Here is a 57339-nt window from a genome sequence, read left to right on the forward strand (position 1 = left end):
AGCGAGTGTCTGGACGATGCAGCTGTCCGAGTCATTTCCCCGACCTCGGCTCGCTTTTAAGAGTAAAGGGAATCTTCAAGAATTGGGGCTTTTGTGGAATAAGGAACTTTCTATCTGTGTTTAAGCCCACCATCTTCAAGTTAAACAGAGACATAAAAAAGAACCGCTGCTTGTAGCAGCGGTTCTTCTGATAAGATTATCTGCGGCGATTCCTATTTCTTAAGAAAGTAGGAATATCGAGAGTATCTTCTTCTTGATTATTTGATTTCGGCTGAGCCTGAGGAGCTTCGCGTCTTGGCTGTTCCTCTCTTTGAGGTCTTTCCATTACGTTTGGCTTAGACTGAGTTGTGGATGGACGTTTTTTCTGTCCTTCAGCTAATTGACTCTCGTCAAATCCAGTAGCAATGACTGTTACCACAATTTCATCTTTCAGATTTTCATTAATTACTGAACCAAAGATGACATTCACTTCTTGATCGGCTGCAGAGGTGACAATATCTGCTGCCTCCTGCACTTCATACAAACTCAGATTCGTACCGCCGCTGATGTTCATTAGAACACCATGAGCGCCGTCAATCGATGTTTCAAGAAGCGGAGAGGAGATGGCTTTCTTAGCCGCTTCAGCTGCCCTGCTCTCTCCAGTAGCAATACCAATACCCATAAGAGCAGAACCTTTGTCCACCATAATAGTCTTAACGTCAGCAAAGTCAACGTTAATAAGTCCAGGTACAGCAATTAAATCTGAAATACCTTGTACACCTTGTCTTAGTACATTATCTGCTTCTCTGAAGGCTTCAAGCATAGGAGTATTCTTATCCACAATTTCTAGCAGACGGTCATTTGGAATTACGATTAATGTATCAACACTGCCTTTTAAGCCGTCAATTCCTCCAGTTGCCTGAGTGGATCTTTTGCGTCCTTCAAAAGTAAATGGTCTCGTGACTACTCCAACAGTCAGAGCCCCTAATTCTTTCGCCACCTGGGCGATAACTGGGGCAGCACCTGTACCTGTACCGCCGCCCATTCCGGCAGTTACAAAGACCATGTCCGCTCCTTGAAGAGCTTCTTCTAACTGTTCTTTACTTTCTTCTGCTGCTTTACGGCCAACTTCTGGGTTAGCTCCCGCACCTAAGCCGCGGGTAAGTTTGCCGCCAATTTGCATTTTCACTTCTGCTTTGGAAAGGTTAAGGGCCTGGGCATCAGTATTTACCGCAATAAATTCGACACCCTGCACGCCATGTTCAATCATTCGGTTGACGGCATTGCTTCCACCTCCGCCAACTCCAATTACTTTAATTGTTGCTAATTGGTCCATACTTGTATCAAAATCTAACATCTTCCGTTCCTCCTAAACACGAGATTACAAGATTTATGCTCATCTCCGCACTTTGATTATTGTTACTTCTATCCTTAGTCAAAGAAATACTTTAACAGATTAGATAAACCTGACTCTTTTTTCTTTTCTGATTTTTCTTTTTCTTCTTTTGGTTGTTTCTGCACTCTTTTCTGCTTTTGAGGCGCAGGCTGATCTACATTAGCAGAAACCGATGGAAAGATCTCTTTCCCTTGTATTTTCGCATTACGATAAGCGAATTGCAAGATACCGACTCCACTAGTAAACTGCGGTTCTCTGACTCCAATATAATCCGGGATAGCCAATCTTACATTAGAATGAAAGATGTCCTGGGCAAGTTCTAGTACTCCTGGCATATTCATGGCTCCGCCAGTTAATACAAAACCTCCAGGCAGTTCTCTTACACCCATCCTCTGAATTTCTTGAGCGGCTAAGACAAAAATTTCTTCCAGTCTAGCTTCAATCATATCAGAGATTTGCAATTGATTGAATGCCTGTTCGCGATTACTTCCAATAATCGTAACAGAAAAACCTTCTTCTTCATTAGCATCATCAAAAAAAGCATGTCCATGTTCTACTTTTACTTGCTCAGCTTCGTCCGTAGAAGTTCTCATACCTATAGAAAGGTCCTTTGTAATATTGTCGCCTCCAAAAGGAATTAAACTGGTTCCTTTCAAATGCCCTTCCTCAAATACTGAAATTGTTGTAGATCCTCCCCCTACATCTAAAAGGGCAACACCTAAATTAGTTTCATCTTCTGATAAGGAAACGGTACCTGCTGCTAAAGGCTGCAAGCATACATCTAACACTTCAAGTCCCGCTCTTTCAACGCATTTGAGTGTGTTATGTAATACAGTCTTCGCACAAGTGATAATCATACCTTCCATTTCAAGACGAACACCAATCATGCCGCGAGGATCTGTAATTTCATCCTGACCATCCACGATAAATTGTCTCGGTACAACATCAATAATTTCTCGCTCCGGCGGAATGGATACCACCTGTGCTGCATCAATCACTCTGGAAATATCTTCATTACCTATTTCTCTGGTTTCACTGGATACTGCTACGACACCATGGCAGGGCTGAAGCTGAATGTGATTACCATTAACCCCGACGACTACCCGATCTATTTTCATATCTACCATTCTTTCAGCTTGTTCTACAGCTGAACGAATAGAATGCACAGTTTGATCAATGTCGACAATAGCCCCTTTTTTCATGCCATTAGATTTTGCGGAGCCAACTCCAATTATATTTAACGAGTCATTCATAATTTCTCCAATAATTACTTTGATACGACTCGTACCTATATCTAAGCTTACTAATATTTCATTCTGATTCACCAATGACGCACCTCCTGATAACAAGCCATATGAGTAGTACAAAGCATATCGAATTCACGTTTAAAATACAATCACTGAAATAAAAACGTAAATGAATTGATAAATAACCTGATTCAAATGTCTCACTGTCATTTAAAAAACTCATACAATAGTTGTTTTCCACAACGTTTAACGAATATCCTTTTAACTACGGCTATTTTTTTCAAATTTCCTTCCAAGCAGCTTCTGATCAATAACTTTCCTGCGTATAATCCCTAAATTCTGGAACAGCCGGAAACCAAAAGCAAAAACTGCAGCTAGATATAAATCCACTCCCAGCTGTACCCCTAGAAAAGCTAGAATGGCTGCCAAAAAAACATTAAAAATGAATCCGGTAATGAATACAAGATCATTAAAATTCTTTTCTAACTGAGCACGGATCCCTCCAAGCAGTGTATCAAATGCTGCTAATACCGCGATTGATAAATAATTTGAGTAAGCTTCAGGTACTTGAATATCAGTTAATAATCCAAGTGCCACTCCAATGATTAAAAATAAAATCGGCAGCCACATGCTCATTCACCTGTTTCTTTCCTATCGTTCTCTTTCAAAACTTCTAATTGTAATGGATCTTCATATTTGGGGAGCACCAACGAATCCTCTGTTATTGCTTTTAAATCGAGATTATCGATAGCAAAAAAATCTTTCGATTGGCTCGCTTCAATATAGTCCCGCAATTTGTCCGGATTTTCAGACAGTACTTGAATTGTAACAGGCAGCGGCGGCAAGGGGCGATTATTAACATAAGTGTACCCATTTACGTTTCTTATGGGAGACAGATTAGTTAATCGTTCCTTTCCAATCGCAATTTCCTCTGCTCCAAATTGGTTAAGCTCATTCACTAACCTGCTAAGGAGCTCAGGTGATATAGAAGGGTAGGCCTGTCCCGTCGTACTTTCCTGAAATATCGGTGAGATAGTCAGAGTAACACCCGCGCCTTGGGCCTCCATCAACCCAGTTTGCTTTTCCAGCTTATGAATGGACTCTTTCAGTGTATCAACTTTCTTCTGAGAAGAGTTAGCATTATAATTATCCAATATTTGGTCAGCATCTGAGATTTTCTTTAATAATTCTTCCTGGGTCTGCTGTTCGTTCTTTAATTCTTCCCGAATTTCCCATTGGTCTCTAGTATCTCTAGCTTTTGGTTCTGCAGTAGTTTTAAACTGAATGGCCGTCATAAAACCTATACATAAAAACACCAGCGAAACCATCCACTTTACTCGATTCTTCATGACGTACGCCCTTCAGCTGCTAGTCTGGCATTCATGGTTATTCTGGTTTCTTTACTCATTTCAATATCGATATTTTCTTTCTGCAACTGATCTATAATTCCTTGAGTAAGATCAAGACTCGAGGCAAGGACATCAGGATCGCCAATTGCTGTTATTTCAAAAGGAGCGGGGTGTTGAATCCCATCAAGAGTTATGACAGGCCCTGTGCAGGCAATATAGCTATCACTAAAATACCGCTGTCCATTTATAGCTATGGCTTTCGCACCGGCCGTTAATAATTCATTAATCACAGCTCGAACATGCCCTTCGTGAACGATATACTGATTCACATTTTCCTGATCAGGGATATACATGGCATCGCTTAGCGTAATCATTACCCCCGGCCCTTCTACAGGAAGCTCTCCGGCAAGTAATTGAAGCTGCTTTTTCCTCTCAACAAAGTCTGCCATCACTTGCTTCGAATCTGCCAGATTATCTTCGTACTCCTGAATTTTATTTCTTTTATTCAAGAGTTCCTGCCTTAACTGCTTGTTCTTTTCTTCTGTATCAAGAAGTTGTTTCTGGAAAAAATATTGTTTTTCCCAATGGGAATCGTTAAGCTGCACCATTTCAGGACTTTTCTTCGTCTGCTGAAAACTGTAAGCGACTAAAAAACCTGAACCAAGAAGAACGAGCGACATAATGAGAAGTCTACCTCTCTTCTTCATCATTACTTTTATCCTCTTTTGATTGTTTGGGGTAGGCTTCAAAATAAGTTCCTACGTCAATGTGAACGATCCCCTTGTTTTCTTTAGTCAATTGACTGACGATAGAAGGATAAGCGGGCATTTTTGAGGAGAAATTCCGTATCGATGCCACTACTTCATATCCATCATTCATATACAAAATGATTCGATAAGGATTATCTTCTTCAGGCTTCCAATGAACTTCTGAAATTAAACTGGTAATACTGTCCGGCAATTTTTTTAGTTCCTGGGACATCTCTTTTAAGTACGTCGGTTTAGTGAACCCATATAAAATCGGGGCATCCCCAGTAGGGATGGTTGCTGATGCTTTCAATTTTGTTCCATTTTCCAAAATGGGCTGAAATTTGTCTTCTTCCTGAATATAACCTATACGTTCAGCTTCTTTCACATCAATGATCACCGTGCCAGGCAGCCGCCTCTTCACTTTAGCATCTGTGATCTGAATATGCTTTTCAACCGCTTTTTCTACATCACCGGGATCAATTTTCCAATAGTTGTCTTTTGTTGTTATTGTTGATAATTGTTTAATTTCCTTAGCACTCACATGTTGTTCGCCTTCTACAACAACCTTATTGACATTACTCAAAGGAGATTGTAAATAGACAACCGTAGCAATTAACAAAAAAAGGATTGATAAATATAAGATCAATCGCCGATTCGCTTTCTTTCTTCGTGTTTGCTTTAGTTTCGGTATGCGATCTTCTATGGAAACAACTTTTCTCTCTTCCATAACGGGCATTTCTCCTTATTACCGTGCCACCCTTGTGATCCACCACTTAGCTGTTTAGAAAGGTAAAATCGTAAGTGAAAATACTGTGCACATCTTTTAAATGATAACTCCCATTATATCACAATTTATACGTAATAGACTGATAGTGTCGACTCAGATTGTAACAAAATTCTGTTTTAATTGTCATCAAAGGTTCAGAAAAAATAAGCGGATCTTTCTTAAGCTGATAAAAACTTTTACCCTCCGCCTCTGACCTTTGCTGTTATGTAGCTTATTTTATCATTTTTAAGTAGCGGTTGTGGGGCGTTTGACAAATAATCACAAAAAAACTGTGCAATTGAATAATTTGCACAGTTTTCATCATGAAATTTCAGCTTGGTCACCTTTTTTATTTCGTAGAGTAACGGCTCACACTTAAAAGCAGACCTAATGATGCAAGAGTGAGAGTGAGGGAAGAGCCACCATAACTGACCAGTGGCAGCGTAATGCCTGTTACGGGGATCAGACCAGTGACTACACTCACATTAATCATCACTTGAATAGAGATCATACCTACGATCCCCAGTGATAACAATGTTCCAAAAAGGTCAGGAGCATACAAACTTGTCCGAATACCGCGCCACAGCAGCACGAAAAAAAGTCCTAGAACGACGATTCCGCCTAAAAACCCAAGCTCTTCTGCTAGGACGGCAAAAATAAAATCCGTCTGTGGTTCAGGAAGATAAAAGAATTTCTGCATACTGTTTCCCAGTCCCATTCCAAGCAAGCCACCTGGGCCAATTGCATATAAGGATTGAATGATTTGAAAACCGCTGCCCAGTGGATCTTCCCAAGGATGCAAAAAAGCGGTAATTCTTTTGATCCGGTACGGGGCAGAAGCTATCAAACCAATCATTCCTGCCATTCCAGCAGCTGCAATCCACATAAAGTGACCAATTCTAGCTCCAGAAGCAAACATCATAACAAGGCATGTAGCTACCATCACTACCCCTGTCCCTAAATCAGGTTGAAGCATAATTAATGCAAATGGGATCGCAATGAGTGCTAATCCAGGCAGAAACCCTTCCTGAAACGATCCCATTTTCTTTTGCCTTATGGATAAGAACCGCGCCAGGTAAAGGATGAGGCCCAGTTTCATAAATTCAGATGGCTGAATACTGAACATCCCCACTCCGATCCAGCTTCTTGCACCTCCGCGGACCATGCCTACGCCAGGGATCAGCACTGCAATTAGAAAAAAAAGACACACATACAGTATCCATTTAGAATGCTTGTACCACACATAATAAGGAATTCTGGACAAGGCAATCATCGCAGCTAATCCTGCCGTGGCGAAAAGCATTTGCCGCTTAGCAAAGTACCATCCATCGTTAAACTTGTATTCTGACCAAATACTTGATGAACTATAAACCATTATGATCCCAATGACCAGAATGCCTACAATCGCTGCAAACAACCATAAATCCGGCTTCTTCTGTTTGGATTCCATAAAAAAAGCCCCACTCCCATCTAATGGAAAACAGGGCGTAAAGCTTTGCCGCATTTAGCCCTTATTAGAGCTTATGCACGGCATCGATAAACATGTTGCCTCTTTCTTCAAACGTACGGTATTGATCCCAGCTGGCACATGCAGGCGATAGCAAGATCACATCTTCCGGATTGGACATGGAAAATGCTTCTTTTACAGCCTCTTCCATCGTCTCCACCTTCTTAATCTGCGGGATGCCGGCCTTCCCTCCAGTTTCAGAGAGGAGGTCAGCGGTCTCTCCAAATACGACCATCCCTTTTACAGAAGAAAGAAAAGGAAGAAGATCATCAAAGGTGTTGCCGCGGTCCAAGCCTCCTGCAAGCAGGACCACAGGCTGTTGAAATGATTTCAATGCATAAGAAGTTGCCAAGATATTCGTAGCTTTTGAATCATTATATATATACCGATCTAGTTTCTTTTCGATAAATTGCAATCGATGAGGAACTCCCGTGAAACGAGTCAGCACTTTAGAAACTGCTTCATTTTTAATGCCTGATAATTTGACTGCGGCAACTGCTGCCAAAATATTAGACAGGTTATGTTCCCCTACTAACACAATTTCATTTCGTTTAATAATAGGCTCATCCTTAAAATAGACCCAATTATTGTCCACCCAAGCTCCATCTACTTTACGGTGGATAGAGAAAGGGACCAGCTTAGATTGAATGTCGGGAAGAAACTTGCTGATCTTTTCATCATCTGCATTATACACCAGGAAGTCCTCTTCCTCCTGGTATTTAGCTATTTTAGCTTTCGCCTGATGATAGTTATCTAGTGTATGATGATAATCCAGATGAGCTTCAAACAAATTCAGCCAAACCGCTATATTGGGTTTAAAGGTCAACGTACCTAGCAGCTGAAAGGAAGACAGCTCGACAACCATTGTTTCCTCTTCTCCAGTGTTTCTTGCCACTTCACAGGCAACTTTTCCAATATTACCAGCAATAGCAGCTGGCTGATGAGCGGCAGCAATCATTTCGTAGATCAAGGTTGTAGTCGTCGTTTTCCCATTTGACCCCGTTACAGCTATTAAGTTTCCTTCATGCAGCCTGCCAGCCAGTTCAACTTCCGTAATAATGGGAATTCCACGAGTTTCTGCCTCGGCAACTAACACATTTTCATAAGGAATTCCTGGATTCTTCACCAATAAGTCGATATTATCTAATGCTTCTATTGGATGTCCCCCTGTAATGACTTCTGCTCCTTTGCGAGTCAGCTCTGCCACGGCAGGATCGTCCATCTTTGCTTTCAAATCATTAATCCTTAACTGAACACCACTATCGAGCAGAAGTTCTGCAGCAGCCGTACCGCTTTTAGCGAGGCCGAGCACTAGGACATGATTATATGGAAAATTGATTAAAGTATTCAACTAAACATCACCTCAATATATACACCTAAGACTGCGAAAATTAATCCAAGCGTCCAAAATGTTGTAACTACACGCCATTCTGACCACCCTTTTAATTCATAGTGATGGTGCAGCGGGCTCATTCTAAATATTCTCTTACCTGTTGTTTTAAAGGAAGCCACCTGTAACATGACGGATAGTGTTTCCAGTACAAATACACCTCCGATGATCACTAGCAATAATTCAAGCTTCGTTAATATAGCAATAATGGCTATCGCTCCACCTAACCCTAAGGAGCCGGTATCCCCCATAAACACCTTTGCCGGATGGGCATTAAATACTAAGAATCCTAATAGTGCCCCGACTACGGCTAAAGCAAAAATGGCGGTTTCCATATTTTGATCACCGTACCAAGCTAATATGCCAAAGGCACCAAAGGCGATAGCAGCCGTTCCTGCTAAAAGACCATCTAAACCATCTGTTAAGTTCACAGCATTAGAACCGCCTACAAGCATGAAGAGGATGAGCAGAGCGTACCCCCACCCTAATTCTATTTGAAAAGAAGTTCCGGGAACTTCAATAAAAGTCGGAAATCCAGTTTGTTTAAGGATAACGTACACAACAATAGCAATTATTATTTGTCCGAGCATTTTCTGCTTAGATGTTAAACCGAGATTTCTTTTTAATGCCACTTTGATGTAATCATCAAGAAATCCTAATAATCCATAACCGATCAGGACAAATAATAACAGAAACAAATGGATGTCTGCTTTCTGGGTATCAAACCAGAAGGATGCGAGAAGAGTCGCAGCTGTCACTGCCAAAATGATCATGACTCCCCCCATTGTCGGGGTGCCCGATTTCTTCTGGTGGGATTTAGGTCCTTCTTCTCTAATACTCTGGCCGAATTTCAAACGTCTTAAAAACGGGATAATAATCGGCGATATCACGACAGTAAGAATGAATGATAGTGCCATAGTTATTAACAGTATGTAGTCGTTCATTGCTGTTTTCCTCCTTTTACATGATCGTCATCGCCTGTTTATTCAGTCTGTGAGATCTAGCAGTAATTCTTCTAATTTCATTTTCCGGGAAGCTTTTAACAATACCACTGTATCTTCGGTAATTGTATTGAGTAATTGACTTATTAATTCTTTTTTATCCGTAAAATGATAAACTTCCATTTGAGGATTTTTCGCCGCTGCTGCTGTAGAAATTTCTTTAGCTTGATTCCCGAGGGTATAGACAGCATGAATCCCTGCTGGTATAGCCTCGCCAACGCCGGCATGCAGGGCCAACGATTTTTCTCCAAGTTCAAACATGTCTCCGAGAACTAATACTTTATGCTTCTTTGCTTGAAGCTGGTGCACTACTTCAATCACAGCTTTCATGGATGTAGGAGAGGCATTATAGGCATCATTAATAATAAGAGAACCTTTAATCCCTTCATGCTTTTCAAACCTCATCCCCGACATCGTTAAATGGTTAAGTCCCTGCTGGATGGACTTTGTTGGCATTTGTAATTGCTCACATAGGGCAATGACAAATGCCGCATTCTTAACGTTATGACTTCCCGCCATAGGTAATTCATACCTTATGCCATTTACAGAGAACACGCTTCGATTATCCTCTGCCGCTTCCACAGAAATTGTATAGTTGCACAGTTGTTTAAATCCACACGAAATGGAACGTTCTTCTTTTTTCAACTGAGCAAGAAGCGCTTCGTCTCCATCTATGATAACTTTGCCATTGGGTTTAAGCCCCTCCAAAATTTCTGCTTTAGCCGAAGCTATGGCTTCCCGCGAGCCTAGGTTTTCGAGATGGGATTCACCAATGTTCGTAATAATTGCATAATCTGGCGTAGCTAAACGAGACAACAGCGAGATTTCCCCTGCATTATTCATCCCCATTTCCAGTACCAGCGCTTCTGTCCCTTCCGGCATTGAGAGGACGGTAAGCGGCAAGCCGATGTGATTATTGAAATTGCCTGCAGTCTTATGAGTATTATAAATGGTAGACAGTACAGAAGCAGCCATGTCCTTAGTCGTCGTTTTACCGTTCGAACCAGTCACTCCAATGACAAGGGGATTGATTTTTCTTAAATAATACTCTGCAAGCTGCTGCAAAGCTTCGGTAGTATCTTTCACATAGAACACAGGAAAATCCGTCGGCACAAACTTAGGAAGAGCTCTATTTTCCTGCCATAATGCAGCTACCGCCCCTTGTTGAATGGCCTGCTTCAGAAAATCATGAGCGTCAAAAGCATCTCCAACAATAGGGACAAACAAGCTTTGTTTAGCTTCTTTCCGTGTATCGGTCATAACCTGATGAAGGGCGATGCGATCATTTGCCGCCCCTTTATAATTTGTGAATAGATCGACTAACTCCACTGCCTCTAGCTTCATGTGTTACTCTCCTTACTATGCCTTAATAATTCTCTTGCAACTTCACGATCATCAAAGTCATATCTAACACCATTAATTTCCTGGTAAGTTTCATGACCTTTTCCGGCGATTAAGATGATATCTCCTTGTTGAGCACGGTTTACGGCCCGCTTAATCGCTTGTTTACGATCTTCAATGACTTCGTAGCCAGAGGAAAGATGGCTGGTCATATCTTCCAAAATCCGGTGAGGATCTTCTGTTCTAGGATTGTCTGATGTGAAGATAATATCATCACCATACTTCATAGCAACGTCTGCCATTACTGCCCTTTTTGAGCGGTCACGATCTCCACCGCAGCCTACAACCACATGAATAGTTCCACGACAGAAATCTTTCATGGTCTTTAAAACGTTTTCCAGCGAGTCAGGTGTGTGAGCGTAGTCAACCACTACGCCGAACTCCTGTCCTTCAAGAACAGGCTCAAATCGTCCGCGTACTCCCTTTGAATGTTTAAAAGCTTGTTGAATGACCTGAAGCGAAACACCACTGACCAGTGCCGCTCCTGCTGAAGCAAGCATATTATATACACTAAACAATCCCATAAGAGGGCTTTCAATATGAATAGAACCCATGGGTGTCTCCATCGTAAAGGACACACCTTTTTCATGTAAATCTATATCAGATGCCATAAGATCGGCTTTCTGATTCACCCCGTATGTAAGGACGGGTTGTGCAGTGGACCTGATCAGCTTCTTAGCAGCCGGGGAGTCATTATTTATTATGGCAAACTTTGCCCGCTCCACATTATAGCTGTTTCCCAGCTGGGCAAACAATAGGGACTTAGCCCTTAAATAATCATCCATATTATCATGGTAATCCAGATGATCCTGGCTTAAATTAGTGAAAACGGCGACATCAAAGTCAGACCCAAATACTCTTCCTTGATCAAGAGCATGAGAAGATACTTCCATTACAGCAGTATCTACTTTAGCCTCACACATTTTCGCAAAACTTTCTTGCAAAGAAAGAGAGTCTGGGGTTGTATTTTTCACTGGATAGGGAGTCCCAGCTATACTCATTTGAATGGTCCCAATAAGCCCGGTGGTTTGTTGGTCGGCCCGGAAGATTTCGTCCAGTAAATAGGTGACAGAAGTCTTCCCATTCGTACCTGTAACCCCAATTAAATTCAACTTCTCTGTTGGATTATGATAAAAAGCAGACGCCAGCATTGCTAAAGCTCTGGAAGAATCATTTACAATAATCACTGGAACCTCAGCTTCAAGCTCTTCTTCTGCTACTATAGCCGCCGCTCCACGTTCCACCGCATCAGCAGCGAACTTATGTCCATCTACTTCATAACCTCTAATGCAAACAAATAGATCTCCAGGTCTAACCGCCCTGGAGTCCATTGAGATGTTTTGTATGGAAATATTTTCAATTTGGTTTTTTGTTTTATAATAGGGTACATATTTTAACAATTCGGTAATTTTCATTTTTCTCATCCTAACTTTACACATTCCTATCTATTATAGCAAAAGTTACTGGATACAGGGACTAGGAAACCTATTTTATAAAAATTAATTTCCTAGAAATACCCGTATCGTAGATCCAGATTTCACTTTAACTCCTGCAGCTGGTGCTTGAGTAATGACCTTATCTCCTTTACCACTTGCGTCTACTTTTAAATCTGCCAGCATTTGGGTTAAGTCTTTTTTCTCCATACCGGTGACATTAGGAACTTCAACGAGCGGCTCTTCAGGCCAGGCATATTCTTTTTCCAGCCCATCTTTACTCGGCTTGACTCCAAGAGTGCGCAAGCTGTCTCCCATGATAGATCCAACTATTGGAGCTGCTACCACTCCGCCGAATTGTACCGTGTTTTTCGGGTTATCAATGGCAAGATACACGACTAGCTGAGGATCATTCGCTGGTGCAAATCCAATAAATGAAACGATGTGGTTATCTGTCATATATTTCCCATCCGGACCCACTTTCTGAGCTGTACCGGTTTTGCCACCGACCCGATAGCCTTCCACATAAGCCCCACGCCCTGTTCCTTGAGCAACCACACTTTCCAGTGCTTCACGAACTTTTTTCGAAGTTTCTTCGGATATGACCCTTCGTTGTAATTTGGGTTCATTTTTATCGAGTACTTTCCCAGTTAAGGGGTCTAGCCAAGCTTGACGGACATAAGGCTCATAGTAATAACCACCGTTTACGGCAGCTGCTACGGCCATAACCTGCTGAATCGGCGTTACCGAGACCCCTTGTCCAAATGCCGTGGTTGCCTGCTCTACTGCACCGATTTTATCGGGGTTAAACAGAATACCTTTCCCTTCTCCTTCTAAATCGATCCCGGTTTTCTGACCAAAGCCAAATCGGTCAATATATTCAAATAATTTATCTTTACCGAGCCGCTGGCCAAGTTCCACGAAACCCGGGTTACAGGAATTCTGGACAACTTCCAGGAAGCTCTCACTTCCATGCCCCCCGCGTTTCCAGCAATGCAGCGTAGCCCCGTCTACTTTAACTGCTCCTGAATCGAAGAATTGGTCTTTTTCTAAATCGACCTTGTTTTCCTCCAAAGCAGCTGCGAGCGTAATTATTTTAAAGGTAGACCCCGGCTCATATGTGCTCCAAACAGGTAAATTCCGGTTGTATACGGAGGGTTTAACCTCCTGGTAATTAGCTGGGTCGAAATTCGGCCGCGAAGCCATCGCCACTACTTTACCCGTTTTAGGATCCACAACGATCGCAACCGCCCCGTCCGGATTGTACTTTGCCTGGGCTAAATCCAGCTCCCTTTCCACAATGGATTGCACCCGGTAATCAATAGTAAGCTGCAAATTTTCTCCATCTACAGGAGGGGTGTAGGTATCTGCCATATCCGGCATACGCTTTCCTTTAGCATCGGAAAAAAATGAGAGGGCTCCTTTTTCCCCTTTCAGCTGGTCATCGTAATAAGCTTCTAATCCTAAAAGACCTTGATTGTCGATACCGCTAAACCCTAAAACATGGGAAAGAAAGGCTCCGTGCGGATAATACCTTTCAGAGTCCTCGGCTATGTACACTCCCGGCATAGCAAGAGATTGGATGGCCTCTGCTTGTTCTTCTGAAATTTTTCTCCCTTCCGGATGAATCTTTTCAATCGAAATCTTCTTGGTTACATGCTTGTACGCTTTTTCTTCACTCATATTTAGTATCTGGGCGAGCTGCTCAGCTGTTGCCTTTGGATCCTTTATTTGCCGCGGGACTACCATAACTGTAGGGGCTGACTGGTTCCCGACTAGTACTTCTCCGTTCGCATCTAAAATTTTCCCTCGTTCTGGCTCGAACGTGATATCCCGGCTCCAGGACTCTTCAGCTTTGTTAATAAGAAAATCACTCAACACAAACTGGACATAACCCAGTCTTCCTGCAATAACCATAAAAATAACCATTCCCACAAGAAAAACAGTGACTAATCGTTTCCTGACAATTACTTGCGATACTCGTTTCATAACCATAACTCCTTTAATAGTTCAGTAGAGTCAGCTTGTATCACTATATGCAATTGAGAAACGATTAGAACACTGCCGGGAATGGCTTGTTTATTGTGGCGGCTCCAGTTCGACTACTAGATAACCGTCTTTTTTCAATCTAGTTCCTGGATCGATACTTTGCTTTGTTACATAACCGCTGCCCATCGTTTCAATTCTCAAATGAAATTCTTGAGCTAAGCGATGAACATCTCGTAAGGACCAACCTTTAACATCAGGCATCGCAGGCTGGTCAGTGATAATCATTACTCTTTCATCCGTAAGTAAAGTTGTTCCTGCCTCTGGAAGAGTACCAACCACATCTCCGCCTTTTCCTATAACCGTAACATTTTTGTAAGTTTCCTTGAGTTTAGCTTCGGCTTTACTCGGCGTTAACCGACTGACGTCTTCAATGGAGTGCTCCTTCACTTGCTGATCGTTGCTCTTATCAGGCTGAATATCTAAATAATGCAGACTATTTTCCATAACCGTGTCAAAAATGTAAGAGACAGGTTCAGAACCACTTTCATCTCCCGCTAAATCAGGCTGTTTTACCGCAACATACATTAACAGTTCAGGATCTTCCTTAGGTGCCATACCCATAAAGGAGAAGAGATAATTCTGATGACCATACATGTATTGGCCGCCGGCTCCAGGGATCTGAGCGGTTCCCGTTTTCCCAGCCACTGAGAAATCACTTAATTTATAGTCCGCTCCCGTACCATGCTTGCCAGTGATGACAGTCCCAAGAAGGTCACGCATTTTTGAGGCGGTTTCCTTCGAAATTGGTTTTCCTATAACGTTGGGTTCGGTCTTTTTAATGGTTTTACCATTTTCACTAGAAGTTATTTTATTTAATACATACGGCTGCATCATTTTTCCATCATTTGCAATCGAAGTGGCCGCAGTCATAAGCTGGATTGGTGTAACAGTAGTGCCTTGACCAAATGAAGTAGTCACTTTCTCAATCGGCCGTTCATATAGAATTTTCCCTTTTTCTTCTCCTGGCAGATCAATTCCTGTAGGTTGATCCAAATGGAAGTCTGACAAATAATTACGAAATTTAGCCGGACCTAGAACATCCCACATTAATTTTGCCGCAGCAACGTTTGAAGATCTTTGTAGCCCTTCATCATAGGATATCTTACCCCAGGTTTGATTGTAATCATGAATTTCGGCAGAATTTTTGGTTACTTTAAATGAGCCTGACTTATATAACTGATCGCCTTTGTAGACACCTTCCTCCATAGCGGAAGCCCAGGTGAACATCTTCATGGTCGACCCCGGTTCCAATGGGTAAGAGATCAGGTCATTGTACCAGTTATCAACGTCCCCAATATCATTTGGATTATAACTTGGCCGGTTACTCATAGCAAGCACCTGACCTGTTTTCGGATCCATAACCGCTGCCATAATTTTCTGCGGGTGATATTGGTCATCCACCTGGCTCATTGCATCCTCCAGAAATGTCTGGATTTTCTGATCAATGGTCAAATATACGTTTTCTCCATCATCCGGCTTCGTCATCACTTCTTTAGGGTCAAGGAGTTTTGTGCCGTATTTATCTCTTTCGTAGCTGATTTTCCCTTTTTTCTCTTTTAAGTACTTTTCCATCTGTTTTTCAATACCCGTAATCCCTTTGATTTTCCCGTCTTGCGTGCGGGCAAATCCTAGAACATGGGAAGCGAACATCCCGTTTGGATAATATCTTTTCGCTTCTTCTTCAAATTGAATCCCGCTTAATTTTTTATCTTTAATTTCTTCCATTTTGTCTTGCGATAATTCTCTGCCTTGAGTACCGAACTCCACCTGAAAGCGGCCTTCATCGATCCCCTTCTCGATTCTATTTTCTATTTCCGTCTCATCCATATCTAATAAAGGAGCCAGCACGGAAGCAGTCTTTTCAGGATCTGTCACATGCTTTGGCTCCTCTAAATTGTCGGAATACGCCGGATCTACAATAGCATAGATTCGATAGGTTGGTCGATCATAAGCAAGAACCATTCCATTTTTATCAAAAATTTTACCTCGATCTGCATCAATTTCATACGTACTTGTTCGTGCCTTTTCCGCCCATTTTTTCAAATTGACACCTTCGACACTTGAAGTTGTTTCAATGTACAGAAAGCGGCCTGCAATGACTAGAAATATCAGCGAAAAAACGATAATTAATAATGCTGCGCCTTTATGGGTATTGGAACTCTTCATCATGCATCACCCAGCTTTTTAATTGGTTACTTTACCCGCTTGTTTGACAACTGAATTCTTTATAGATAATCCATTTTCTTTGGCAATTTTTAAAATACGGTCTGGATTGCTAAGTTCTTTCACTTGATAAGCCAGATTCTCATTTTGAGATTGCTGGGCATCAATTTTCTCTTCTAAGTGCTGGATGTCCCGGTTGAGTCCATCGGTGGAAGCTGAGAAATGAACTAAAAATACAGAAGTGGCAATTACGGCCGCTGTAGCAATCGAATACAGAAATTTTTCACCGGTACTTATCCATTTCTGTTTATGGACCTTTACCTTTACCTGTTTCTTTCTTTCAGGCTGTTGTAAAGGCTGCTGCTTTCTCACTTGCTCTGCACTCATGTTTGTTTCCACCCTTCTTCAAATTGAAATTCTTTAGACCACGGCTTTATCTTTTCAACAACTCTAAGCTTCGCCGAACGTGAGCGTCTGTTATCCTCTAGTTCATCTTCTTCTGCTATGATTGGCTTCCTGGTAATAAGTTTAAATGGCGGCTGTTTATCTTCAGGAATCATTGGAATATTCTTTGGCAGAGGAGGATTTGAGCTCCATTTTTTGAAGGCTTGTTTACATAAGCGGTCTTCTAAGGAATGAAAAGTGATTACAGCAATTCTTCCTTCCACCGCTGTTACGCGAGCTGCTTGATGCAAAGCATCTTGAAAAGCTCCAAGCTCGTCATTTACTGCGATACGAATGGCTTGGAAGACTCGTTTAGCCGGATGGCCACCCTTTCTTCTTGCAGGTGCAGGTATTCCCTCTTTAATGAGTTCTACAAGTTCCCCCGTAGTTTCTATTTCTCTGCTTGCTCTAGCTGCCTCAATCTTTCTGGCAATTTGTTTTGAAAACTTTTCTTCACCGTATTTAAAAAAGATACGGACTAAATCTTTGTACTCCCACTCATTTACTATGTCTTTCGCTGTTAAAGGAGCAGTTTGATCCATACGCATATCCAAAACAGCATCATTCTGGTAACTAAACCCGCGATCGTCTACGTCGAGCTGAGGACTTGAAACCCCTAAGTCGTAAAGAACACCATCTACTTGCTCAACTCCAAGCTCCTTCAGCTCAGCTTCTAACCTTCTAAAGTTAGCATGAACAAAAATAATACGGTCTTCATAAGCTGATAGTCTCTCTTTCGCAGCCTTTAAAGCATTTTGATCTTGGTCAAATGCGATTAATTTCCCCTGTTGATTAAGCCTGGAAGCAATCATTTCTGAATGACCGCCACCGCCAAGGGTACAATCCACATACACCCCGTCAGGCTTTATATGTAACAGGTCAATGGTTTCTGACTTTAATACACTGTAATGTTCAAACATAAAATCACTCGTCTCTCTCTATCAAATATCAACATCTAACATGTTCTCTGCAATTTCAGAAAATGATTCTTCTGAAGCTTCAAAATAAGTTTCCCACTTTTCACCGCTCCAAAATTCAATTCGGTTCGATACACCAATAACGACGCATTCCTTGTCAAGAACTGCATACTTTCTTAATGGCGGCGGAATATTAATTCTTCCTTGCTTATCTACTTCACATTCCACAGCACCAGAAAAGAAAAATCGGGTGAAGGCACGGGCATCCTTCTTAGTGAGGGGCAGCTTCTTCAGCTTCTCTTCTAGGATCTTCCATTCATTCATAGGGTAAGCAAACAAACATTGATCTAAACCTCGTGTTAACACGAAGCTTTCCCCAAGATCCTCACGAAACTTGGAGGGTACAATTATTCGCCCTTTGGTATCAATGTTATGTTGATATTCACCCATGAACATATAGCTGTCCCCACCTTCTGTTACAACATTACCACATCGCCCCACTTTTCTCCACTTACTTTTTATTCATTCTCTACCTAATAAAAAAATCCTGCCTCGAAAGGTAGGATTTTAAGGGTTTTCCTGACTAGTTTTTTGGTGGGGGCAAGTGGAGAGCACTTCTATATAAAGACTAGATAATGAGGGTGTTCAAATGATAAATGATGGTGGTTCATTTTTGCGAAAACGTCCATACCATATTCATTCACCCACGGCAATATACTCCACACGCGTTCTTGTAAGCCTTCTTCTGGATGCATAAGTAAATCAAGTTCATTAAAACAGGCAATTTCTTTTTTATACTTCTCTTCTAGTCTTCTTGTCATTCTCTGTTCTAGAAACTGAACATCCTTATACAAATGATGAAGGTTTGTCTCAGCGAGAGCGCCTAGATCCGCTCCAAGCTCTGCCGCCTTAGCTCTTAAAGGCTTATGGATCTTATCAATTTCGGCTTTAACCTCTTCACTTAGCTTTTCAATTGGCGGAGAGCTGACAGAAGCAAGCCAATTCATTTTCATTTCTCTCGTGCCTGACTGTACACTGCGTTGAGGTTCCATCTGGAGCCTGGACATCGTCTGCTCAGATTTGCGATCAATCAGAGTAAAAGAAAGACGTGGCAATACGGGCGGCATCCGAAACCCAAACGCTTGAAATGCAGGTTTTAACACAGACCAGTAGCTCACTTCTCCCGGCCCGCCGATAAATCCAAGCACCGGAAAAACACTTTCCTGCATCAAGGGTCTGGTTACAACATTATTGCTCAGTTTCTCAGGGCTGTTCTCGGCAATTTCTTTTATCTGTTCCTCCGTGAAGAACACTTCATTGTTCTTGCCTTGATAGTGATGGTCATCTGTTCTCGTCAGCAGAATCCGATCCCCTCCATCATGATAGAAGAGATGCGCATCCGTAATGTCACTGTCGAGAGAAACAGAGTAGCCCTGTTGCTTATTCTTTTGAATAGCAGCATACACTCCTTGAGAAATTTCTCGATTATGATCCAGCATGGACTGGAAATAACCTGATTCCAACTGGCGTAACTCAGGACGATGAGCATCCACAAGCACTAGCCCTTCCTCTGGAAACAACATGTAAATTAATTTAGCAAAGAAATCGGTATAACTGGCAGATTCCTGCAAAGCTTTGAGAGTACGTTCATAAAAACTCTGTGTGATCTCTGTTTCTTTCACTGTGGAGAAAATTTCATTCAGCCAGGCCATCCCTTGGTCCTTATCAATTTCCAAGTCAGAAACAGATGATTTATGCTCAGGCTCTTGGTGAATGGCATGCTTCTTCATCCGCTTTTCACTTTTTAACATGACATGATTAATCTCATCGAAATCATGATCCTCTCCCGCAATCCAAAAGACCGGGATAACAGGTTTATTAAGTTCCTCTTCCTTTTGCTTAGCTAACTGTAAGATAGAAATCACTTTGTGAACGGTATACAGTGGCCCCGTTAACAGACCGGCTTGCTGACCGGCAATTATGACTGTGCTCTGGCTATCCTTCAAACGCTCAATAGAATGAAAGGCGGAAGAGGGAGCTTGCCATTGATCATTCATTCGATGAAGAACCCGCGCTAACTCTTCCCGTTTGAACTCTCGCTCTTGAAGATCATTCCACCTGTTTATCCACGTATCTTTTTCAAAAGGAGGGTAGTCAAATTTATCTTCTACTGCAGTAAAATCATGACGATAGTCCTTTACAATTTTCTGATTAGGCTGTATTTGAATGGGATCGATTCGCATATAAGAACTTCTCCTTTATTTACACTTATAATGGTATGTACCATTATGTATTGTACAAAAAAGCTCCCTGAACTTCACCTAATCTGTTTATGAAAAGAATATTCGATTAATCAGGCCGAAAAGCGACAAACTTGAATAAACGGCAAAAAATAATAAAAAGCTGAGTCTCCAAAAGCTCTTTATGGCTTTAAACAACCGAATTTCATCGTGTACTTTATACTGAATAACCACGGATAAAGCAAGGAGTAATAATAGCATAATAATAATATACGCAAAAAAACTTCTTTCAAATAAAACAAATAACAAAACATGGACAGAAACGATAAAAATTGGTGCCGTCACGGTTACAGACTGATGAAAAGCTTTTTGTTTATGCCTGTACCATTTACGCGCAAAGAAGTAAAAGAGAAATAAAAAAGGAAACGGCAAAGTGATGACCAAGGCCAGTGAGCTGATTAAAAAGTCTGTCATACTTTTCCCTCTCTTTCATTCGCAAATTCTAAAGCATGAATCGCTTCAATGACAAAATGATGATAAGGAAGTTTATGCTGACTCTTTTTTGCCACATAGCCATTAATGGCATCAATTTCTGTGGTTCTTTTTTCCATGAGGTCTTTAACCATGGATGAGTAATTTCCACCAGTGTTCTCTGCAATTCGCAGGATTTCTTCCCATTCTGTTTCAGGAGAACGATCCAGTACACTTGCTGCCTCTTTACACAACTCGTATCCGAGCGTCCGAATGGAAGGATTGGATGTTAGCGCATGATTACGAACCCTGAATAAAGCTGTTAAAGGATTAATCACGGTATTTACCATTAATTTCTTCACCAGTAATTCATAATAATCCTGATAGGAGGATACTTTAAAATCCGGTTCTGATAACCATGAAGCTAACCGTTCAAGATGTGCCGCCTCCACATCTGAATAGGCGGCAATGGTAATTGTGCCTAAACCCGTATGTTTGACAGCCCGATCACTGAGTTTTAAAGCTCCATGCTCCACAGTCCCCACCAGCACTGGGTTGACCAAGAAACTTAGTTTATCAAGGTGACCCATTCCGTTTTGCAGAAAAATAACCGGCACGTGAGCAGGAAGCTGCTTGATTGAACTAAGAATCTCGTCAACCTGTTGCTGTTTAACTGTAACCAGGATTACATCATGTCTGAGAAAACCATCACTTAATAAATGAGCCTGAACCTCGACGGTCTCAGCACGATCACACGCTACCCCGTGAGTATTAAGTATATCCCTCTGCTCCTTCCTTCTCACATACAGATGAACGCTATTATTTCTGCCCAGGTGTGCCGCGATTAATAAACCAATCGCCCCCGCACCTATAATGCCTATATTCAAGATATCCCCCCTGAACCGTCTGTCTTCTTTAGTTTATTGTAGCAAATAATTACGATTATAGGGTAGGACAATTTTATCACGAAGAGAATTGTGCGTTTCATTATGTAAATAATTATATTATAATTGAGGGAGATACAGATAAGAAAGGGGAATCCGTCATGATGGCTACGATTAAAGTTCAGCCACTGCTGGTGAATTATAAAACACTTGAAGAATTTAAGCGTTTTAAAGAATATGGTAACCAGGAATTGGCCATGCTTGAGGATCTAGAAAGTAATATCGTTGAAAATGATAGTGAGTCACCATTCTTTGGAATATATTATGGCAGCGCTTTAGTGGCAAGGATGAGTCTTTACCGCGTTCAAGCGAAATATGACCATTATTTTGTTCCTCCGCAGGATTATTTAGAGCTTTGGAAATTAGAGGTGCTTCCCGATTACAGAAAGCAGGGATTCGGAAAAGCCTTAGTAGATTTCGCTAAAAGCTATAAGCTTCCAATTAAGACCAACCCTCGTATCAACTCTCATGCTTTTTGGGAGAGGATGGACTTTCAGAAAGCCCAGTATGATATGGAAAGGGATTTAGGTGAAAACCCATTAATTTGGATGCCTTCCGGCGTTGAGGAAAGAGAAGTAACTGAATAGTCCCCATAGATGAGGCCCCTACAAGAACGATGTAGCGGCCTTTTTATATTTATAATGGACTTTTATGGCGTTCTTTTACCCAGGTAACCAGTTTATCCATTTCCATCCAGGCAGCTTCAAATTGCTTAAGCTGACCTTTTAACCGTTTATTATCTTCACTTAATTGTCTAAGCTCATATTCAAGCTTTTGCTTGCCTTGGCTTTCGTATTGCTTCATCTTCATCTCTTTCAGAAAAGAGATCGCTGCATCTAATGACATTGGCGGATCATCTAAAGCACTAGCCGTTGCGAAGACTGCGCGCTTTTCTTTGCGATTCAGCTTGGCTTCTTGAATCTCATTCTGATAATCCTTTCTCACTGTAGCATTCCACCTGAATCCGCAAGCAGCTGGTGTCCGACGAAGACGTTCAGCTACTTCCTGAAATGCTTCGAGTTGAGTCTTCCCTTCACAAATATATTTGAGAACCGTTTCTGCCAAAAGAGTATCTTCCTCTTCCTTCCAGGCATCTTGTCTCGGGGCGTCCATACCATCCCTCCTCTATCGTTTGTTTATAGTTATGCACAACAGAAGGTTGATAGAATAGCATTTAAGACTTTTTTCTTGTTTTTAAGAAGTTTTGTACAGCTTGTTTATGTTCTTCAGATTCCCAGAGCGAAGCACATTGTTTCACTTCCTGTTCCATCTGTCTGTTCAATTCAGCTGCGTTTATTTCAGATAAGTACTGCTGTTTGAACCACCTTAATTGCGCGGGTGTTTTGTTGAGGAAATCCTTCAATATCTCTGTTCCCTTTATTTCTGATTTCGTAATTATTTTGTGCAGCCAGCCTGAATGAAGCGTATCCTCTGCCTTATGTAGATTAGCTTGCATCAGCCATAGGGCGGCATGAACAGGAAGAATCCGTTTATATAATAAGGCCCCTCCTCCCCAGCCAGGGCAAATCCCCAGGTTGGCCTGGACAAACCCATATTCCCCATCCGCTAAACCATACCTGAAATCACAGGCTGTCGCTATTTCGCAGCCGCCTCCCCGGGCAATTCCATTCAATATAGCAATGGTAGGTACAGGGAAAAGAGCAAGTTTCAGCAAGACCTCTTTCATAGGGTGCAGAGTTTGATAGGCATCGTCAGCACTAAGGTCTCCGTGAAGTTCATTCAAATCTCCACCTGAACAAAATGCTCTTTCCCCTGCTCCTGTAACAATAAGAAACTTTAATTCTTCAAATTTTAAAGCCTCCTCGAGAGCGTTATGTAAATCTTCTGTCATTTGCGGTGTGATCGAATTCAATTTATTTGGACGATTTAGCATGATGGACGCATAACCTTCCTCATGCCAATGTAATATGACCTCTTTCATACCCAACCTCCCCCTTGAATGTACACTTATTAAATAGTAAACCCTTTATTCTGCCTACCCAGTACAAGCTTTCTTATTATATAATTTTCCAGACAACAAAAAAAGAGCCTGAAACATCAGGCTCTTTCCTATTACTACTGTTCAACTACTTGCTTTCCATTATACTGTCCACAAGATTTGCAAACATGGTGTGGTTTTGAGTACTCTCCACAGTTTTCACATAGGACCATTCCAGGTACATGCAATTTCTTGTGAGTACGACGTTGGTTCTTCACTTTTTTAGAAGTTTTACGCTTAGGTACTGCCATGTTGTACACCTCCTTTTATTACAACTTGAAAACCATCACTGATTTTCTGATTTGTTGTCTTCATCATCCAATAATGATTGCAGCTTAGCCATTCGAGGATCGATTTTATTTCCTTGCTCTTCCTCGGAAACTACCTGCCAGCCCTTCCCTTCTTGGGGGGCTTGATCATGAGCCTTATCGTTCTCTGAAAACACACGGGTCGGAACCTCTAATAGTACATTTTCCTTGATATAAGGCGTTAAGTCAAGCATTTCTCCACGAACGGGATGAACTTCCGAGTCATCTTCCCCTTCAACATAGGGAGATAAACTAAACACTTCTAACGCGTCAATGTGAAAAGGGTATTTCACATCAACCAGTGTTCTAGCACAAGGTAAAATCATTTCACCATCAATTGAAAAGTTTACCGTGACTTCTTCCCCGTGAAGGTTCGCTTGACCCTTCACATGAACAGGATCTATCCTGCGAATGTCATTGTTCATATCCTCTAGTTCTTGAATATCTACATCATCTTCAAATATAAAGGGCTGATCGCCGCTTTGATTGAGTTTTTGTAGAGGAAATTTCATTGTTATCACCTCATGGCAACAAGAGTTATTGTAAAAGGATTTTACCCATTTGTCAACATTTTTTCTTTACACCCTTGTAAAATATCTTTCTTGTTTATTTTACCAAAAATATCAAAATTTATTGGCTTCAAGCGAATTTTCCGCCTCTTCATGATAAAATAAACAAAACGCACGTTCAATAGATATGAACAAAAATATAGCTGTGAGGTGAGATCTTCGATGAAGGCTTGTGGAGTAATTGTAGAATACAACCCGTTTCACAATGGACACCGTTATCACTTGGAACAGTCCAGACAAGTATCAGAAGCTGATTGTATGATTGCAGTAATGAGCGGGAATTTCCTGCAGCGAGGCGAACCTGCTATCATCGATAAATGGCACAGAGCGGAAGCAGCCTTGCACTCAGGTGCTGATTTAGTCCTGGAACTTCCCTGTATCTATGCCGTGGAGCATAGTGACTACTTCAGTAAAGGTGCAGTAAATATTCTCGCTGAAACTGGCGTTGATTCAATTTGTTTCGGTAGTGAACATGGTTCGATCGATGATTTTATCGAAGCGAACGAAATTTATAACGCCAAAGCACCAGCCTATCATGATACCGTTCGTCAATACCTAAACAGAGGCTATTCGTTTCCTGAGGCATCAAGGTTAGGTTACAAGAGTATCGGCCTGACTGAAGGGAAAATGGATCTCTCGATGCCCAATAACATATTAGGCTACAGTTATGTAAAACAAATTCTCAATCTTTCCCGATTAGTTCAGCCGCTTACGATACAGAGGACAAGCAATCAGTTTCATGAGGAAACCATCAGAGGCAGTATTGCCAGTGCTACAAGCATTCGTAAAGAACTCCTTCTACAATCTTCGCTGACGGATGACATATCCTCCGCGATTCCATCTATTACTCAAGATAAACTTATTCAATATAAAGAGAAAATGAAGATGTGGCACAGCTGGGAAGATTATTTTCAGCTGCTGCAATATAAAATTCTCACCCTAAAGGAAGCAGATTTACGGGCAATTCACGGAGTCGATGAAGGACTTGAATACCGAATCAAACGTACGATCCGACGGTCGGTGAGCTTCCTTGATTTTATGGAACGTTTAAAAACTAAAAGATATACGTGGACTAGATTACAGCGGACACTCGCTCATATCCTTATTGGAACGACAAAAGAAGAAGCCCGTGTAATGCTGGATGAACCTATTCCACCTTATGTAAGATTACTCGGAATGAACCATACAGGTCAGGCTTATTTAAATCAGATAAAGAAACAAATGCGTATTCCTCTGGTCACTCAGCCTCAGCACTTGGATCACCCGATGCTTGATCTCGAGGAAAAAGCATCGATCGCCTATTATAGTATTTTAAATGCTGAAAGAAGAGTGGAAGCGCTGCAGGGAGAATATCATGCTCCTCTTGTGGTCCAGGACTAATAAAGCCCATCAGCTAAAACGCTGATGGGCTTTTACTTAGGATGCAGCTTTTAATTTCTTTAAATAATTCAAAGCGTCTTCAAATGTGTCTACAGGCACTACTTTCATATCCGTTCCAATATCTTTAGCAGTTTTCTTCGCCACTTGATAATTAGAATCCTTCGCTCCTTCTTCATTTGGAGCAAAGAATATTTTACACCCGGCTTTATCCGCTGCCACTACTTTTTTGTCAATACCGCCAATTCTGCCTACCTTTCCATCATAACTGATTTCACCCGTACCGCAGATTTGATAGCCTTTCGTTAAATCTGCTTTCGTTAATTGGTCATACATTTCCAAGGAAAACATCAGCCCTGCGCTAGGTCCGCCGATTTCTCCACTCTTGACCTTAACTTCCGGGTCTACATCCACTGAACGATCAGTAACGAGGGAAATCCCCACGCCAACCCGATCAGGATCACTAGGAAATGGAGCGAGCTTTACATCTTTCGTTAATATATCGTCTTTACGTTTTATCGTAAGAGAGACTTCATCACCTTCTTTTAAACCATCCACATAATCTATAAGATCACTTGATTCTTTAATCTTTTTACCATCAATTTTGGTGATTTGATCCCCCGTCTTTAGCTTCTTTTCAGCCGGCATCCCTTTAAGAGTTTGAACGACAAATACCCCGTCATAATTAATGTCTACTTTTTTATCCGCTGCTTTATAAGCGACGACCTTTGCTGCCTCTTGCGAAGACTCCATCATTTGCAGCTGAGCTTGAAAGTATTCATCCTCAGAGATGCCTTTCGGGCGAATTTGATCTAACGGGTAAATTTCATGGTAGGGACGAATTTTTGCGATAATCCATTGTATGGGAGTTGCCCGGCCACCTCTCACTGTGACTAAATGCATATCTCCTTTACTTTTATACCCGTCCGCTACTTCAACTATTGGATTGAGGGCATCTGCACTTCCAGGTTTATAAACGTAATAAGGGAGACGATACGCCCCTAAAAAGGCCACGATCAGGATTGCAATAATCCCGGTAATAACTATTCCTCTATTCCCTTTCATAACTTAAGACTCCTTCCAATCTGCCATCCTTTGCTGTATTTGTTTAATTTGTGACGCTGCGGCTGTTTCTCCTGCCGTGACAATTTCCTGTATGTTGGTAAAAGACCGCGAACTATATTTAGAAACATCCGGTCTGATCATAACATCCGCGTCAGAGGAAACACCCATAGCTGTTACTAATTCATCCTGCATAATATCAATGCTTTGAATGATGACATCATAAATGGAAGTGATATTAGGGTCCGCTTCGAAATGGGCACAATCTACAGCGATTACGATATCTGCCCCCATACTCTTCACTACAGAAACAGGGACACGATCCATTACCCCTCCATCAATATACAAACGATCGTTAATCCTTTCAGGCACGAAAATTCCTGGAATCCCAATACTGGCACGGACCGCTTCACTAGCAGGTCCATCAGTGAAAATCTTTTTCTCTCCAGCATAAAGATCTGTCGCTATGATTGACATAGGCAAATTAAATTGATCAATCGTTTTACCAAATGTAAATAAACGGATATATTCCTTTATTCTGCGCCCCTGAATAAACCCCATTTTGGGAACAGTAAAATCAAGATAATACTTCCGCTTAAAGGTGAAGGCTAATTTGTATAAATTATCAATAGTCTGTCCAGCAGCAAAAAAAGAACCGACTAAAGCTCCCATGCTGCTCCCGGCAATCAAGTCCACAGGAATCCCGTGATCGTGAAGAACTTTCAAGACACCTAAATGAGAAAATCCGCGAGCTCCCCCGGAACCAAGGGCTAATCCAATCTTAGGACGGTCCACCTATCATCTCTCCTTGACGTCTCATCTTTGCACTTATTTTATGGCATAAATCAACCACATATGAGCGTACATATTGAAATAGAGATACGCACAATCGGTGAGTGGTCCAAATATATTTTCATTCTACTATGGATGATTTTAGAAGTACAGAAAACTGTAAATGGAAAGAAGGGGCTTATCATTGCCAGATTAAAAACCTTATTTCTCACAACATTATCACTGGGACTGACATTTGCACTTATTTTCTTTCCAAAAGAAGCGTTAACAGCCAGTTTAAGAGGCTTAAATCTCTGGTGGGAGATTGTATTTCCTGCTTTACTCCCCTTTTTCATTACAGCTGAGCTGCTGATTGGATTTGGAGTGGTACATGGACTGGGTGCGTTGTGTGAAAGAGTAATGCGGCCATTATTTAATGTCCCCGGAGCAGGGGGGTTTGTATGGGTAATGGGCATGGCCAGCGGTTATCCCTCTGGAGCAAAATGGACAGTTGATTTAAGGAAGAGCGGACAAGTTACCCGGATTGAAGCCGAAAGACTAGTGGCATTCACCAATGCTTCCAGTCCACTCTTTTTATTTGGGGCGGTTGCCGTAGGTTTTTTTCACAATTCTTCACTTGGTCTGCTGCTTGCCCTTTCTCACTACGGAGGGAATTTTATTATCGGGGTACTTATGAGGTTTTATAAACGAAAAGAAGACAAAGTAAGCGAAGAGGCTCCTCCAGCTTCGTTGCGGAGGGTCTTTGAAACGATGCATTCTTCCCGGTTAAAAGATGGACGAACCATAGGTAGGCTAATGGGGGACTCCGTAATAAAATCCGTGGATACTTTACTAATGGTAGGCGGATTTATCATGCTCTTTTCCGTAATTACTGAACTAATAAAGCAGACGGGAGCCATTCATCTATTTACGTACTGGCTCCAGTTCACTGCTTTACCAGCAAGCTTCCACATTCCACTTATAGCAGGACTGCTTGAAATGACAACTGGAATTGGTGCCGTAACCTCCACAAATAACAGCTTGCTCGCTCAGCTTATTCTCGTCAGCTTTATTCTTGGATTTCATGGATTATCGATCCAGGCGCAAATCGCCAGTATCCTGGCTGATTCTGATATTCGCTTCAAACCTTATGCGTTTGCCCGCCTCGCTCATGGTGCAATTGCCGCAATGCTTATGGTTATTCTCTACCATTTTTACGGTCCATCTCATGCATTACAAACCACCACACTTCCCAGTACGACACCTCCACAGCCCTTTACTTTTCCGATCTTTCAGGAGTTTCAAGTTTACGGTCCTTTGTTAACGATCATAACGATCGGGCTGATGACTTTACTCAAATGGAAGAGAAGAACGATTGAAAATTAACAGCCGCTGCAGATACCCCTGCAGCGGCTGAATTACTGATATTTTTCCTTTAAGGCTTCTTCTACTGAAGGAGGGACTAAATCTGAAATATTCGCCCGATACTTCGCTACCTCTTTAACTATACTCGAACTTAAGAAAGAATATTGATTATTGGTCATCATAAAAAACGTTTCAATCTTTTCATTTAACTTGCGATTCATAGAAGTAATCTGCATTTCATATTCAAAGTCGCTGACAGCTCTCAAGCCTCGAATAATCGCTTGAGCATTCTTCTCTTCCGCATAATCCATTAATAAACCACTGCAAGAATCTACGGATACATTCTCCATATCTGCAGTCACTTCTTTAATGAGTCGCACTCTTTCATTTACATCAAATAAAGGCGCCTTGCTCTGATTATTAAAAACGGCCACGATAAGGTGGTCAAAAACTTTCGCCCCACGTTGAATAATATCCAAATGACCATATGTAACTGGATCAAAACTTCCTGGGCAAATTGCTAAACGTGTCATGTTAACGCTCCTTCACTATAAATCGATACTCCAATGTTGCTTCCATATCTTTCTGATTTCACCAATTGCAGACGCCCTGCTGCATCAAGAATTTCCTCACTCGCATCATGTTCACACACAATGACACCACCTTCAGCTAACAGCTGGCTATCTAACAGTTTTTCCATTAATTCTTTATAGGAAAACTTTTTATAAGGTGGATCGAGGAAAATCAAATCAAACGATAACCCACGTTTGCTTGCTGCTTTTATAGCACGCCAGGCATCTGTTTTAAAAACCTCGCACCGCTCTTTTAAATCCAGAATCTCTAAATTTTCATAGATGGTCTGAATAGCTTTTTGCTGTTGATCGACAAATACACAGGTATCTATACCACGGCTTAACGCTTCCAAGCCTAATCCACCGCTTCCGGCAAAAAGATCAAGAGCTGATCCGCCTTCAAAGAAGGGGCCGATCATGTGAAAAACTGATTCTTTCACTTTATCTGTGGTGGGTCGTGTTTTATGGGTAGGGACAGATTTTAACTGCCTTCCTTTATGTTCTCCTGCAATGACTCTCATGACTTATACACCTCTTTTGACAGCGTTCTCCATAATCCTACCATAAAATTGCGGGAGCAGGAAATTCCCCCTCTTAAACGTAAGTTTTGTCATTTAATAGGAATTTTGGTTACTCAATGATTAGGTTTAGATCTAATGTAATTTCTTATTCCCATATCTGGAAGACTCAGTTTTGAGACATCTAGAAGATATAAACGATTTCCGAAACGGTTAACAGTGAGTCGAGGTCGGGGAAATAAATTGCCCAGCTGCATCGCCCGCCCGCGGAAAGCGAGTCGTTCCCCGCAGCCCCTGCAATCTCAACAAATGTCTCGAAATGAAGTCTTACACAATCCTGCACTTAACTTCAAGACTTAATTTCGAATTAGCATTTTGTAATTCAAAACAATATCCACTTTTAAAATCAAGAAAAAAGGAAAATTCTTTACTTGAATTGAATAAACCGTTCATTACGCGGTCATACTAGCTTGTGAAGCAGATTACTGCTTCTGAAAACGGAGAAGACTTAAATCCCCATAAGTTCTTCCTCCGGTTTCTCCTCTCCCTTTACTTTTTTGTCTCATAACTGATTCAAAAAAGCAGGGCTGTTCATATGGACAGCCCTATTTTTTTATGTAAAAATGTCCCTGAGTGAAAATCGAATGCACCTTCCCCAGCCATACCAATCCATGCTAAAGTAAATGGAGGTAAGATAGAAAGGAAGATCCAAAATGATGCAGAAATTTATTGAACTCGGAGAAGGATACTCCGATTTATATGAGTTAATTGAATTAGGTAATCGAATGCCAGGAAGGATCCAGCATGCTATTGCCTTTTATTGCGAAAAAAACGGGAAGTCAGCCGCTTCTTTTGCCCTCGTCATGCATCCAGCATTAGAAGATAAATTCCAGCCGATTTATATTTGCAGAGAAGGTATTCCGAACCCGCACGAAACACCAAATCAGAGATATCAATTATTCAAAGAAATGACAGAGCGAGCAGATAAGAAAATCGCAGAATTCACGATAAAACCATCCAACCTATTTCCAGAAATAGATTTGTTTTATCAGCATTTAATTGGCATTCTAAGAACAAATAAATTCCTTCCGCCGCTATCCTAATTTCTAATTGTATTAATATAATAAGCTGACACTGACACTGGATACTTATTTGTTAATGAAATGAACCCATCCACTATCCATTAAAAAAGCGTTCGTGAAGGTCACGAACGCCAATTGTTTAAATCCCCATTTTGTAATCATACTGTTTTGCTTTATCAGGTTTAGCATTTTCATACTCTGTCCGCACCTCAGGTTTAAGCGAAGGAATAACTCGGGAAACAAATGGTAAACGCTCCAGCTTTTCCATTTTTTCTTCAAGTTCTTCTTGATCTACATAAACAAGAGCATATTTCAGCTTCTTCGAGGCGTGAATTAAGTGTCCATGCTTTTTAATTTGTCTAATATTCTTCATGTGTTGAAAATAGACAACCATACCTTGCCGTTTCGTTCTCATGGCTACTCCCTACTTTATAAAGTATTTGTAGTTATTTTATCAAATCCAACCCTTTAGGGCAATCCTGCATGGATGATGAAAGGTGTGAGAGGATGACAATATTAACAGATCACGAACGAGCATTTCAAATATTCCAGAAACAGCTCATTGAGTCAGACTACTTGAAAGAAGTTCGTTTTAAAACTTATGCAGGTCTTCCATTTTTGTACGTCCTGCCCAACCCAGAGAATCCGAGGGAGGTCATAGAAAACGAAATTAAACGTGCCGCTGCAAAGGGAATGAAAGGGAAAAGCCTGACTCTTACGATGAGTTTTGTGCGTAAGAATCAGGCAGAATATGTTTACAGGATACGTTTTTTAGTGCCGCAAAGAAAGATGTTCTGCTGTGGAAATCTATGTGACGACTGCATTCGATTTACGAATCCTTAGTTATGATGCGCAGCCGCATCCGCCGCCGCTTCCACATCCGCAGCCTGAGTCTGTTAATGCCATGCCATTCCTTGGAACTTTAATTTGGTCACTCACACTGAAGGCTACACTCTGGCTAATTTCATCCAGCAGCTTCTGTACTTCTCGTTCAGCCTTCTTATACTGGGCGACCTTTTCATGCATGTCCATCTCCCGTTTCACACTGCGGACGCGTTTCATAATGTTGTTATAATCGGGATGGTAGCGTCCAAATCTTTGTACATCCTCGTAATGTTCTTTTATATCTTGAAATTTCTTTATTAAAATTTGGGCATCCTGGTCTTCTTCAAGTTCGAGTTTCGACTGTTGATAATGAACCATTGTCTCTGATTCCATCACCATTTGACCTATTAATTCTGAACGGTCAAGCAAATCGACAATTTCTATTGTAGCTAGCATAATTGCTGTCCACCTCCACCTTTATCATATCAAATACTAAGACAGAATGAAATCAGGATTTCCTTTTACTGGGGTTTCTTTTTTTGGATAGGGGAGATTTACTGCCATTTCTCTTGCTTGAACGGGTACATTAACATAAGACAGCCCCGCCATATCATGCGGGGCCGCAGAAGATTTCCTAAACCTCTATTTAGCTTCACTTCTTCTAAGCGGAGTATTGTATGATCGAGGATTCAACTACAAAGATACTACTGCAGCTAGTCAAGCATTAATAATAGGGGTACTCAATTTGTCTGCGCTTTACATTGCTTTCCTGTTTAACGTTGGTGATTAATTGCTGAATCTGCCCGATTGCTCCATTCAGCTCCTCAATATGTTTGGAGACTTCCTCCCAATTCACATCCTGCATAAGTTCTCCCAGCTGTTTCATCCAGTCCTTCTTGTTATTCTGGCCGCCTTTTCTCACTTTAGGCAGGGAATCCCAAAATGGGTCATCTTCTCCAAGAATCATCCATTTTTCATAATAACTCTGGATGTAGCTGTGATTTTTCCGTAATTGCTCCTTAACCCTTGGATTATCGTCTACAAATTCTTTAAACTTTTTCACACTAGGGTGTAATGCATCAGTATTCATGTTGGTCACACCTCACTATTAGAACTACTCTATAGCCTATGCAGAAGAAGTGCCCACGTTCATGGAAGTGTGACATAATCCTGTGTATAATAGCGGTGATACACACCCACTCCGATGTGGGTATATTTCTTCTCAAGCATCGTCTTTCTATGACCAGAGCTGTTCAGCCAGCCGTGGATAGCTGCTGCTGCATCGACATACTGGGAAGCAATATTCTCCCCCGCCATCACGTAATTGACCTGACCGTTTTGCAACCTTTCTTTCAGACCGTTTCCATCAGGTGAGACATGAGAAAAGTACTGACGAGTCTCCATGTCCTGACTATGGAGAAAAGCCACCTGGGATGCCTTAGGAAGCAATGTCAGGTTACCTGCATTATGCTCTCTTCTTATAAAGTTTGTCATCGAAAAGACCTGTCGTTCCATACCATCTTCTATTTGATCCCATTCTTCATTGGAAAGATTCTCGGATTGTGGCAGCTGGCCTCTGTAAACAATTTTATAAGGCTGAAGCTTTAAAAGAATATCATTGCGCAAAACCCTGACCGCTATTAACTGATTAGTGAAAGTATCAAAATATAATTGCGCTGTCCAATGATCGTTCAGTGAAATAAGCGGGCGAGCTTTTACATCATTTGCGTTTAGCTCCAGTTTATAATCTCCTTCACTCGAGAGGCTGAATTCCTTTTTAAATGAAAATTGTTTTTGGAGTTTGGCATAAGGATCTCCAATATTAAATGGAGGATCTTTATCTTGAGTACTGAAAGTTATACCGGTTACCACGGTACCATCTTTAATACCAAATTGATTATACTCATTTTCACCTTGATTGAAGGTCCACCACTCATAGCCGTAGCCGCTTTTTTCAATTCGGACTGGTTCCCCAAACTCTCCGATTAGTTCCTCTGAAGAAGCCCCCATCCATTGAAAAAATGAACCGCTCGCTACTTTCGAAGATGACTCTCTCTGAGGGGTCGTCTGATCTGAATAGGTGACTGCATTGGTATCGTTATCAGTCTCGTCGGGCTCATTATTTTCCGGTAGAGCCATGAGTATTGCTCCCCCAATAAGAAAAACAAATACCACTAGGAAAAACTTCTTCATTTCGTAAAACTCCTCGTATTATCACTCTAATACCAATTATAGTTCAGATAAACTTCTCTATGAATAAAATAACATAAAACCATAAATTTCGAAGGGTTGGACTAAAATTACTAAATGATGAATTTTTCAGAAGTAATCCATTCATAAGATAAGCGGCCTGCTATAATCAGCAAGCCGCACATCGAATTACTTAATGAAGTTCAGGTCGTTCGGAAATATCCTGCAAAGCTACGCCTGCAGCATGATCAGATTTGGCATCGATAGACAAATCGCCTAAAGAAATAATCCCTGTCAATTTACCATTCTCCACAACAGGAAGCCTGCGGATTTGGTGCTGTGCCATTTGCTTACTTGCTTCTTCCAGCGTTGCATCTTTCGCAACGTGGTACAAATGATCACTCATTACCTGCTGAATCGGCGTAGTCTCTGCTTTCTTATCTGCATAGCCGCGCAATACTAAGTCCCGGTCAGTTACCATACCCATTAAGTTTCCTTCGGTATCACAAACTGGAACGGCTCCGATATTTTTTTGCTTCATGATACGCGCTGCATCATAAAGGGTGTCATCCGTATGACAGACAGAAACATCACTTGTCATGATATCTTTTACAGTCTTCATATAGCTCCTCCTTAAGTAATCGAATTTCAATATATAGTGTCCCCGTATTATTAAATTTATTACATGCAAGCAGAACTCTTTTATAGTATAATTAAGTGACTAATGAGTACCGTATGAAATAGGGCAGTGATGCAATTGCAAGTTCGCTTTTTTCATATTAATATTAAGTTAGATACATACCAACTTTGTGAGGTGGAAAAATGAGACTTAAAAATACGGGAATTGAAGGATTAGTTATCGACTTAAAACCGTTAACCCAATTCATGGAAAGCAATGGATTTATTTTAGGCGGCTCTTGGGATTACGAGCGAGTGACCTACGATTACAAATTGAATGCGCCAGAGAAGAACATTACTTATTACATCCGTATTCAAGGCTATGCTATTGAAGGTGATGTGGATTCAGGACATGCTTCCATTCAATTAATGGAGCCGTTACTTGGACGCCACTATTATCCACACGGAGTAGAATATGGTGAAGAAGAAGGATTTTCCGACAGCCTCATAGAAAAAGCAAAAAATAAAGTCAGCAAAGTTCAAGAGCTTGCTCTTCAATACGTGACAGAAGTTCCAGATCATGTAGTACTTGAAAAGCTAATGGCTTGGGCTAAAGAACAAGGAAATGAAGAAGTCCTAAACAAAGTACAGGAAATAGGAAAAGATTCTCACTGGAGACGTGATAAATAACAGACGTAAAAAGAAATCTTTTTCATTAAACATTATCCTTATGATCTGACAGGCAGACCCTTAGTCGCACATCATGCTGTATGATGAGCGGCTTTTTTTAACTATACTTCGACAAACATCGACCTTCTTTTCTGTTCAAGATTCCAGGAATTTGCTATATTTTGAATGAAAAGTTATTTTGGAAAGGAGACCTTTACATAAATTGTTCCGTTATTTGACTAAACGACAATGGATTTTATTAACGTTAGCTCTTATCTTTATCGTGGCTGCTTACTTTATCCTTCCAGTCTCTGTGCCTTTGATAGTGGCTTTTGTAACGGCTCTTTTTCTGAACCCAGCTGTACGCTGGATGCAGTTTCGATTCCGTATTAATAGAAAAATGTCTGTCACTATAGTGTTCTTATTATTCTTGATCTTATTAAGTTTATTAGGCACTTATGCTATAACCAGGATCGTTACTCAACTGGTTCAATTAGCAGATAATGCCCCGCTATATGTAAATCAGATTAATGGCGTTGTGATTGACTGGCAGCATAATATGAACAGTTTCGCGCAAAATATGCCGAGAGAATTTGTGGACAAGGTAACTAATGAAATGAGCGGTGCTGTAGACAAAACGACAGCGGCCATTTCAGAAAAGCTCCAATTAGCAAATATTGCAGCTGTGGCCACTAAGATTCCTCAGTATTTAGTGAGCTTTCTCGTTTATTTAATTGCCTTATTTCTATTTATGCTGGAACTTCCCAGACTCCGCAATAAAATGCATCAGAACTTCACAGAAGCTACCTCAGAAAAAGTGAAGTTTATGAACGCTCGCCTTGGTTACGTAGTGTTTGGGTTCTTAAAAGCCCAGTTTCTAGTCAGTATTCTTATCTTTTTTGTATCGTTAATCGGCTTGCTTTGGATTGAACCCGAAGTAGCGATCATTATGTCCCTCGTCATTTGGATTATTGACTTTATTCCGATTATAGGTTCTATCGTAATTTTAGGGCCATGGTCTGTTTATATGTTAATTACTGGTGACCTTGCTACAGGGGTAAAGCTTGGCATCTTAGCCATTGTCTTGTTGGCAATCCGACGCACGGTTGAGCCTAAAGTAATGGGCAGGCACATTGGACTGTCACCTCTGGCCACTTTAATTGCCATGTACTTAGGACTTCAGCTTGTAGGTTTAGTCGGCTTTATCCTTGGACCTCTTGTCGTAATCGCATTCAACTCTGCAAAAGAGGCAGGGATTATTAAATGGAATTTTAAAATTTAACAGGTAAAGAGGATTTTAATAAATTAAATGCCCGAACCATTAAATTAACTTGGTTCGGGCATTTTTTATATCGCAGCTACCGTTCTATCCTAACTTAAAGTGTTCACCTTATACTTTTTGTTGCGGCGATTACGAAACTACCGACAAAATAGAATTTCTCCATTACGGCATATAAATAGTAAGATTATGCCAATGGTCCTGCCAATTTTTCTTTTTCACTCTGTTCGTATAGATATGTATTCTGTGGGTGTGCTTAAAATACGGCGTAGGTCTAACTTCCATATGTATTGCATCTTCCAACCCGTGTGGGGCAGCGAGGACTAGATTATCTTTCTTATCAAGTGAAAGTCCGAGAGAAGTGGCAGTTTCAGGGAATTTCGAAATAGCATCATAAGAAGATTGATAAGGTGTAAACCCATTCTTAAGATGCATCCTTGCCTGATTTTTAACTGACCAAGGTACGTCAGGATGAAGGGATTTCAGGTGTTCTTCTATTCGAACATCTTCCGATTCCTTATCCATTGACTTATGGAAATAAATGACATCTACATCAGGCAGTTTAGATTTTTCCTTGAACCCATGCTGGTAGTCCCAAATCTTTGAGCGGACAAATCCCGCGCACACCCACCAGTCAGGGAGATGTAAGGATTTCACTGTTTTTAATAGATGCATCATATCTTCGTCTATATTCACTAATTGTAGAAATTCCTCTTTCGTACGAATCATAAAAATAACCACCTCCCTCTATTTCATCCCCATTTTTTCTCATTTTCATTTTTAAAAAACTAATCAGCAGTCCAATGGTTTTAAAATGAAAATCACTTTCTTAATTTTCTTTTCTAGTTCGTTTTTTTCGATTCTCATGTGCACTTTTTTCTTTTTTGAAAACGAGAATCTCCCGATGTCTTCCCGTATGGTAAAACCCATTATTAATCAGAACTTTTTGAGAGGCAATGTTATCCTTATCGCACTGTGCCTCCACACCAGTAACTTCAGGGTGTGAAAACGCCCATGTGCACATTTTCTCTACAGCCTCTGATGCGTAGCCTTGATTACGCTCGGAAGCTACTACATGGTATCCAATTTCAACTATCCCCTCATCATCCGGGGTACCGTTGAATCCAATATCCCCTATCACGTGTTCTCTTCCATTATCCATCATCACCCAAGGACCAAACCCAAGCTGCAGGTTATTCTTTTCCAAATTTTCCACATAAAGGGGTAAAAGCGCTTTCAAACCATAGTGAGGCCAATTTTTATTCCAGGGCAGATGGTATTTATAGTAAAATGCCAAAGGATTTTTCATAAGCATTTGAGCTAATTCAACGTTAATAGGTATAAAATGAATGCGGTCTGATTTCGTGTTCATCAGCCGTACACCTCCTCCAGGTTAACTTAAATGCGTTGTCGACAATTATATACCTTTTATAATATTAGTATAAACAATTCTCTCAAAAAAAAGCAGCAGAAAGGAATATCCATCCGCTGCTTTCAAATCTTCAATTCAAGTGCCTAAAATGGCTTTAATCATGCTAGTGGTTTTTCCACCATCATAGAACACATATAAAAGTAAGTATACAGCGATTCCAGTGACCGCAGTGAAAAACCAGATTATACTTGTAACCGGACCCACTTTTCTATGCTTGGAAATCTTTCTCTTCAACGCTAAGCGGAGCGTTATAATTCCGAATATCCCTCCGACTGTAGCAAGGAAAATATGAAAAATCAAGAAGATGGTGTAATAAACTTTAATGTCATCCGGTCCTCCAAAGCTTGTATTTCCTACAAAGATCGTCCTGCTTAAATAAATAATAAAGAAAAGTAAAGCGCTAATTGCTGCACAAATCATCACTCTCTTATGGGCAGTTGGCTTATTGTTTATAATTAAACTCCATCCGATGGCTATAAGGACAGCACTTAAAACAATAAAACTAGTGCTGATGGTTGGTAACAATGGCATATTCCCACCTCATTTCAAAAAATCATTCTCTTTTTGTAATTTCTAATTTGCAGTCGTCTGCATGTAAAGTCTGCTTTCCGCCCAGTTGAGCTTAAAGCACCGAAATAAAAAGAGAAGTCTTAATACTAAAAGACTTCCCTTCTGCCAATTACGATTCACTAGGAATGTGACTTGGCAGAGGATCAATCGTATCTTTCTCTTTATTGAACCAGCTGAAGAAAATATAAGCGATTACAAACCCAAAAATAATCTCCTGTGAAATCTTCATAATTACTCCGCCTAATTGCTGATCTTCAATTAGCGGCATGTTTGTAAAAAATCCGGGACCACTAAGTGAGCTTGGGAGGTTACTCAACACTCCTGCCGGTACACAAAGGCTCATTGCCTGTATCCATGCACCTGAAGAGGCGTATGTTTCATATAAAGGATTGTGAGCAAATATAATTAATCCGCAAGCTGGTGTAATTAATACACCATTAGCAAATATAAAACCAATCTTTAACAGCGGACTTAAAGTATCCATCTCTTCCAGAGGCGTAAACACGGCCCACCACATACAAAAGGCAGTGAATAAAATGATCGTCCCAATCACCGCATGAGCAACAACATTGGATTTTGTAAAATCGAAGACTACTGGCATGTGGTACAGAGAAAACAAACCATTGAACAGCAACAATGAAATTAAAGGCTTAGTAAGTATTATCAACACTGTCCGAATCCCTTTGGTATGAAACACTTTTTCCCAGATCCATCCTGGTATTCCTTTAATCACGAGAATAGGGAATAACAGGTAGTATAAAGCCATTTGGGTCATATGGGCGGTAAACATTATATGACCAACCAAATCGATAGGAGAACCTTTGATAATGTACAGCAAAAGCATACCTAGATAGAACATCAGCTGTTGAAAGAATGAAGGCTTTTCTTCTCCAGTTTTTCGGCCAGGACCGGTGATATAAAAATACAAAGCAGAAAGTAACAAGATAAACAAGAAATAGTAAGGACTCCATAGTGCACGAAATCCAAACATATGAAGCTCTAACCACATAGTTGTCACCTCTATTTTATTGGATGCTCTCTTATCATTCTAACTAATTCAAAGAAAAAAGACGAGCCCACTCTAGTAAAAAAACAATTGTTCATAATTTAGCCATATCTCTTGACGTAAAAAAAGGCCGGAATAGTTTCCGGCCTTCCTTGCATCACCACCAGATAATGGAAGTGAAAGTGATGATCGTCAATGTTCCTACGGCAATCCCACCGTAAATCATTAACATAGGCATATCATGACCTTTGTTTTTCAAATGCATGAAATAGTATAACTGGAACACCACTTGCACCACAGCGAGTAACAGTAGAGTCGGAATAATGAAGTAAGAATTAACATCAAAGATCACCATTCCAAAAGCAACCAGGGTAAACAAAATCATTAAAGCAAAACTAATCACTTGCTGAATCATTTCCTCTTTATGCTTCTGTTTTTCAAACTGCATACGCTGACTTGGCGTCGATTTGGTATTTTGTGCCATGGATTAACCCGCCTTTCCCATTAAATAAACAACGGTAAAGATAAAGACCCATACAACATCAATGAAGTGCCAATACAAACTGGCAATGTAAAACTTAGGTGCATTGTACAGGTTAAGTCCCCGTTTTGCGTTGCGGAGGATTAAAGCAAGCATCCATGATAAACCGAAGAGCACGTGTCCTCCGTGAAAGCCGACTAATGTATAGAAGGCAGAACCAAAAGCTGAAGAACGAAATGTAAATTCGTATTCATGAATGTAGTGAGTGAACTCAAAGATTTCACAGCCCAGAAAACCAAATCCAAGAACTATGGTTATAACAAACCATGTCATCATTTTACCGAAGTCATTATTTTTCATATGGTAAATAGCATAAACACTTGTTAATGAACTCGTAAGGAGAAGCATAGTCATGATGAATACTAAATCAAGACCAAAAAGGTTCTCAGCAGTATTCTCCCCAACTGTAGAGTCATTTAATGCAAGATAAGTACCAAATAGACTGGCAAATAGAACGGTTTCACCGCCAAGAAAGAACCAAAAGCCTACGAACTTATTTTTCCCTTCAAGGGTGGCTTTTTCCGGTTCGCGCGGCATTTCCTTAGGATTTAAAACATCTTCATGACTCATTCACTGCCAGCCTCCTTCTTTAACTCTTCTTTAGGGATGTGATGACCTAGATCATCCTTGAGAGATCGAGTCAGCATCGAACCGAGTGTAATTGCCATTCCGACAAAAATAAGCGTCAAATAGCTTTTACTTTCCGTTTGGTAAATAAAACCAAACCCGGCAATGAATATCCCCATTGATGTCGTAAACGGAAGAATGGATGCGTTAGGCATATGAATGTCCCCAAGGGGTTCTGCAGGTGTCATTCCCTTCTTACCTTCCGTTTTTTCAATCCATAAAGGATCCAGTCCCCGAACAAGCGGAGTCTGCGCAAAATTGTAGTGAGGAGGCGGTGACGGAATTGACCATTCCAGCGTTCTTCCATCCCATGGATCTCCTCCCACTTTCTCTCCTTTTACGGAAGTGTAAATGACGTTTATTACGAATATTAAGGTTCCAATAAACATGAAGAAGGCTCCGATAGAACTAATCAAGTTCCCGGTATCGAGTCCTAATCCTTCATGATACGTCCAGTAACGGCGCGGCATACCCATTAGTCCTAGGAAATGCTGAATAAAGAATGTTAAATGAAAACCAACAAAGAACGGCCAGAAGGCTAATTTACCAAGTTTTTCATTAAGTACTTTACCGAACATTTTCGGCCACCAATAATGAATCGCTGCAAAGGCTCCAAATACTACACCACCTACAATAACGTAGTGGAAGTGCCCGACTACAAAGTACGTATCGTGATATTGGTAATCGGCAGCAGCAGCGGCTAGCATTACTCCGGTCATCCCACCAATGGTAAAGGATGGAATAAAGGCAACAGACCAAAGCATAGCTGACGTCATTTTGATATTTCCGCCCCACATGGTAAACAGCCAGTTAAATATTTTAATACCTGTAGGTACAGCGATTGCCATTGTGGCTACAGCAAAGATCGAGTTTGCAACAGGTCCCATCCCCACAGTGAACATGTGGTGAGCCCATACCATGAAGCCTAAAAAGCCAATTAAAACGGTTGCAAAAACCATCGCAGAATAACCAAACAAGCGTTTTCTTGAGAAGGTAGAATAAATATCACTAAATGCACCAAACAGAGGCAGGATTAATATATAAACCTCAGGGTGTCCAAAAATCCAAAATAAATGTTCCCAAATGATCACATTCCCACCCTGGGCTACATCAAAGAATGCAGAACCGAACATACGGTCAAACATCATAAGAAATAGTCCAACTGTTAACGCAGGAAAAGCAAACAAAATAAGTGTACTTGTTACAAAGCTTGCCCAGGTAAACAATGGCATTCTCATGTAACTCATTCCTGGCGCTCTCATATTGACAATAGTAACCAGAAAGTTAATTCCGCCAATCAATGTACCGGCACCGGCAATCTGAAGACCCATTGTATAGTAGTCCACTCCATGTCCAGGAGACGTAGTAGACAGCGGTGCGTAATTGGTCCAGCCGGCATCAGGTGCTCCACCAGTGAACCAGGAAATATTAAGTAAAACTCCTCCGAAAAAGAAAAGCCAGAAACCTAAGGAGTTCAGATAGGGAAACGCAACGTCACGCGCCCCAATTTGCAATGGTACAGCTGCATTCATTAAAGCAAATATAATCGGCATGGCAGCCAGAAATATCATAGTTGTACCGTGCATTGTTAACATTTCATTATACAATCCAGCAGCGATAAAATTGTTATCAGGCTTGATTAGCTGAATACGAATGATCATAGCTTCTAATCCACCAATAAGGAAAAAGAAACCGCCAGCGGCCAAATAAAGATGTGCAATCTTTTTATGATCCACTGTTGTTAAGTAATCCCACATCGCGGCACCGAGACCACGCTTTTGTGCTACTGCAGTACTCACGCTTTAACCTCCCTTTTCAAAAACCTCTTTTTTATTTGTTGTCGCTTCCTCCAGCAGATTCAGGAGTAATTTCAGTATCTTTCATTTGCAGTAAATAATCTGCAATTTTACCTGCTTCCTCTTTAGAAACCAAGTTCATAGGCATCTTATTACCTGGTTTAATTTCATTGTTGTTAGTAATCCAATCGACGAGATTTTCTTTCGTCGGCTCTAAGATCCCAGCAATCTTAGTACGGTTTCCGTAGTTGGTTAAGTTAGGTCCTACTCCTGCAGCTGCATTCCCAATAGCATGACAGCTCATACAGTTCTTATTGAATAACTCCTGCCCTTCCTGAGCAGACGTAGACTCAGGTTTTGCTTTTGGATCTACGTTTTTCATATCTTCTTTCCATTGCTTAAACTCTTCAGGGCTAACAGCAATAACTCGGAAATCCATTAAAGAGTGAGAAGGACCGCACAACTCAGCACAATGGCCGGTGTAAACTCCTTCATCATAAGCTTCTAAGTACATCGTGTTCATGTTTTCTCCAGGATTGGTATCCATCTTGCCTGCGATTGAAGGCAGCCAGAAGGAGTGAATAACATCGCTGGATTTCATATTTAAGTATACTCGCTCACCCGTGGGAATATATAAATCCTCACTTGTAGCAATTTCCTGGTCGGCATAATTGAAGTGCCACCAGTATTGATTTCCTGTCACTTCAACTGTCAGTGTCCCTTTATCATCTTGTTTAGAACGATCAGCCAGATCAAACGTAGCTTGTACGGTAGGTACAGCTAAAACAAGCAGCAATAGTATAGGAATAACAGTCCAAATAACTTCAAGAGCTTTATTGCCTTCAGTCTGCTTCGGAATCATGTCCTCTTGACCTTTTCTTTGACGGTACCGGACAAGCACAAAAGCATAAATGACCATTACGATAATAAATACAAATAACATGATCGCAATACTGATCATCATAAGATTAAACAATAACTCCGCACTATATCCCTTAGGTTTTAGCGCACTTACATTATCAACACCACTACAGCCAGATAAAAACAGGGCTAGTGCACTAAACAGGAACAGAGAACGAAATTTTCCCATCCAACCTCTCATGTTTGATACCTCTCTTTCTCTTTGTATAAAACCTTTTTATATATTTGAAACTGGCCCATAGGATTACGGGCCAGTTACATTAAAAGGGAAACGGCAAGGTAACAAGCACCATCGCTAAGAATATGATGGTCATATAGTTCAGAGAATAAACAAACATCCATGTTGCCCACTTATAATCATTTTTCATAAAGAAACCTGCAAGCCCTAATATTAACCAGCCAAAGGATAATAAGAAGGCGACGATCAGAAACACTTTGCCCAAACTAGCTAAATAAATCGGTAATGGTAGTAAACAAGCTACATACACAACGATTTGCCGTTTCGTCATTTTAAATCCATGTACTACAGGAAGCATAGGAATACCTGCTTCTTTATATTCATCTCTTTTTTTCATCGCTAATGCGAGAAAATGAGGAGTCTGCCAAATAAACATGATCAGAAAGAGTATAAAAGCTTCTGATCTCAAACTTGGTTCAACAGCTGCCCATCCAATTAACGGAGGGACTGCACCGGAAAAACTACCGATAACAGTATTGATCGTATATTTTCGTTTTGACCACATCGTGTAAAGTACAACATACACAAACCATCCAAACACTCCAAATGCGGCAGCCTGCCATGTAGTAAACAGCAAGAGTACAGCCCCTAAAGCTGATAAAGCAATACCTGAGTACTTGATGACCGGCAAGGGTATAGTTCCTGTAACTGTCGGTCTCTTCCTTGTACGAGTCATGATCGGATCAATATCACGATCATACCAATTATTTATTATACATCCTCCAGCAATGACGGTCGCGGTTCCGGCCATTGTCAGCAAAAAGGTCGCCCAATAATCGAAGAAAGACGAGCCTGTAAAATAAAGCGCCAGCCAAAAACCCGCAAACGCTGTAATTAAATTAGAGTTTATGATTCCTACTTTAATTAGACTTTTAATATCTGCTAACAATGAAGATTCACGGACATCCGGCTTACTGATCAACTGGGAAGAAGCGGTTTCGACTGTTCTTGGATTGTCCATCATAATTCCTTCCTCCTTCTAACTCCCTGACACAATTTGTAAAATATTTTTTGCAGAAATTTTACAAAAGTCTCTTGGAAGCATTTCCTTATTCACTGTAATGGTGTGACAGTTCACAGGAAACATCAAAATAATTGTATCATGTAATCTTTTTTCTATCTATTTAAACAGGATATTTTTATTTATTTGTGACAATTTTGTGAACCTCCAGTTCATACTATTTCAACGATTAAAAACCTCATTTAACGGCATTTACGATAATTTCAAACCATCCGCTGCCCACGATTTTCCACGTTTCTTTATAACACTCATTTATATTAACTTATCTAAGCCAAATGTGCACGCCTTCCCTTTTTTTGAATTCTACGCTTATTCTGACTCGGTTGTATTTAACCCGCCCTCCCATTGACGAAGGTTTCGGACAAGATCCTTACTAAATTTCTAAACAGTAAAAAAGAACCCTGGCAGGTACAGCGTTGCCAGAGTTCGAGAATTTTATATCTATTCAAACTCGATTAATAAATCCCCTACGTATATAGGATCATTATTCGTTACAAATATATTCTTAATTTCCCCATCAAATGGAGCCTGGACCGTGGTTTCCATTTTCATTGCTTCTGTAATCATAAGGTGGTCGCCTTTCTTAACCTTCTCTCCTTTTTCAGAAAGCAATTTAATAACAGTCCCCGGCATACTTGCCCCAATATGCTTCTCATTCGACTTATCAGCTTTAGGGCGTTCTTCAACCGTTGATTTTACATTTTCATCTCTAATCAGTACTTCCCGCGGCTGGCCGTTCAGCTCGAAGTATAAAGTCCGCATTCCATCTGCCTGAGCTTCTCCAATAGAGACTAGTTTAACAATTAAAGTTTTCCCTTGTTCGATTTCGACTTCGATTTCTTCCCCAAGCCTCATGCCGTAAAAAAAAGTCGGCGTATCTAAAACAGACATATCACCATATTGTTCCGTAAAGCCTTCGTAATCCATAAAGACTTTCGGATAAAGAGCAAAGCTGATCATATCAAAACTTGTCACCTGACGATCCAGCTTGTGAAACAGCGTTTCTTTTAAATCCTGAAAGTCTACAGGGTCTAAACGTTCTCCTGGACGCGTGTCAATCGGTTCACGTCCTTTAAGGATTATTCGCTGTAATTCTGAAGGAAACCCTCCATAAGGCTGTCCCAAAGAGCCTTGGAAAAATTCCACAACGCTATCAGGGAAAGCCAGCGAATCGCCATTTTCATAGACTTCATCCTCACTGAGTTCATTTTGCACCATGAATAATGCCATATCACCGACTACTTTTGAAGAAGGTGTGACTTTCACAATATCTCCAAACATATCATTGACTCGCCTGTACATTTTTTTAACTTCATCCCAGCGGCTGCTAAGACCTACTGCTTTTGCCTGCTGCTGTAGATTACTATATTGTCCGCCAGGCATCTCATGTTCGTATACTTCTGTATGCGGGGCCATCATACCGCTTTCAAAATCCTGATAATATTTACGAGTATCCTCCCAGTAGTGATTTAACTGTTCATATGCTTTAACGTCAATGCCGGGTTGGCGTTCATTACCCTCTAAAGCATAATACAGACTATTGGCACTCGGCTGAGAGGTCAACCCTGCCATCGCTCCAGTCGCAACGTCAACGACATCCACACCTGCTTCTATGGCTCTTGCGTAAGTGTAAATACCATTTCCGCTTGTATCGTGGGTATGCAAGTGAATAGGTATATCAATGGAATCCTTCAATGTGGAAATTAATTGATAGGCAGCTTCAGGCTTAAGAAGTCCAGCCATATCCTTAATTCCTAAGATGTGAGCTCCAGCATTTTGTAGTTCTTTCGCTGTTTTTTTGTAATAAGCCAGGTCATATTTAGGACGTGATGAGTCCAGAATATCACCTGTATAGCACACCGCTGCTTCTGCGACCTTTTCTGTCTGTCGTACGGCATCAATAGTAAGTTTCATTCCTTCTACCCAATTCAGACTGTCAAATATACGGAAAACATCGATCCCGGCTTCTGCGCTCTTCTCTACGAATTCCTTGATCAGATTATCTGGATAGTTTTTGTATCCTACAGCATTCGAAGCACGGAGAAGCATTTGGAATAAGACGTTTGGCGCTTTTTCTCTTAATTTAAGAAGTCTTTCCCATGGGTCCTCTTTCAAAAAACGGTAAGCTACATCATATGTAGCGCCGCCCCACATTTCCATTGAAAATAACTCAGGGAGTAACCTTGCCGTAGGTTCAGCAATATTTTCTAAATCTTTGCTGCGTACGCGAGTGGCCAGTAAGGATTGATGGGCATCACGAAAAGTTGTATCTGTCAGCAGGACCTCTTTTTGCTCTTTAAGCCATTGAGCAAGACCCTCTGGACCTCTACTGTCCAGAATCTGTTTAGTCCCCTCTGGAACGGGGTCGAAAGGTTTCAAATGAGGGATCCGCGGTTTGGAATAGGTTGGTTTCTTCCGGTTCCCGTATCCTTCAAATCCATTTATGGTTCGATCAGCAATATACGTTAACATTTTTGTGCCCCGATCTTTTCGTTTTGGAAACACGAAAAGCTCCGGAGAACGATCTATAAAGGTCGTGTTATATTCCCCTGAAAGAAAGCTTTTGTGATGAATAACATTTTCCAAGAAGGGGATGTTGGTTTTAATACCTCTGATTCGAAATTCTTTTAAATTCCTCACCATTTTGTGTGCCGCCTGATCAAAGCTTAGAGCCCAAGTAGAAAGTTTCACAAGAAGTGAATCATAAAATGGGGATATGACAGCACCTTGAAAGCCATTACCCGCATCGAGCCTAACCCCAAAACCACCGCCCGTACGGTATGCCATAATCTTACCTGTATCAGGCATGAAATTATTAAGCGGATCTTCCGTTGTTACCCTTGATTGAATGGCATATCCATGGGTGCGGATTTCCTCTTGTGGGGGGATTGTTACCTTGTCACTATGTAATCCGTGCCCTTCTGCAATAAGAATTTGAGTCTGGACAATATCTACACCCGTAATCATTTCAGTGATGGTATGCTCTACCTGAACACGAGGGTTTACTTCAATAAAGAAATAATCCTCTCCAGTAACTAGGAATTCCACCGTTCCAGCATTTACGTAGTCTACATTCTTCATCAGTTTAACTGCAGCATCACATATTCTTGCTCTCAAGGATTCATCCAAAGAAACACTTGGTGCGACCTCGACAACTTTTTGGTGCCGTCTTTGAACGGAACAGTCACGTTCGTACAGGTGCACTATATTTCCATCAAAATCTCCAAGAATTTGAACTTCGATATGTTTAGGCTCTTCGATAAGCTTTTCTACATAGACTTCATCACTCCCAAAGGCAGCCTTCGATTCTGATCTTGCCCGGTCGTAAGCTTCTTCAAGATTTTCAGAACTTCGAACGATTCTCATTCCGCGGCCGCCGCCGCCCATCGAAGCTTTAATCATTAATGGATAACCATGATCATTACCAAATGCCCGCAAATCCTCAAGGCCGCTTACAGGACCGCTGCTCCCAGGAATAACAGGGATATCTGCTTTCACAGCTTGATCCCGAGCTTTCACTTTATCTCCGAACATATTTAAATGTTCACTTGTAGGGCCGATAAAGATAATTCCTTCTTCCTCACACCGTCTTGCAAAGTTAATATTCTCTGACAAAAAACCATAACCAGGATGAATAGCGTCTACACCAACACTTTTAGCCGTCTCGATCATACCTTCAATATCGAGGTAAGCGTCGATCGGTTTCTTACCTTCCCCAATTAAATAGGCCTCATCTGCTTTATAGCGATGATAAGAACCAGTGTCCTCATTTGAATAAACGGCCACAGTTCGAATATTGAGCTCTGTACATGCACGGAAAACACGGATAGCAATTTCGCCCCGATTGGCAACTAATACTTTGTTAATCTTCTTCAATTCTGCCATGACCTCACTCCTTGATTCATCATCTCTTGCTTAGATGGTTTTGCAGTTTCATAGCTTTCTTGTTCACTAGATTTAACTTTTCTTGCTATATTATTAAGGATCCCTACTGAAATCATCATAATTAAAAGAGAGGATCCTCCATAACTAACAAACGGAAGCGGAACGCCTGTAATGGGCAGTAAACCGCTCATGGCGCCTAAATTTATAAAAGCCTGAATGGCTATCATGGAAGAGATTCCAAGTGCCATTAATGCACCGAACGCATCTTTACATTTCCACGATATATACAGTCCCCGAAGAACAATCAGTGCCAACAAACCTACCGTAATGGCAACTCCTACAAAACCAAGTTCCTCAGCTATGACTGCCATAATAAAATCGGTATGCGGTTCAGGAAGGTAGCCCAGTTTTTGAACGCCCTGGCCAATGCCTTCGCCGAATAACCCGCCTGTTCCAATCGCTACATAGGACTGAATTAAATGATAGCCTTGCGAATCAGGTGATTGAAAGGGCTGATAGGCGCCAGTAAACCTTTCCAGTCTCTCGGGAGTCACCATTTGGCTGCCCCCAATTACAACAATCGCCACCGTAACGGTAACGAGCAGCAGGATGTGTTTCCATCGAATGCCGGAGCACATGATAATGATACTGGCAATAAATCCAATAACAGCTGCTGATCCTATATCTGGCTGCAGAACAATCAGCCCAAGAATAAAGCTTGTCAGAATTAATGGAGGCAGAACGGCCTTGTTAAAATTACCAATATACTGCTGTTTCTTTGCATAAACAGCTGATAAATAAATGATTAACCCTATTTTCACAAATTCCGAGGGTTGGAACTTCATAAATTTCAAATCGTACCATGAAGTTGCATGGTTAATATTCTCCCCAAACAGAAATAACCCTGCAAGAAGAATAACCATCAGTAAAACACTTAATTTAGCAAGTCTCTGCCAGTGACGGTAAGGCACGATCGATACAAACAGCATAAGGATCAGACCTATGACCACCCATTGGAGCTGCTTAATCAGGAAAAAATCACTGCTCACCCCATACCTTACTGGTGCATAAACCATACTTGCGCTGTAAATCATGACTGTCCCAAAGGCTACCAATGCAAGGGGGGCAAACAATAAGGTAAAGTCATAGGATTTTAATTTCTTCATCATTTCATCATCCCTGCTCCTTCATTTTTTCTCTTTTAATGTATTAAATTCCTTCAAATCTGACAAACAATTTTATGTAGGATGACCGATTATGGAAAATAAAAAAACTCAAATCACAACAGATGCAGTCGCAATTTGAGCTTGTCCATCATGATTTTTGTGCAGCCTCATGTAAGACGTTAAGTTGTTTTTCTAAATTATCAAGAATCTGCTTACCCTCTTCATCACTGATTAAATTCAAACGCACAGCAAAATGAATTTCTCGGGATAAACCGAACATTTGTGTATCTAAAACTTCCTCATATAGTGGACACTGAGGCATAGTCAAGTTGTCCATCTGAACTTTAATTAATCTTAATATCTTATCAGCATCAGCTTTTAGAAGGGCATAGGCTTTTTCACGATGATCCACAGCCACATCAGACAACATCAAAAATCCCCTCCAGTTACAGTCATTCTTTTTATCATATTATCGTTTAAAACAAAAAATTGCAACATTGGAACGGGGGATTCTACTAAAAAATTGAAAGATCATAGCGGTTTGATAATAATTCTAATAACCTCATTCCTACTACACTGTTCCCTTTTTCATCGAGGGATGGGCCATAGACAGCTATTCCGCCAAAGCCATTTAACGAACCTAGAACTGCTCCTGAAACTCCACTTTTCGCTGGAATTCCTACTTTAATTGCAAAAGAACCAGACGCATCATACATGCCGCAGGTCACCATAAATGTTTTGCAGATTCTTGCTAAATGCTTAGGAATGATCCTCCTCCCAGATTCTAAATCTCGTCCTTCGTTAGCAAATAAAGCACCAATTCTGGCCAATTGTTTAACATTTAGTTCAATAGAACACTGTTTTGTGTAAGCATCAAGCGTTTCTTCTACGCTCCCTGTGACGATTTGATGCTGTTTCATGTAAAAAAGCAGTGACCGGTTTAAGAAAGCTGTTTCAAATTCCGAAGACGCAACTTCCCGGTTATAACTGATCGAATGGTCATCGGTCATTTCATGGATGAAACTTAGCAGCCTGCCTACTTTCTCTTCAGGAGTATCTCCATGAATCATATGAGAAACGGCTAAAGCACCTGCGTTGATCATCGGATTCAACGGCTTAAAAGGACGATGCTGTTCCAACCGGTAAATGGAGTGAAATGGATCACCTGTAGGCTCCATACCTACCCTATCAAATACGTAATCTTCTCCGTTATCCATTAATGCCAAAGCTAATGCGATAACTTTAGATATGCTCTGTAACGTAAAACTCACGTCTGAACGTCCGGCGCAAATGCGTTCTCCATTAATATAGTGAATCGCAACTGCCAAATTTTCCGGGTCCTGTTTGGAAAGAGCAGGAATGTAATTAGCTACTTGACCGTCATAAGCAAAAGAACTGACATTCTCCAGCCAGTCTTCTAATATGGTTTCTGTAATGTCTCTTTTCATCCTAATCAGCCTCCCTGTAGTGAAATCGAATTCATTTTTTGCTATGATTTGGTTGGTAAGATTTTTTATATAGAAAGGTGGCTTCTGCCATGATTGTGCAAATTGCCGGAAATGTGAAATATCCGATTACCCTTGATCCTACTGTGTGGATTTTTGATGATCGAAAATTAACTTATGATGAAGTCTTTAACGAAGCAGAAGCAAAAGCTGCTGCGGAAGAGGAAGATGAAATAAAAAGAAAATCTCTTCGGTTTAACAGAGAAATCTATCAGCAGAAAATTAATCCGCCCGTAAACAAAAGTATCAACCGCTATGAAAAGCAGCGAATTTTAAAAGGTACTTTTCTTATGCCCCTCAAGCCATTCATTCATACTAGCGAACCAGATTCCAAAGCGGAAACTGTTTCATTAGTCACAGATGAAGGGGAACATAAGATTCAAGCAGACTTACTTGCCGGCGCACTGTTACTTTTTGCAGAGGAAGGCAAGCCTTTAAAAGAACATGGCCCTGTCCATCTGTACTTTGAAGATGGATCTAACCAGGATGAACCGATTAAGGGCATTAAAAAAATAGTCTTTCAATAGCCTAAAGGACAGCTAATTTACTAGCTGTCTTTTTTGTATAAAAAAACCAGAGGAACACACTCTATAATAAAAAGTGGTGTTTCCTTTGAAGAAAATATTGTTATTTATCTGTCTTGCTCTCCTTCTTGGAGCCTGCCAGCAAACGAAAGAAAAATCATTACTTCAAGAAAAGCCTGGAACTTCTGAAGTAAAGTATGTCTCCAATGCTGACCCAAGTAAATTACCAAAGAAGTCACGAAAACAAGTAGCCAAACATTTAGCGAAGCTGGCTGTAGATGTACCAGACGTTCATGATGCTACGGCCATTGTTCTCGGAAAGTATGTAGCGGTAGGAATTGACGTAGATAAGGACCTGGACCGCTCCCGAGTTGGTGTGATTAAGTACTCAGTTGCTGAAGCCATGCGTCACGACCCCTATGGGAAACAAGCAGTGGTTATAGCAGACGCTGATGGAGTCGAAAGGCTGAGAGGCATTGGCCAAAAGATCTCTCAGGGAAAACCCATTCAAGGGGTTATAGATGAGTTAAGCCAGATCGTCGCAAGATACATGCCTGAAGGACCAATCAATGACCCGCCGAATACGAATACTAATCAGGAATCTATTCCTAAAAAAGAAAATAAGCAATTAGATAAAATTAATAAGAACCAGTCAAAAGAACAATGAAAGAAAAACAGCTAAATCCAAACGGATTTAGCTGTTGCTTCTTTCTAGAATTTCTCTTTCTTTTTCCGTTAGTTCATTATAGTATTGAACACCAAATTGAGAGCCTTCAGATACCATTTTTGAATTATCAAAATTGGATACTTCTGGGTTCCCGGCTTCTTCAACCGGCATGTCGTCTTTAGATGAAAAATTGCTCTTCAGTGATTTCGCTTTGTCAACGGCCTGTTTTCTACTATCTTCATCCTTCAGCATGTAAGCCAGGGCACCGCCTGCAGCAGCTCCAATAGCTGTGAACATCCAACGCTTTCTCACATAACCACCCTTTCATTTGCTTCTTCTTAGATAAACTTCCCATTATTTCTAATACTCAAACGTGTAATACATAGTTATTTTACTTCTATTTATCTTTGATTAAATATGCGAAATTATTTGAAATATGATAGGATCAAGATATAAGGTCTATTGTTATTGAGGTGAGAACATGCGTGTAAAATGTGTAATGTGTGATACGATTGAAAAAATAGACAGCTATTGTTTACAAGCCAAAAGGCTGAGAAATCGCAGGATTCACACATATATGTGTCAATCTTGCCATGATCGCATTGAAGTAAAAACAAAGGAACGTTTAGCTACCGGTAACTTTCGCTTTAACCGGGAACGCAAAGAAGAAAAACATTTATCGTAATAGATGAGTAAACAGATTAAGTCAATCATAATCTATACAGAGAAAAACGCTCGCAATCAGAATTAGAATTCTGATTGCGAGCGTTTTTTTGTTTTCACCCGAAGGGGATTATGTGGTCCCTCTTCTATTTAATTGTAGAAGATGTCAGTACTTATTTCCGCAGAGGCGTTTAATGCTCGCTTCTTTCTTTTCCCTGTCTTTCTTTATGAAGCCTTAATCGGTATCCTCCCATGACAATAGCAGCTGCGAAAAGGCTTTCCGGCAAAGGTAAGTTTAACCCTAACACTAGGGTAAGTATAAAGGTTCCAATTACCAGAACAGCATAGACGACTACGGTCTTTAACAGAGGAAGTTTGCGTGCAAAACCTAATTTAAAAGTAATGGCGGCTAAGACAACCGTGGTTAAATATAGCAGTAAGAATGAACGAAAAAGCATGGCCACCTGGTGGTCATTGCTCAAGTCTATTTCACTTCCCAGACCTTTAAAAAAGAAATCCGCAATTGGCCACAAATCAGATGGAACATGGATCGTTGCTAAATCCTTCATAATACGCCTCCTAAAACTTCAATCCTAGCTATTATGATACTAAAATTCCCAGCTCACCGCTACCCTGTTTAAGCAGAATTAAGTAATGCCAGTTTATTTCTTAGGATTATTCTATTATAATGGGGTTGAATAGAGGTGAGCGAAATGAAAAATTTCCAATGGGATATGGCTATCTTAGCTATAGTCGTTATCTTTTCTTTTACATCTGTAGGCTTTGCAATTGGTCAGCAAATATTTTGGCTTGCCGCTCTTTTATTCTTTTTAGGATTTGCTCTTATGGGCGTTGGTTTAACAAAGAAAAGAAAACGCCAAAGTTCATGAATAAAGAAACAGAGCCGAAAGAAATTTATTTTCCAAAAAACCCGAACCTTTGATTTTGGTTCGGGTTTTCTGTGTAAGGAGATAGATAAAGAAAGTCTCGATTACCTGGTAAGCTTTCTGCTTTTCCGTTGGCCCTGCCCGTTTAGGATCAGGGTTTTTCAATTAATTCTTTAAAGTTACATAATCCTCTATTATTTGCTCATGTATATTTGATCTGCAGGCTAAAATCGTTGTTTTCTCCAGCATGTCCACTTCTCCGCCATCAGCTCGAGTTACAACTCCACCGACTTCTTTCAAGATTATTATTCCCCCAGCAATATCCCATGGCATGAGTGTCATGGTTAAATAACCATCTAACAGTCCTTCTGCTACTAATGCAAACTCTAATGCCGCCGAACCATACGACCTTGTGCTCCTAATTTCCTTCACCAGTTCCTGCATACCCTTGTGGTCTACATACGGATTTTCTGGTAACAGCCATGTAGTATTTAGCGCGAGAATAGATTGATGCAACGGTCTGGATTCATTTAGTAAAGGCAGCTTCTCATCGTTCTTATAGGCTCCCTCTCCTCTTATGGCCGTATATAACTGGCCTTCCATCACATTGTAAATAAGACCAATCTCTCCAACTCCGTCATGATAAACTCCTACAGATATTGCAAAATTTCTTTTTTGATGAACAAAATTCATGGTTCCATCAATAGGATCTACAATCCACACGGTACCTTTTAAGTCGTTTAGAACATCGCCAAATCCTTCTTCCCCGAATAAAAGATGTTCCGGATAAGTCTCCTTAATTTTTTTAAGAAAGAACTGCTCTGTATTTTTATCCATTTCTGTTACTAAATCATTGGAGTTGGATTTGGTCTCTATAGAACCCGGATCATCGATTTTATTTTTTATTTCTTCGCCTGCTTCTAATACCCACGCTTTAGCTTGTTCAAATAAATCCTGTCTAAATTGTTTATTCATTCGTCCGGACTCCTTTTTGTAAATTCATGTAATATCGTAACAAATTGTATGTCTGCTTGCATCTATATAAAATCAAAAAAAAAGAGCAACCTTATTGTTGCTCCTATTCTTAAGACCATTCAATCAACTGTTTACGAAGTTCCGAAAGTCTCTTTTTACTCGCATCCATCTGCTCCATGTCTCCTGCTTTCATTGCGTCATGCAATGTAACCAATTCGTAATCAATCTCCATACGGATTACTGGGAGCTTTTCTTCAGCTTCTCGTTTTCGCAGCGCTTCCATGACATGTTTCATCGTTGCCATAACCTCCCTTAACAAATCCTTACTTATATATATGTGCCAAGAGCTTAAGAAGTTTCGATTAGATTACTTATATGTAACCCATTTTCTTCTATTTCAAACTATCGGGACACAATGCTTAAGGATAAAAACAAATTATGCTACTATTTCAATTAGATTAAAGGAGTTGAGAAGATGTCTGAATTTCAAGGTTTTTCAAAACAGGATTTTGAAGTCTTTACGATTCCGGGTTTAGAAAACCGGATGACGGCTTTAAGGGAACAAATTTCACCTAAACTGGAAGCAATCGCTGAAGACCTCGCCCCTGACCTTACTATTTTAACAGGCGATGAAATGCATGTTCATGTAGCAAAGCATGCACGACGTAGTAAAAACCCTCCCAACGATACTTGGGCAGCTATTGCAGCTAATAAACGAGGGTATAAAAAACTCCCTCATTTTCAGGTTGGGCTCTGGGAAACCCACGTGTTTATTTGGTTTGCTGTCATTTATGAGAATCCTTTAAAGGAACAATTCGGTAACAATTTGCTTCATCAAAAGGAAGAAATACGCTCGCTTATTCCTGAAGACTTCGAATGGTCGCTTGATCACACAAAACCTGAAACAATCGCAGACTCGCGAGTAGATGAAGATAAATTCATTCACATGGCAGAGCGGCTTAAAACAGTAAAAAAAGCAGAGTTACTTTGCGGCAGGCGTTTAGAGCGAGAAGATGAGCGTTTGCGTGACCCTGAATCATTTTTACAATTATGCAGAAACACTTTTGAAACACTGATCCCGCTTTATCGGTTGACGAATGAAAATAAAGCACGTTAATTTCTAATCCCAATCATTTGCACTTATTGCAAAAGAGACAGGATGTAAGGAAACGCGCCAATAAATACGAACTATTTAAAGAGTACAGTGGATAATCCTAAATGGCCGCTTCGAAAATATTCTAACCCTATTGGAAACAAAAAAACCGAACGAGGTTCACTTTCCCCTCGTTCGGTTTTAATATTGTCTAAAAAGACTTTTGCCTGAGTTTCCTCTACATAGGAAGAAGATATGTGCTTCAGCGCATTTTAATTTTTTCTCCCGCTTTACTATTCTTTGCTTTTTTCACTGCTTGATAACACGAATAGCCCGATTCCTTTTCGAACTGGCTGCACAGCTGTTTTTCTTCACTTTTAGAAGGAACGATCTGTTTAAACCTCTTATATGCCAGCATTATATCTTCTTGCTTCACTTGATTTTCATACGACTGCTCCACAAGTGAATAGAAATTTACTACATCTATAATTTCCTCTTTAGACCAAAATTGTTCATCAATCGGATAACGATAACTCATTATTTCACACCTTTATGCCCAAGTTTTTCTGATTTGCTCGGAATCTCGGATGATCCGCTCAAATAATTCTTTCACTGAAGGTACATCATGGATTCGTCCGGCAATTTGGCCTGCCCATGCAAAGCCTTCATCTATTAATCCGTCGTAAATATATTTCTGATTCGCTTCACCGCTAATATACGATTTTAAAGCGTCATATCCTGGCTGAGATTCTTCTAATTTCAAGATTTTATCCGTCCAGCTATTAGTCAAAGCTCGAGCAGGTGCGAGCAATGATTTTTTTATAACTGAAGTAGAACGCTCATCAGCTTCCACAAGTGCCTGTTTATAAGCATCATGAGCATGCACACATTCTTTTGTAGCTATAAAACGAGTCCCCATTTCTATTCCCTCAGCTCCTAAGGCTAAAGCTGCCATTAGCCCTTTGCCATCTCCGATCCCGCCAGAGGCAATGACAGGTATAGTTACAGCTTCTGCAACCTGTGGTGTTAGTATGAAGGTTCCAATCCCGTCTCTTCCAATATGGCCTCCCCCTTCATGACCTACCACCATAACTGCGTCGGCACCAAGCTCTTCAGCTTTCTCTGCCTGTCGTTTAGCAGCCACCAATACTAACGTTTTTATTCCTGTTCCT

General features: G+C 40.7%; 63 protein-coding genes (1 of these 63 only partly in view). 12 read left to right on the plus strand and 51 right to left on the minus strand.

What is annotated here, in order from left to right:
• Window positions 1-196: 196 nt before the first annotated feature.
• The 19 genes from ftsZ to Q7A53_RS17370 form a co-directional block, all read right to left on the minus strand.
• Window positions 197-1336: a cell division protein FtsZ gene (gene ftsZ / locus Q7A53_RS17280; RefSeq protein WP_411790443.1), complete on the minus strand. Its 1140-nt coding sequence runs from the start codon at window positions 1334-1336 to the stop codon at window positions 197-199.
• Between the two features lie 74 nt (window positions 1337-1410).
• Window positions 1411-2700, minus strand: a complete 1290-nt coding sequence (gene ftsA / locus Q7A53_RS17285) for a cell division protein FtsA (protein ID WP_411790527.1) — start codon at window positions 2698-2700, stop codon at window positions 1411-1413.
• A gap of 183 nt (window positions 2701-2883) precedes the next feature.
• Window positions 2884-3252 (minus strand): small basic family protein, encoded by a 369-nt coding sequence (locus tag Q7A53_RS17290; protein WP_411790444.1) that lies wholly within the window; start codon window positions 3250-3252, stop codon window positions 2884-2886.
• Between the two features lie 2 nt (window positions 3253-3254).
• Complete coding sequence (locus tag Q7A53_RS17295; protein ID WP_411790445.1) at window positions 3255-3971, minus strand: DUF881 domain-containing protein; 717 nt, start codon at window positions 3969-3971, stop codon at window positions 3255-3257.
• Window positions 3968-4681: a DUF881 domain-containing protein gene (locus tag Q7A53_RS17300; protein WP_411790446.1), complete on the minus strand. Its 714-nt coding sequence runs from the start codon at window positions 4679-4681 to the stop codon at window positions 3968-3970. Before Q7A53_RS17300 ends, Q7A53_RS17295 begins: the two co-directional genes overlap by 4 nt.
• Complete coding sequence (locus Q7A53_RS17305; RefSeq protein ID WP_411790447.1) at window positions 4662-5447, minus strand: cell division protein FtsQ/DivIB; 786 nt, start codon at window positions 5445-5447, stop codon at window positions 4662-4664. Before Q7A53_RS17305 ends, Q7A53_RS17300 begins: the two co-directional genes overlap by 20 nt.
• A gap of 388 nt (window positions 5448-5835) precedes the next feature.
• Window positions 5836-6936, minus strand: coding sequence for a stage V sporulation protein E (gene spoVE, locus Q7A53_RS17310; RefSeq protein WP_411790448.1), 1101 nt, complete (start codon window positions 6934-6936; stop codon window positions 5836-5838).
• Window positions 6937-7000: 64 nt separating this feature from the next.
• Complete coding sequence (murD, locus tag Q7A53_RS17315; RefSeq protein WP_411790449.1) at window positions 7001-8344, minus strand: UDP-N-acetylmuramoyl-L-alanine--D-glutamate ligase; 1344 nt, start codon at window positions 8342-8344, stop codon at window positions 7001-7003.
• The gene (mraY, locus tag Q7A53_RS17320) at window positions 8341-9327 is read right to left on the minus strand and encodes a phospho-N-acetylmuramoyl-pentapeptide-transferase (protein WP_411790450.1); all 987 of its coding nucleotides are present in this window, start codon (window positions 9325-9327) and stop codon (window positions 8341-8343) included. The genes murD and mraY overlap by 4 nt, the downstream gene beginning before the upstream one ends.
• Before the next feature lie 42 nt (window positions 9328-9369).
• Window positions 9370-10728: a UDP-N-acetylmuramoyl-tripeptide--D-alanyl-D-alanine ligase gene (locus tag Q7A53_RS17325; protein ID WP_411790451.1), complete on the minus strand. Its 1359-nt coding sequence runs from the start codon at window positions 10726-10728 to the stop codon at window positions 9370-9372.
• A complete protein-coding gene (locus tag Q7A53_RS17330; protein WP_411790452.1) occupies window positions 10725-12200 on the minus strand; it encodes a UDP-N-acetylmuramoyl-L-alanyl-D-glutamate--2,6-diaminopimelate ligase in 1476 nt (491 codons plus the stop codon). The genes Q7A53_RS17325 and Q7A53_RS17330 overlap by 4 nt, the downstream gene beginning before the upstream one ends.
• 84 nt (window positions 12201-12284) lie before the next feature.
• Window positions 12285-14207 carry a stage V sporulation protein D gene (locus Q7A53_RS17335; protein WP_411790453.1) on the minus strand — a complete coding sequence of 641 codons (1923 nt, stop codon included), beginning with the start codon at window positions 14205-14207 and terminating at the stop codon, window positions 12285-12287.
• 90 nt (window positions 14208-14297) lie between these two features.
• On the minus strand, window positions 14298-16433 hold the full coding sequence (locus Q7A53_RS17340; protein WP_411790454.1) for a penicillin-binding transpeptidase domain-containing protein: 2136 nt from the start codon (window positions 16431-16433) through the stop codon (window positions 14298-14300).
• 18 nt (window positions 16434-16451) lie between these two features.
• Window positions 16452-16817 carry a cell division protein FtsL gene (ftsL, locus tag Q7A53_RS17345; RefSeq protein WP_411790455.1) on the minus strand — a complete coding sequence of 122 codons (366 nt, stop codon included), beginning with the start codon at window positions 16815-16817 and terminating at the stop codon, window positions 16452-16454.
• Window positions 16814-17794: a 16S rRNA (cytosine(1402)-N(4))-methyltransferase RsmH gene (gene rsmH / locus Q7A53_RS17350; protein ID WP_411790456.1), complete on the minus strand. Its 981-nt coding sequence runs from the start codon at window positions 17792-17794 to the stop codon at window positions 16814-16816. The genes ftsL and rsmH overlap by 4 nt, the downstream gene beginning before the upstream one ends.
• A gap of 21 nt (window positions 17795-17815) precedes the next feature.
• On the minus strand, window positions 17816-18247 hold the full coding sequence (mraZ, locus tag Q7A53_RS17355; protein WP_411790528.1) for a division/cell wall cluster transcriptional repressor MraZ: 432 nt from the start codon (window positions 18245-18247) through the stop codon (window positions 17816-17818).
• 161 nt (window positions 18248-18408) lie between these two features.
• Complete coding sequence (bshC, locus tag Q7A53_RS17360) at window positions 18409-20034, minus strand: bacillithiol biosynthesis cysteine-adding enzyme BshC (protein ID WP_411790457.1); 1626 nt, start codon at window positions 20032-20034, stop codon at window positions 18409-18411.
• Window positions 20035-20121: 87 nt separating this feature from the next.
• Window positions 20122-20505 (minus strand): DUF3397 domain-containing protein, encoded by a 384-nt coding sequence (locus Q7A53_RS17365; protein WP_411790458.1) that lies wholly within the window; start codon window positions 20503-20505, stop codon window positions 20122-20124.
• Window positions 20502-21389: a 2-dehydropantoate 2-reductase gene (locus Q7A53_RS17370; RefSeq protein WP_411790459.1), complete on the minus strand. Its 888-nt coding sequence runs from the start codon at window positions 21387-21389 to the stop codon at window positions 20502-20504. Before Q7A53_RS17370 ends, Q7A53_RS17365 begins: the two co-directional genes overlap by 4 nt.
• Before the next feature lie 161 nt (window positions 21390-21550).
• On the opposite strand from Q7A53_RS17370, the gene Q7A53_RS17375 reads away from it, so the two are divergent.
• Window positions 21551-22033, plus strand: coding sequence for an N-acetyltransferase (locus tag Q7A53_RS17375; RefSeq protein ID WP_411790529.1), 483 nt, complete (start codon window positions 21551-21553; stop codon window positions 22031-22033).
• Between the two features lie 49 nt (window positions 22034-22082).
• Here Q7A53_RS17375 and Q7A53_RS17380 read toward each other — a convergent pair whose 3' ends face one another.
• From Q7A53_RS17380 to Q7A53_RS17395, 4 genes are all read right to left on the minus strand, one after another.
• The gene (locus Q7A53_RS17380; protein WP_411790460.1) at window positions 22083-22559 is read right to left on the minus strand and encodes an RsfA family transcriptional regulator; all 477 of its coding nucleotides are present in this window, start codon (window positions 22557-22559) and stop codon (window positions 22083-22085) included.
• A gap of 61 nt (window positions 22560-22620) precedes the next feature.
• Window positions 22621-23388 (minus strand): enoyl-CoA hydratase/isomerase family protein, encoded by a 768-nt coding sequence (locus Q7A53_RS17385; RefSeq protein ID WP_411790461.1) that lies wholly within the window; start codon window positions 23386-23388, stop codon window positions 22621-22623.
• A 134-nt stretch (window positions 23389-23522) separates the two neighbouring features.
• Window positions 23523-23696 carry a 50S ribosomal protein L32 gene (rpmF, locus tag Q7A53_RS17390; protein WP_411790462.1) on the minus strand — a complete coding sequence of 58 codons (174 nt, stop codon included), beginning with the start codon at window positions 23694-23696 and terminating at the stop codon, window positions 23523-23525.
• A 35-nt stretch (window positions 23697-23731) separates the two neighbouring features.
• Window positions 23732-24265 carry a YceD family protein gene (locus tag Q7A53_RS17395; RefSeq protein WP_411790463.1) on the minus strand — a complete coding sequence of 178 codons (534 nt, stop codon included), beginning with the start codon at window positions 24263-24265 and terminating at the stop codon, window positions 23732-23734.
• 219 nt (window positions 24266-24484) lie between these two features.
• Here Q7A53_RS17395 and Q7A53_RS17400 point away from each other — a divergent pair, with 219 nt between their 5' ends.
• Window positions 24485-25702 carry a nucleotidyltransferase gene (locus Q7A53_RS17400; protein WP_411790464.1) on the plus strand — a complete coding sequence of 406 codons (1218 nt, stop codon included), beginning with the start codon at window positions 24485-24487 and terminating at the stop codon, window positions 25700-25702.
• A gap of 36 nt (window positions 25703-25738) precedes the next feature.
• Here Q7A53_RS17400 and Q7A53_RS17405 read toward each other — a convergent pair whose 3' ends face one another.
• On the minus strand, window positions 25739-26764 hold the full coding sequence (locus tag Q7A53_RS17405; protein WP_411790465.1) for a SepM family pheromone-processing serine protease: 1026 nt from the start codon (window positions 26762-26764) through the stop codon (window positions 25739-25741).
• A 3-nt stretch (window positions 26765-26767) separates the two neighbouring features.
• Window positions 26768-27556 carry a patatin-like phospholipase family protein gene (locus tag Q7A53_RS17410; protein ID WP_411790466.1) on the minus strand — a complete coding sequence of 263 codons (789 nt, stop codon included), beginning with the start codon at window positions 27554-27556 and terminating at the stop codon, window positions 26768-26770.
• Window positions 27557-27616: 60 nt separating this feature from the next.
• On the opposite strand from Q7A53_RS17410, the gene ylbJ reads away from it, so the two are divergent.
• Window positions 27617-28918, plus strand: coding sequence for a sporulation integral membrane protein YlbJ (ylbJ, locus tag Q7A53_RS17415; protein WP_411790467.1), 1302 nt, complete (start codon window positions 27617-27619; stop codon window positions 28916-28918).
• Between the two features lie 32 nt (window positions 28919-28950).
• On the opposite strand, the gene coaD is transcribed toward ylbJ, so the two are convergent.
• Window positions 28951-29430, minus strand: coding sequence for a pantetheine-phosphate adenylyltransferase (gene coaD, locus Q7A53_RS17420; RefSeq protein WP_411790468.1), 480 nt, complete (start codon window positions 29428-29430; stop codon window positions 28951-28953).
• On the minus strand, window positions 29427-29990 hold the full coding sequence (gene rsmD / locus Q7A53_RS17425) for a 16S rRNA (guanine(966)-N(2))-methyltransferase RsmD (RefSeq protein ID WP_411790469.1): 564 nt from the start codon (window positions 29988-29990) through the stop codon (window positions 29427-29429). Before rsmD ends, coaD begins: the two co-directional genes overlap by 4 nt.
• Window positions 29991-30700: 710 nt before the next feature.
• On the opposite strand from rsmD, the gene Q7A53_RS17430 reads away from it, so the two are divergent.
• Window positions 30701-31090, plus strand: a complete 390-nt coding sequence (locus Q7A53_RS17430) for a DUF7147 family protein (protein WP_411790470.1) — start codon at window positions 30701-30703, stop codon at window positions 31088-31090.
• A 118-nt stretch (window positions 31091-31208) separates the two neighbouring features.
• Here Q7A53_RS17430 and Q7A53_RS17435 read toward each other — a convergent pair whose 3' ends face one another.
• The gene (locus Q7A53_RS17435) at window positions 31209-31484 is read right to left on the minus strand and encodes a YlbG family protein (RefSeq protein WP_411790471.1); all 276 of its coding nucleotides are present in this window, start codon (window positions 31482-31484) and stop codon (window positions 31209-31211) included.
• A gap of 92 nt (window positions 31485-31576) precedes the next feature.
• On the opposite strand from Q7A53_RS17435, the gene Q7A53_RS17440 reads away from it, so the two are divergent.
• Window positions 31577-31912 (plus strand): hypothetical protein, encoded by a 336-nt coding sequence (locus Q7A53_RS17440; protein WP_411790472.1) that lies wholly within the window; start codon window positions 31577-31579, stop codon window positions 31910-31912.
• Here the strand turns inward: Q7A53_RS17440 and Q7A53_RS17445 are convergent, their stop codons facing one another.
• The 4 genes from Q7A53_RS17445 to Q7A53_RS17460 all read right to left on the minus strand — a co-directional run bounded on the left by Q7A53_RS17445 (window position 31913) and on the right by Q7A53_RS17460 (window position 34706).
• Window positions 31913-32350, minus strand: coding sequence for a YlbF/YmcA family competence regulator (locus tag Q7A53_RS17445; RefSeq protein WP_411790473.1), 438 nt, complete (start codon window positions 32348-32350; stop codon window positions 31913-31915).
• A gap of 268 nt (window positions 32351-32618) precedes the next feature.
• A complete protein-coding gene (gene ylbD / locus Q7A53_RS17450; protein WP_411790474.1) occupies window positions 32619-32984 on the minus strand; it encodes a spore coat protein YlbD in 366 nt (121 codons plus the stop codon).
• Window positions 32985-33043: 59 nt separating this feature from the next.
• A complete protein-coding gene (locus Q7A53_RS17455) occupies window positions 33044-34087 on the minus strand; it encodes a CAP domain-containing protein (RefSeq protein ID WP_411790475.1) in 1044 nt (347 codons plus the stop codon).
• A gap of 190 nt (window positions 34088-34277) precedes the next feature.
• Window positions 34278-34706 carry a CBS domain-containing protein gene (locus Q7A53_RS17460; protein ID WP_411790476.1) on the minus strand — a complete coding sequence of 143 codons (429 nt, stop codon included), beginning with the start codon at window positions 34704-34706 and terminating at the stop codon, window positions 34278-34280.
• Between the two features lie 200 nt (window positions 34707-34906).
• On the opposite strand from Q7A53_RS17460, the gene Q7A53_RS17465 reads away from it, so the two are divergent.
• Window positions 34907-35392 carry a YugN family protein gene (locus tag Q7A53_RS17465; RefSeq protein ID WP_411790477.1) on the plus strand — a complete coding sequence of 162 codons (486 nt, stop codon included), beginning with the start codon at window positions 34907-34909 and terminating at the stop codon, window positions 35390-35392.
• Window positions 35393-35594: 202 nt separating this feature from the next.
• Window positions 35595-36653 carry a sporulation integral membrane protein YtvI gene (gene ytvI, locus Q7A53_RS17470; RefSeq protein ID WP_411790478.1) on the plus strand — a complete coding sequence of 353 codons (1059 nt, stop codon included), beginning with the start codon at window positions 35595-35597 and terminating at the stop codon, window positions 36651-36653.
• 162 nt (window positions 36654-36815) lie between these two features.
• Here the strand turns inward: ytvI and Q7A53_RS17475 are convergent, their stop codons facing one another.
• The 13 genes from Q7A53_RS17475 to glsA all read right to left on the minus strand — a co-directional run bounded on the left by Q7A53_RS17475 (window position 36816) and on the right by glsA (window position 51301).
• Complete coding sequence (locus Q7A53_RS17475; RefSeq protein WP_411790479.1) at window positions 36816-37379, minus strand: nucleotidyltransferase family protein; 564 nt, start codon at window positions 37377-37379, stop codon at window positions 36816-36818.
• A gap of 100 nt (window positions 37380-37479) precedes the next feature.
• Window positions 37480-38022, minus strand: a complete 543-nt coding sequence (locus tag Q7A53_RS17480; RefSeq protein ID WP_411790480.1) for a GNAT family N-acetyltransferase — start codon at window positions 38020-38022, stop codon at window positions 37480-37482.
• A 135-nt stretch (window positions 38023-38157) separates the two neighbouring features.
• Window positions 38158-38613 (minus strand): DUF420 domain-containing protein, encoded by a 456-nt coding sequence (locus Q7A53_RS17485; RefSeq protein WP_411790481.1) that lies wholly within the window; start codon window positions 38611-38613, stop codon window positions 38158-38160.
• Between the two features lie 148 nt (window positions 38614-38761).
• The gene (gene ctaG / locus Q7A53_RS17490; protein WP_411790482.1) at window positions 38762-39661 is read right to left on the minus strand and encodes a cytochrome c oxidase assembly factor CtaG; all 900 of its coding nucleotides are present in this window, start codon (window positions 39659-39661) and stop codon (window positions 38762-38764) included.
• Between the two features lie 154 nt (window positions 39662-39815).
• Window positions 39816-40142 (minus strand): cytochrome c oxidase subunit IVB, encoded by a 327-nt coding sequence (ctaF, locus tag Q7A53_RS17495; RefSeq protein WP_411790483.1) that lies wholly within the window; start codon window positions 40140-40142, stop codon window positions 39816-39818.
• Window positions 40143-40145: 3 nt separating this feature from the next.
• Window positions 40146-40769, minus strand: a complete 624-nt coding sequence (locus tag Q7A53_RS17500) for a cytochrome c oxidase subunit 3 (RefSeq protein ID WP_411790484.1) — start codon at window positions 40767-40769, stop codon at window positions 40146-40148.
• Window positions 40766-42625 (minus strand): cytochrome c oxidase subunit I, encoded by a 1860-nt coding sequence (gene ctaD / locus Q7A53_RS17505; RefSeq protein ID WP_411790485.1) that lies wholly within the window; start codon window positions 42623-42625, stop codon window positions 40766-40768. Before ctaD ends, Q7A53_RS17500 begins: the two co-directional genes overlap by 4 nt.
• Before the next feature lie 31 nt (window positions 42626-42656).
• Window positions 42657-43724 carry a cytochrome c oxidase subunit II gene (gene coxB / locus Q7A53_RS17510; protein ID WP_411790486.1) on the minus strand — a complete coding sequence of 356 codons (1068 nt, stop codon included), beginning with the start codon at window positions 43722-43724 and terminating at the stop codon, window positions 42657-42659.
• A gap of 79 nt (window positions 43725-43803) precedes the next feature.
• Entirely contained in the window at window positions 43804-44742 is a 939-nt protein-coding gene (gene cyoE, locus Q7A53_RS17515; RefSeq protein WP_411790530.1) for a heme o synthase, read from the minus strand.
• A 501-nt stretch (window positions 44743-45243) separates the two neighbouring features.
• On the minus strand, window positions 45244-48687 hold the full coding sequence (gene pyc / locus Q7A53_RS17520) for a pyruvate carboxylase (protein WP_411790487.1): 3444 nt from the start codon (window positions 48685-48687) through the stop codon (window positions 45244-45246).
• Window positions 48675-49856, minus strand: coding sequence for a putative lipid II flippase FtsW (ftsW, locus tag Q7A53_RS17525; RefSeq protein ID WP_411790488.1), 1182 nt, complete (start codon window positions 49854-49856; stop codon window positions 48675-48677). Before ftsW ends, pyc begins: the two co-directional genes overlap by 13 nt.
• Before the next feature lie 145 nt (window positions 49857-50001).
• Complete coding sequence (locus Q7A53_RS17530; RefSeq protein ID WP_128540029.1) at window positions 50002-50283, minus strand: YlaN family protein; 282 nt, start codon at window positions 50281-50283, stop codon at window positions 50002-50004.
• 85 nt (window positions 50284-50368) lie between these two features.
• Window positions 50369-51301, minus strand: coding sequence for a glutaminase A (gene glsA, locus Q7A53_RS17535; protein ID WP_411790489.1), 933 nt, complete (start codon window positions 51299-51301; stop codon window positions 50369-50371).
• 89 nt (window positions 51302-51390) lie between these two features.
• Here glsA and Q7A53_RS17540 point away from each other — a divergent pair, with 89 nt between their 5' ends.
• Both Q7A53_RS17540 and Q7A53_RS17545 read left to right on the plus strand, forming a co-directional pair.
• On the plus strand, window positions 51391-51885 hold the full coding sequence (locus Q7A53_RS17540; RefSeq protein WP_411790490.1) for a hypothetical protein: 495 nt from the start codon (window positions 51391-51393) through the stop codon (window positions 51883-51885).
• 76 nt (window positions 51886-51961) lie between these two features.
• Window positions 51962-52549, plus strand: coding sequence for a YhcN/YlaJ family sporulation lipoprotein (locus Q7A53_RS17545; RefSeq protein WP_411790491.1), 588 nt, complete (start codon window positions 51962-51964; stop codon window positions 52547-52549).
• Window positions 52550-52576: 27 nt separating this feature from the next.
• Here the strand turns inward: Q7A53_RS17545 and Q7A53_RS17550 are convergent, their stop codons facing one another.
• Window positions 52577-52861 (minus strand): hypothetical protein, encoded by a 285-nt coding sequence (locus Q7A53_RS17550; RefSeq protein ID WP_411790492.1) that lies wholly within the window; start codon window positions 52859-52861, stop codon window positions 52577-52579.
• Between the two features lie 169 nt (window positions 52862-53030).
• On the opposite strand from Q7A53_RS17550, the gene Q7A53_RS17555 reads away from it, so the two are divergent.
• Window positions 53031-53234 carry a YlaI family protein gene (locus Q7A53_RS17555; protein ID WP_411790493.1) on the plus strand — a complete coding sequence of 68 codons (204 nt, stop codon included), beginning with the start codon at window positions 53031-53033 and terminating at the stop codon, window positions 53232-53234.
• A gap of 169 nt (window positions 53235-53403) precedes the next feature.
• On the opposite strand, the gene Q7A53_RS17560 is transcribed toward Q7A53_RS17555, so the two are convergent.
• Entirely contained in the window at window positions 53404-53781 is a 378-nt protein-coding gene (locus Q7A53_RS17560; protein WP_411790494.1) for a YlaH-like family protein, read from the minus strand.
• 144 nt (window positions 53782-53925) lie between these two features.
• Here Q7A53_RS17560 and Q7A53_RS17565 point away from each other — a divergent pair, with 144 nt between their 5' ends.
• The gene (locus Q7A53_RS17565; RefSeq protein WP_411790495.1) at window positions 53926-54102 is read left to right on the plus strand and encodes a DUF5325 family protein; all 177 of its coding nucleotides are present in this window, start codon (window positions 53926-53928) and stop codon (window positions 54100-54102) included.
• A gap of 162 nt (window positions 54103-54264) precedes the next feature.
• Here Q7A53_RS17565 and Q7A53_RS17570 read toward each other — a convergent pair whose 3' ends face one another.
• Together Q7A53_RS17570 and Q7A53_RS17575 are read right to left on the minus strand one after the other, a co-directional pair.
• The gene (locus tag Q7A53_RS17570; RefSeq protein ID WP_411790496.1) at window positions 54265-55074 is read right to left on the minus strand and encodes an inositol monophosphatase family protein; all 810 of its coding nucleotides are present in this window, start codon (window positions 55072-55074) and stop codon (window positions 54265-54267) included.
• A gap of 109 nt (window positions 55075-55183) precedes the next feature.
• On the minus strand, window positions 55184-55369 hold the full coding sequence (locus Q7A53_RS17575; protein WP_411790497.1) for a hypothetical protein: 186 nt from the start codon (window positions 55367-55369) through the stop codon (window positions 55184-55186).
• Between the two features lie 180 nt (window positions 55370-55549).
• On the opposite strand from Q7A53_RS17575, the gene Q7A53_RS17580 reads away from it, so the two are divergent.
• A complete protein-coding gene (locus Q7A53_RS17580) occupies window positions 55550-56191 on the plus strand; it encodes a YktB family protein (protein WP_411790498.1) in 642 nt (213 codons plus the stop codon).
• A 238-nt stretch (window positions 56192-56429) separates the two neighbouring features.
• Here Q7A53_RS17580 and Q7A53_RS17585 read toward each other — a convergent pair whose 3' ends face one another.
• Both Q7A53_RS17585 and Q7A53_RS17590 read right to left on the minus strand, forming a co-directional pair.
• On the minus strand, window positions 56430-56705 hold the full coding sequence (locus Q7A53_RS17585; RefSeq protein WP_411790499.1) for a UPF0223 family protein: 276 nt from the start codon (window positions 56703-56705) through the stop codon (window positions 56430-56432).
• A 12-nt stretch (window positions 56706-56717) separates the two neighbouring features.
• On the minus strand, window positions 56718-57339 hold the 3' portion of the coding sequence (locus tag Q7A53_RS17590; protein ID WP_411790500.1) for an NAD(P)H-dependent flavin oxidoreductase. The gene runs 335 nt beyond the window's last position; only the last 622 of its 957 coding nucleotides appear in the window; its start codon lies beyond the right edge, outside the window — the gene reads right to left on this strand; it ends in the stop codon at window positions 56718-56720.

This window comes from Halobacillus rhizosphaerae, from assembly GCF_046719735.1.
Lineage (GTDB): Bacteria > Bacillota > Bacilli > Bacillales > Halobacillaceae > Halobacillus_B > Halobacillus_B rhizosphaerae.

Coding starts and splice junctions, on each gene's coding strand:
- ftsZ (WP_411790443.1), bottom strand. CDS start 1,336: ATGTTAGATTTTGATACAAGTATGGACCAATTAGCAACAATTAAAGTA.
- Q7A53_RS17290 (WP_411790444.1), bottom strand. CDS start 3,252: ATGTGGCTGCCGATTTTATTTTTAATCATTGGAGTGGCACTTGGATTA.
- Q7A53_RS17295 (WP_411790445.1), bottom strand. CDS start 3,971: ATGAAGAATCGAGTAAAGTGGATGGTTTCGCTGGTGTTTTTATGTATA.
- Q7A53_RS17300 (WP_411790446.1), bottom strand. CDS start 4,681: ATGATGAAGAAGAGAGGTAGACTTCTCATTATGTCGCTCGTTCTTCTT.
- Q7A53_RS17305 (WP_411790447.1), bottom strand. CDS start 5,447: ATGGAAGAGAGAAAAGTTGTTTCCATAGAAGATCGCATACCGAAACTA.
- spoVE (WP_411790448.1), bottom strand. CDS start 6,936: ATGGAATCCAAACAGAAGAAGCCGGATTTATGGTTGTTTGCAGCGATT.
- mraY (WP_411790450.1), bottom strand. CDS start 9,327: ATGAACGACTACATACTGTTAATAACTATGGCACTATCATTCATTCTT.
- Q7A53_RS17325 (WP_411790451.1), bottom strand. CDS start 10,728: ATGAAGCTAGAGGCAGTGGAGTTAGTCGATCTATTCACAAATTATAAA.
- Q7A53_RS17330 (WP_411790452.1), bottom strand. CDS start 12,200: ATGAAAATTACCGAATTGTTAAAATATGTACCCTATTATAAAACAAAA.
- Q7A53_RS17335 (WP_411790453.1), bottom strand. CDS start 14,207: ATGAAACGAGTATCGCAAGTAATTGTCAGGAAACGATTAGTCACTGTT.
- Q7A53_RS17340 (WP_411790454.1), bottom strand. CDS start 16,433: ATGAAGAGTTCCAATACCCATAAAGGCGCAGCATTATTAATTATCGTT.
- ftsL (WP_411790455.1), bottom strand. CDS start 16,817: ATGAGTGCAGAGCAAGTGAGAAAGCAGCAGCCTTTACAACAGCCTGAA.
- rsmH (WP_411790456.1), bottom strand. CDS start 17,794: ATGTTTGAACATTACAGTGTATTAAAGTCAGAAACCATTGACCTGTTA.
- mraZ (WP_411790528.1), bottom strand. CDS start 18,247: ATGTTCATGGGTGAATATCAACATAACATTGATACCAAAGGGCGAATA.
- bshC (WP_411790457.1), bottom strand. CDS start 20,034: ATGCGAATCGATCCCATTCAAATACAGCCTAATCAGAAAATTGTAAAG.
- Q7A53_RS17365 (WP_411790458.1), bottom strand. CDS start 20,505: ATGACAGACTTTTTAATCAGCTCACTGGCCTTGGTCATCACTTTGCCG.
- Q7A53_RS17375 (WP_411790529.1), top strand. CDS start 21,551: ATGGCTACGATTAAAGTTCAGCCACTGCTGGTGAATTATAAAACACTT.
- Q7A53_RS17380 (WP_411790460.1), bottom strand. CDS start 22,559: ATGGACGCCCCGAGACAAGATGCCTGGAAGGAAGAGGAAGATACTCTT.
- Q7A53_RS17385 (WP_411790461.1), bottom strand. CDS start 23,388: ATGAAAGAGGTCATATTACATTGGCATGAGGAAGGTTATGCGTCCATC.
- rpmF (WP_411790462.1), bottom strand. CDS start 23,696: ATGGCAGTACCTAAGCGTAAAACTTCTAAAAAAGTGAAGAACCAACGT.
- Q7A53_RS17395 (WP_411790463.1), bottom strand. CDS start 24,265: ATGAAATTTCCTCTACAAAAACTCAATCAAAGCGGCGATCAGCCCTTT.
- Q7A53_RS17400 (WP_411790464.1), top strand. CDS start 24,485: ATGAAGGCTTGTGGAGTAATTGTAGAATACAACCCGTTTCACAATGGA.
- Q7A53_RS17405 (WP_411790465.1), bottom strand. CDS start 26,764: ATGAAAGGGAATAGAGGAATAGTTATTACCGGGATTATTGCAATCCTG.
- ylbJ (WP_411790467.1), top strand. CDS start 27,617: ATGAGCGTACATATTGAAATAGAGATACGCACAATCGGTGAGTGGTCC.
- coaD (WP_411790468.1), bottom strand. CDS start 29,430: ATGACACGTTTAGCAATTTGCCCAGGAAGTTTTGATCCAGTTACATAT.
- rsmD (WP_411790469.1), bottom strand. CDS start 29,990: ATGAGAGTCATTGCAGGAGAACATAAAGGAAGGCAGTTAAAATCTGTC.
- Q7A53_RS17430 (WP_411790470.1), top strand. CDS start 30,701: ATGATGCAGAAATTTATTGAACTCGGAGAAGGATACTCCGATTTATAT.
- Q7A53_RS17435 (WP_411790471.1), bottom strand. CDS start 31,484: ATGAGAACGAAACGGCAAGGTATGGTTGTCTATTTTCAACACATGAAG.
- Q7A53_RS17440 (WP_411790472.1), top strand. CDS start 31,577: ATGACAATATTAACAGATCACGAACGAGCATTTCAAATATTCCAGAAA.
- Q7A53_RS17445 (WP_411790473.1), bottom strand. CDS start 32,350: ATGCTAGCTACAATAGAAATTGTCGATTTGCTTGACCGTTCAGAATTA.
- ylbD (WP_411790474.1), bottom strand. CDS start 32,984: ATGAATACTGATGCATTACACCCTAGTGTGAAAAAGTTTAAAGAATTT.
- Q7A53_RS17455 (WP_411790475.1), bottom strand. CDS start 34,087: ATGAAGAAGTTTTTCCTAGTGGTATTTGTTTTTCTTATTGGGGGAGCA.
- Q7A53_RS17460 (WP_411790476.1), bottom strand. CDS start 34,706: ATGAAGACTGTAAAAGATATCATGACAAGTGATGTTTCTGTCTGTCAT.
- Q7A53_RS17465 (WP_411790477.1), top strand. CDS start 34,907: ATGAGACTTAAAAATACGGGAATTGAAGGATTAGTTATCGACTTAAAA.
- Q7A53_RS17475 (WP_411790479.1), bottom strand. CDS start 37,379: ATGATTCGTACGAAAGAGGAATTTCTACAATTAGTGAATATAGACGAA.
- Q7A53_RS17480 (WP_411790480.1), bottom strand. CDS start 38,022: ATGAACACGAAATCAGACCGCATTCATTTTATACCTATTAACGTTGAA.
- Q7A53_RS17485 (WP_411790481.1), bottom strand. CDS start 38,613: ATGCCATTGTTACCAACCATCAGCACTAGTTTTATTGTTTTAAGTGCT.
- ctaG (WP_411790482.1), bottom strand. CDS start 39,661: ATGTGGTTAGAGCTTCATATGTTTGGATTTCGTGCACTATGGAGTCCT.
- ctaF (WP_411790483.1), bottom strand. CDS start 40,142: ATGGCACAAAATACCAAATCGACGCCAAGTCAGCGTATGCAGTTTGAA.
- Q7A53_RS17500 (WP_411790484.1), bottom strand. CDS start 40,769: ATGAGTCATGAAGATGTTTTAAATCCTAAGGAAATGCCGCGCGAACCG.
- coxB (WP_411790486.1), bottom strand. CDS start 43,724: ATGAGAGGTTGGATGGGAAAATTTCGTTCTCTGTTCCTGTTTAGTGCA.
- cyoE (WP_411790530.1), bottom strand. CDS start 44,742: ATGGACAATCCAAGAACAGTCGAAACCGCTTCTTCCCAGTTGATCAGT.
- pyc (WP_411790487.1), bottom strand. CDS start 48,687: ATGGCAGAATTGAAGAAGATTAACAAAGTATTAGTTGCCAATCGGGGC.
- ftsW (WP_411790488.1), bottom strand. CDS start 49,856: ATGATGAAGAAATTAAAATCCTATGACTTTACCTTATTGTTTGCCCCC.
- Q7A53_RS17530 (WP_128540029.1), bottom strand. CDS start 50,283: ATGTTGTCTGATGTGGCTGTGGATCATCGTGAAAAAGCCTATGCCCTT.
- glsA (WP_411790489.1), bottom strand. CDS start 51,301: ATGAAAAGAGACATTACAGAAACCATATTAGAAGACTGGCTGGAGAAT.
- Q7A53_RS17540 (WP_411790490.1), top strand. CDS start 51,391: ATGATTGTGCAAATTGCCGGAAATGTGAAATATCCGATTACCCTTGAT.
- Q7A53_RS17555 (WP_411790493.1), top strand. CDS start 53,031: ATGCGTGTAAAATGTGTAATGTGTGATACGATTGAAAAAATAGACAGC.
- Q7A53_RS17560 (WP_411790494.1), bottom strand. CDS start 53,781: ATGAAGGATTTAGCAACGATCCATGTTCCATCTGATTTGTGGCCAATT.
- Q7A53_RS17565 (WP_411790495.1), top strand. CDS start 53,926: ATGAAAAATTTCCAATGGGATATGGCTATCTTAGCTATAGTCGTTATC.
- Q7A53_RS17570 (WP_411790496.1), bottom strand. CDS start 55,074: ATGAATAAACAATTTAGACAGGATTTATTTGAACAAGCTAAAGCGTGG.
- Q7A53_RS17575 (WP_411790497.1), bottom strand. CDS start 55,369: ATGAAACATGTCATGGAAGCGCTGCGAAAACGAGAAGCTGAAGAAAAG.
- Q7A53_RS17580 (WP_411790498.1), top strand. CDS start 55,550: ATGTCTGAATTTCAAGGTTTTTCAAAACAGGATTTTGAAGTCTTTACG.
- Q7A53_RS17585 (WP_411790499.1), bottom strand. CDS start 56,705: ATGAGTTATCGTTATCCGATTGATGAACAATTTTGGTCTAAAGAGGAA.